This is a genomic window from Clostridia bacterium (genome assembly GCA_017394805.1).
Taxonomy (GTDB): domain Bacteria; phylum Bacillota; class Clostridia; order Christensenellales; family CAG-1252; genus RUG14300.
Genome location: JAFPXC010000028.1, coordinates 1 through 57,671, shown reverse-complemented (window position 1 = coordinate 57,671; position 57,671 = coordinate 1). Strand labels below are relative to the sequence as shown.

The 57,671-nt window shown below is 59.6% G+C and carries 28 protein-coding genes and 1 other RNA gene (1 of these 29 running past the window's edge); 24 read left to right on the top strand and 5 right to left on the bottom strand.

The window, feature by feature from the left end; translation table 11 throughout:
- The 4 genes from II896_07265 to II896_07250 all read left to right on the top strand — a co-directional run.
- Positions 1-5,701 carry the 3' portion of a hypothetical protein gene (locus II896_07265; protein MBQ4444435.1) on the top strand. It extends 25,895 nt beyond the left edge of the window, so the window shows 5,701 of its 31,596 coding nt (coding positions 25,896-31,596); its start codon lies off the left edge, out of view; the stop codon is at positions 5,699-5,701.
- Positions 5,702-5,806: 105 nt separating this feature from the next.
- Entirely contained in the window at positions 5,807-24,928 is a 19,122-nt protein-coding gene (locus tag II896_07260; protein MBQ4444434.1) for a hypothetical protein, read from the top strand.
- Positions 24,929-25,016: 88 nt separating this feature from the next.
- Complete coding sequence (locus II896_07255) at positions 25,017-26,045, top strand: hypothetical protein (GenBank protein ID MBQ4444433.1); 1,029 nt, start codon at positions 25,017-25,019, stop codon at positions 26,043-26,045.
- 253 nt (positions 26,046-26,298) lie between these two features.
- On the top strand, positions 26,299-27,105 hold the full coding sequence (locus II896_07250; GenBank protein ID MBQ4444432.1) for a hypothetical protein: 807 nt from the start codon (positions 26,299-26,301) through the stop codon (positions 27,103-27,105).
- A gap of 126 nt (positions 27,106-27,231) precedes the next feature.
- Here the strand turns inward: II896_07250 and ssrA are convergent.
- Positions 27,232-27,578: a transfer-messenger RNA gene (ssrA, locus tag II896_07245) on the bottom strand.
- A 164-nt stretch (positions 27,579-27,742) separates the two neighbouring features.
- On the opposite strand from ssrA, the gene II896_07240 reads away from it, so the two are divergent.
- On the top strand, positions 27,743-28,309 hold the full coding sequence (locus II896_07240) for a bifunctional (p)ppGpp synthetase/guanosine-3',5'-bis(diphosphate) 3'-pyrophosphohydrolase (GenBank protein MBQ4444431.1): 567 nt from the start codon (positions 27,743-27,745) through the stop codon (positions 28,307-28,309).
- Between the two features lie 30 nt (positions 28,310-28,339).
- Complete coding sequence (locus II896_07235) at positions 28,340-29,509, top strand: anti-sigma factor antagonist (GenBank protein ID MBQ4444430.1); 1,170 nt, start codon at positions 28,340-28,342, stop codon at positions 29,507-29,509.
- A 328-nt stretch (positions 29,510-29,837) separates the two neighbouring features.
- On the opposite strand, the gene II896_07230 is transcribed toward II896_07235, so the two are convergent.
- Positions 29,838-30,071, bottom strand: coding sequence for a hypothetical protein (locus II896_07230; GenBank protein MBQ4444429.1), 234 nt, complete (start codon positions 30,069-30,071; stop codon positions 29,838-29,840).
- 400 nt (positions 30,072-30,471) lie between these two features.
- On the opposite strand from II896_07230, the gene II896_07225 reads away from it, so the two are divergent.
- On the top strand, positions 30,472-31,230 hold the full coding sequence (locus II896_07225; GenBank protein MBQ4444428.1) for a hypothetical protein: 759 nt from the start codon (positions 30,472-30,474) through the stop codon (positions 31,228-31,230).
- Between the two features lie 203 nt (positions 31,231-31,433).
- Here II896_07225 and II896_07220 read toward each other — a convergent pair whose 3' ends face one another.
- The gene (locus II896_07220) at positions 31,434-32,687 is read right to left on the bottom strand and encodes a hypothetical protein (protein ID MBQ4444427.1); all 1,254 of its coding nucleotides are present in this window, start codon (positions 32,685-32,687) and stop codon (positions 31,434-31,436) included.
- Between the two features lie 105 nt (positions 32,688-32,792).
- On the opposite strand from II896_07220, the gene II896_07215 reads away from it, so the two are divergent.
- On the top strand, positions 32,793-33,497 hold the full coding sequence (locus II896_07215; protein MBQ4444426.1) for a Type 1 glutamine amidotransferase-like domain-containing protein: 705 nt from the start codon (positions 32,793-32,795) through the stop codon (positions 33,495-33,497).
- A gap of 318 nt (positions 33,498-33,815) precedes the next feature.
- Here the strand turns inward: II896_07215 and II896_07210 are convergent, their stop codons facing one another.
- Positions 33,816-36,080: a SpoIIE family protein phosphatase gene (locus tag II896_07210; GenBank protein ID MBQ4444425.1), complete on the bottom strand. Its 2,265-nt coding sequence runs from the start codon at positions 36,078-36,080 to the stop codon at positions 33,816-33,818.
- A 160-nt stretch (positions 36,081-36,240) separates the two neighbouring features.
- Positions 36,241-37,788: an Ig-like domain-containing protein gene (locus tag II896_07205; GenBank protein MBQ4444424.1), complete on the bottom strand. Its 1,548-nt coding sequence runs from the start codon at positions 37,786-37,788 to the stop codon at positions 36,241-36,243.
- 181 nt (positions 37,789-37,969) lie between these two features.
- Here II896_07205 and II896_07200 point away from each other — a divergent pair, with 181 nt between their 5' ends.
- The 16 genes from II896_07200 to II896_07125 all read left to right on the top strand — a co-directional run bounded on the left by II896_07200 (position 37,970) and on the right by II896_07125 (position 57,146).
- Positions 37,970-39,841 (top strand): hypothetical protein, encoded by a 1,872-nt coding sequence (locus tag II896_07200; GenBank protein ID MBQ4444423.1) that lies wholly within the window; start codon positions 37,970-37,972, stop codon positions 39,839-39,841.
- A gap of 31 nt (positions 39,842-39,872) precedes the next feature.
- Positions 39,873-41,678 carry a glycoside hydrolase family 2 gene (locus tag II896_07195; GenBank protein MBQ4444422.1) on the top strand — a complete coding sequence of 602 codons (1,806 nt, stop codon included), beginning with the start codon at positions 39,873-39,875 and terminating at the stop codon, positions 41,676-41,678.
- A gap of 10 nt (positions 41,679-41,688) precedes the next feature.
- On the top strand, positions 41,689-43,128 hold the full coding sequence (locus II896_07190; protein MBQ4444421.1) for a hypothetical protein: 1,440 nt from the start codon (positions 41,689-41,691) through the stop codon (positions 43,126-43,128).
- Positions 43,121-44,296 (top strand): aminoacetone oxidase family FAD-binding enzyme, encoded by a 1,176-nt coding sequence (locus II896_07185; GenBank protein MBQ4444420.1) that lies wholly within the window; start codon positions 43,121-43,123, stop codon positions 44,294-44,296. Before II896_07190 ends, II896_07185 begins: the two co-directional genes overlap by 8 nt.
- A 219-nt stretch (positions 44,297-44,515) precedes the next feature.
- Positions 44,516-45,862, top strand: a complete 1,347-nt coding sequence (locus tag II896_07180) for a H(+)-transporting ATPase (protein MBQ4444419.1) — start codon at positions 44,516-44,518, stop codon at positions 45,860-45,862.
- Between the two features lie 9 nt (positions 45,863-45,871).
- Positions 45,872-46,552 carry a TrkA family potassium uptake protein gene (locus tag II896_07175; protein MBQ4444418.1) on the top strand — a complete coding sequence of 227 codons (681 nt, stop codon included), beginning with the start codon at positions 45,872-45,874 and terminating at the stop codon, positions 46,550-46,552.
- 201 nt (positions 46,553-46,753) lie between these two features.
- Complete coding sequence (locus II896_07170; GenBank protein ID MBQ4444417.1) at positions 46,754-47,074, top strand: hypothetical protein; 321 nt, start codon at positions 46,754-46,756, stop codon at positions 47,072-47,074.
- Positions 47,061-49,091, top strand: a complete 2,031-nt coding sequence (locus II896_07165) for a hypothetical protein (protein ID MBQ4444416.1) — start codon at positions 47,061-47,063, stop codon at positions 49,089-49,091. Before II896_07170 ends, II896_07165 begins: the two co-directional genes overlap by 14 nt.
- Positions 49,092-49,184: 93 nt before the next feature.
- A complete protein-coding gene (locus II896_07160; GenBank protein MBQ4444415.1) occupies positions 49,185-49,634 on the top strand; it encodes a permease in 450 nt (149 codons plus the stop codon).
- Complete coding sequence (locus tag II896_07155) at positions 49,634-50,212, top strand: hypothetical protein (GenBank protein MBQ4444414.1); 579 nt, start codon at positions 49,634-49,636, stop codon at positions 50,210-50,212. Before II896_07160 ends, II896_07155 begins: the two co-directional genes overlap by 1 nt.
- 7 nt (positions 50,213-50,219) lie before the next feature.
- Positions 50,220-51,179, top strand: a complete 960-nt coding sequence (locus II896_07150) for a V-type ATPase subunit (protein ID MBQ4444413.1) — start codon at positions 50,220-50,222, stop codon at positions 51,177-51,179.
- Positions 51,169-51,495 (top strand): hypothetical protein, encoded by a 327-nt coding sequence (locus II896_07145; protein MBQ4444412.1) that lies wholly within the window; start codon positions 51,169-51,171, stop codon positions 51,493-51,495. The genes II896_07150 and II896_07145 overlap by 11 nt, the downstream gene beginning before the upstream one ends.
- Entirely contained in the window at positions 51,496-53,265 is a 1,770-nt protein-coding gene (locus tag II896_07140; protein MBQ4444411.1) for a V-type ATP synthase subunit A, read from the top strand. It abuts the gene before it with no gap.
- A complete protein-coding gene (locus II896_07135) occupies positions 53,258-54,637 on the top strand; it encodes a V-type ATP synthase subunit B (protein MBQ4444410.1) in 1,380 nt (459 codons plus the stop codon). Before II896_07140 ends, II896_07135 begins: the two co-directional genes overlap by 8 nt.
- A 3-nt stretch (positions 54,638-54,640) precedes the next feature.
- Positions 54,641-55,276, top strand: coding sequence for a V-type ATP synthase subunit D (locus II896_07130; protein MBQ4444409.1), 636 nt, complete (start codon positions 54,641-54,643; stop codon positions 55,274-55,276).
- A gap of 325 nt (positions 55,277-55,601) precedes the next feature.
- Complete coding sequence (locus II896_07125; protein ID MBQ4444408.1) at positions 55,602-57,146, top strand: InlB B-repeat-containing protein; 1,545 nt, start codon at positions 55,602-55,604, stop codon at positions 57,144-57,146.
- The last annotated feature ends 525 nt before the right edge of the window (positions 57,147-57,671 follow it).

Genomic DNA, 57,671 nt, shown 5'->3' with positions numbered 1-57,671 from the left:
TCAAGAGTACCCCGTAGGCGTTCGCGTGTTGAACCGCGAGGTCGATAGTCTCGATCCTTCGTCGGTCACCATCGATCCCTACAGCGCCACCAACCTCACGGCCACCGTCAAGGTCAAGTTCAAGGACGGCACCACGGGCGTTATGAGCGTAGAGTGGACCAACAAGCAATACGACCTCTACGTCTTGGGACGTCAGGTCGACAATTCGGGCGCTTCCATCGACGCCCGCATCGGCAACGCCTTGGGTGGCTACCAGATCTACAACGTTTCGGTCAACGTCCTCGAGAAGACCATCGACCGCGTCTTCATCGGCAACGACGTCATCGCCGTTTTGGAGGGCGGACAGATGAAAGTCCGCGACTTCACCTACACCGACGATACGGGCGACGTCTTCTTCCGCGAGGATTGCTACTACGAAATCAATCCTCTCGACCGCTCGGCGCAGCTCGTCTGCGTGTCCTCCAGGACGGTTTCGGGCGTCAAAGAGACCAAGTACGTCCGCTACGACCTGCCCAAGGTCGTCGTGGCGCACTTCGCCGAGGACGACACCACCCGCAACCTCACCGTTTCGTGGGATCTCAGCGCCATCACGGGTGCCGACTACCACGGCAAGACCTTCTATTCCGAGGAAGGTGACGGCACCACCACGGGCGCCATTATGTCTATGGGTACCGCTCGCGTGGGCTACGTGGATATGGAGTTCAAGGTCATCGTCTTGGATCGCACCGTGGCCAAGGACGGCGCCGACCGTCCCGTCATCTACAAGTCCTACGAGGACGAGACGCACAACGAGCGCCTCTACTACATCGTGGACGACGACTTCGACGCCACCAGCTATCCCAACGTCCTCTACTTCTACTTCGGCAACAACGTCAACGGCGCCGATAGCGTCGTGTCGCAGGTCGTTTCGTGGGAGAAGGGCGAAGATAAGGCTTGGGTTTCCATCGGCAACGCCGAGTACGGCGTGCAGACCTTCGAGGTGCAGGTGTACGATATTTCCCGCGAGGTCAGTTACGATTCGCGCAAGAGTGCCGAGACCGAGCGTCTCACCGCTTTGCGCGACAGTCTCACGTCGCTTGCCTTGACGCCCGCGTCCGAGTCCTTGCGCGAGGACGCCGTTTCCTACCTCAACGCGCTCATCGACGGCTTCGGTGCGCTCAACACCTATCTCGAAGTCGTGGAGTACGGCAAGCGTATGGTCGCGGCCGAGGGTGCGGAGACGGCTTTGGCCGATTGGAACGTCCGCGCTTCCGACCTCAAATACGACCTCATCGACATCATCACGGTCGATCCCTACAGCATCGTCTTGCCCGAGAAACTCACCGTTACCATCGGCAGAGCCAAGGATAAGGACGGCTTCTACATCACTTCCGACGTGTGCGGCTGCGACAATCCCGCTTGCCGGGCCGAAGGTATGTGCACGGGCGAGGGCGGTTGTACCTGTTGGTGCAACGCACGCCAGTACGTGATGAGCGTCGACTGGACCAAGGCGCAGATCAACTACAACTACGATACGGCGGGCGTCACTCAATACATCACGGACGTCTACGTGGGCGACGAAGTCATCGGCTTCTACTACGTCAGCGTGTTCGTCGAGATGGAGGAGCGCAAGATCAAGGCCGTCGAGAAGGACGAGTTCGAGGTCGATCCCTACGTGGATTCTCCCTTGCCCACCACCATCAACGTCTTGTTCGAGAACTATTCGGGCGAATTGTCCGTGGTCAGCAATATCAACAACGCCGTCAAGGTGACCCAAGAGATGATCGACGATCCCACGTCCATCGTGTACGGACGGCAGGAGTGCCTCAACACCAACGCCTTCTTCTATCAGGGCGGCTACTACGTCCTCACCGTCAAGGTGGGCAACCGTATAGGCGGCTACCAAGACGTGGATATGCTCCTCCACGTGGCGGATCGCACCATCGTCAACGTCACCGAGACCTACCGCGTGGACGGTCAGTTCACCCAGACCATCACGCCCTACAGCGGTGAGAACGGCGCCACGCCGCAACCCGCGGGCACGGTGGGCGTAGAGTACCGCGACGGCACCACGGGCACGTTGTCCGTTTTGTGGACGTACGCCAATATCAACTACCACTACACGGGTTCCGCCGCCAAGGCCAGCGTCCTCGTCGGCAACGCGCAGGGCGGCTACCAGACCATGACCGTCAACGTCATCGTCAAGCGCATGGTCGCCGAAGAGACGGGACACGTGGCTATGAGCAAGCCCGACGTCGAGTTCAAGTACAATCCCTACGTGGACAGCGGTCTCATGCCCGCCTACGTCAACGTGGACTTCGGCGGCAACAACGTGCTGTTCCCCGTGGACGCGTCCAACTTCCGCGTCAAGACGCAGAACGTCAGCTACGCCACCGAGTATATCGAGGCGACCGTCCGCGTGGGCAACGTCCGCAGCGGCTATCAATGGGTTGACGTCATGATGCCGGTGGACGACGCCGCCGTCACCGCCATCGGTGACAAGACGGTCACGGTGTACCCCTACACGTCGCCTTTGACCGTGGTCAACGAGGACGGCGAGCGCGTCTTGCGATTCGCGGGCGAGTATCTCACATTGGACGCCTTCTTGGGGGACAGCCGCGTTTCCTCCAAGCTCAAAGTGGCCTTGTACGACGACTTTGCCTACGACTATCGCGGCACGGACGGCATCGTTCGCGTGCGCGTCAAGGTCGGCAACGCGTTGGGCGGCTATCAAGCCGTGGATCGCGAGGGCAATCCTCTCTATATCAACGTGCGCGTCATGGAGGAGATCTTCTCCGACGTAGACGTCAAGTCACTCTTCACCGCCAAGGTCAACGCGGGCTTTATCAGTCCCTACGACGTGCCCGAGATGGTCGGCAGTACGGTGGACGCCCGCTTGGGCGACGCCACCACCTCCGTCACCGTCAAGGCCATCGCCTTCGAGGATGCACTCGGCGCCAAGGGCGACCTTGCCGTCATCGGCTACAACGAGCGCAATGTCTGCTACGTCAAGTTGCAGGTCGGCACCGAGTGGGGCGGCTATCAATGGGTGTACGTCATGGACGGCGAGTCCCGCTTGGTACTCAACTTCGCCGACGTCACCGTGGATATGACGGACGCCGCCTTCCGCGCGCAGTTCGCCACCCGCGTCGATCCCTATACCTATCGCTTGCCCACCACCGTCACGGTTGACGGTGTGGACTATCGCGTCACCTTCGTCGACGCCGTCACGGGCGCGGCGGTCACCGATGCCGACATCACCTATTCGGGCGGCGACTTCGCCATGCTCGCGCGCATCGGCACGGCCTTGGGCGGCTATCAGGACTACTACTACACCATGCGCGTCTATCAAAAGGTCATCGTGTCCGCCGACCTCGGCACCATTGCGGTCAATCAATTCAACCGCACGTTCACCTTGCCTTCGGGCAGCGTGACCGTCAACTTCATGGACGGCACCACGGCCTCCTTCGACGTCGCGCCTTACGTTGCCACCATCTTGGCCGAGGGCAATACCTACGCCTTCGCCGAGACCGCGCTGGGTTCGGCCGTCACGGGCGGTTGGGATCTCTCCAACGTAGACTTGGCCCTTACGGGCGGCACCTACTACGGCGTCCTCTACGTGGGCAACGCGTTGGGCGGCTATCAGGCGGTCAGCGTGCGCTTCAAGGTCGCCACCAAGGTACTTGACGCCACCGCACCCGTCCGCTACGTGGTATCCGAGGACGCTTCGGGCGTCACCTTGGCCACCTTGCACGACGTCACCGCGGGCGTAGGCGAGTACTTCACCTTGCCCACCGACTTGTGGCTCACCATGCAGGACGGCACCACCTTGCGCGTCAACGCGACGTGGCACAAGATGAGTTACGTCGCTTCGGGCGAGACGGTCACCGTCGAGGGCTGGACGCCCGACGACGTGTACGCCGCCTACAAGCGTGGCGTCACCGACTTCCGTCTCTATTGCGGCGTGTACGGTCAAGAGTTGTCCATTCGTCTCACCTTGTCCGCCCTCCGCGTCGTCAAGGGTGACGACTTCGCCGCCTACTACAGCGTGCGCAGAGGTTCCGCCGTGGGCTTGCCCACCACCATCACCCAGTCCGTCTACGTTCTCACCGAGGACGGTACGCAATCGGTCGTCAGCACCACCTTCGACATCGTGTGGAACGTGTTGCCGCGGCTCAATATCACGGATAAGTACGTCCTGTCCGCTTCGGTGGACGGCGACGGCGTCAAGTGGACGCGCACCATTCCCGTGTACGTGTACAACAGCTACGTCTACACCTTCGAGAACTTTGTGGACGAGGACGGCAACGCGACGGACGGCACGGTCAGCGTCAAGGTCGGCGACGACGTAGTCGCGGACATTCTGCCCGCCGTCAAAGTGAGCGTCCTCTACGGCACCATGACCTACGACGAGATCATCAATCCTTCGTGGGTGCTGGTCCGCAGCGTCAGCTCGAACGGCGTGGTCACCGAGTACGACCAGAACGTCGCCTACAACAACTTCAACATTCGCGCCTTGGAGAAAGACGCTCGCTACGTCTTCCGTGCGCTCACCATCGACAAGAACGGCGACTTGCTGGTCTACCGCGACACGCAGGCCGACCTCTTGGTCACGGTCGTCGTCACCGACAAGACCGACTTGTCCGAGAAGATCGACTTCGTGGGCGTCAAGACGCTCACCTTGCTGGACGGCACCGAGGCCGAATGCGCCACGGGTGTGTACGGCTCCACCAAGGGCTACGTGCCTTACGTGCTGGTGGATTCGGACGTCGAGGTCTATCGCGTCACCTACCTCAACAAGGCGACGGGCAAGCGCTACGTCAAGACGTTGGACGGCGGCGTGATGATCGGTGACGCCGAGCCTTCCGAGGCGGGCGAGTACACGCTCACCGTCAGCCTGCGCTACGTGGGCGCGGTCGAAGGTGCGGACGTGTCCATCGACTACGTCATCGAGAAGAAGGACATTCGCGACCTCATCCTCATTTCGCGCACCAACCGCATCTATCGTGAGGAGGGCGGTATCGCCCAACCCGCGGCCGTCGAGGCCGCCGTCAGCGGTCACTTGGCCGACGTCCGCATCGAGTACAAACCCGTGGGCGCCGACGACGCCGCTTACACCACCGACGCGCCCTCCGCCGTCGGCAAGTACACCGTCCGCGTCACCGTAGTTTCCGCCAACTACACGGGCGTCAAGATGGATACGCTCACCATCGCCAAGGCCGTCAACCTGGTCTTTCATCCCGTAGGCGGCGCCGCCGTCTCGACCTCCGTCGGTCAAGACAGCTACGTCACCGACAGCACCATCACGGGCTACCCGATGATTACCGAGGACCGCATTTCCGTCTGGTACTACGTGGACGGCGAGGGTGTCACGCGCGTCTTCTCGGTCTACGAGCGCGTAAGTGCCTCCCTCATCGAGGGCAACAGCCGCGTGGATATCTACGAGGCTCGCGCCGCCATCGCGGTCGACGCTACGACGGGCATCGCTTCGGTGACCTTCGTCTACGCGGGCGAGGAAGTGGATTTGTTCGATTCCTACGAGATCGACTACCTCGTGGGCACCACGTCCTACGCCGTGTACCGCAACGGCTCCTACATCACCCAACCCGCGGGATTCGACGTCAACGATCCCGCCCTCAAGCCGGGCACCTACACCATCAAGGTCACGGTGTTCTCGGTCAACGCTTCCGCCTCTTGCGAACGGCAAGTGGTGGTCGCATAGGACTTCATTCCCCGCCCGTTTTCGGGCGGGCGGGGATGATTACTTCGAATATAACCGCCTTCGGGCGTGATATAGACTTGATTGCGATAATCTAAGGAGAAGATTATGAACAAGAAGACGTTACTCACCATTATCACCATCGTTATGCTGGCCGTAGCCGTGCTGTTCGTGGGTTGCACCCGCGTTGCGGCCAAGTCTACGCAGCAATTCGCCACGGCGTCGTCCACCGCACGTGCGCCCGTCTATTTTATAGACGCAGGCGACGCGGTCGTGGTCACCTTCGACCATTTCCGCGCGGGCGGCACCCAGCCTTCGGGCGGCGTAGTCCGCACGGCCGCCGAGTTCGTGTACATGATGCGCGACACGGGTTCCACCACCTACACCTTGGCCAACGATTTTTACGTCACGGCGCTTATGTGGGAGGCCTTGTCCGACTACACGACGCAGCGTAGCATCACCATCAAGGGCGGCTACACCGAGACGCAGACGGTCGCGGGCGAAGAGGTTACGGTTGCCAAGCGCCACCGCATCACCTACGCGCCCAACCTCGAGGCCGCGTCCGCCGTGTACAGCACCGCGCAGTACGGCGGCTTCTTCGCGCAGTTCAATGGCAAGTTGGAGTCCCTCGAGTACCTCTTCCGCGGCAAGTTGGAGGTGGATATGTACAAGATCGGCCCGTCCGTCGTCTACTACGGCGGTTTCGCGGGCAAGTTGACCGACGCCTATATCACCGATTGCGAGTTGACAGACGGCGGTTCCATTCTTTGCTACGCCAACAAGTCGGGTTGCACCATCTACGCGGGCGGCATCGCGGGCTATATGGACGGTACCATTATCTCCGATAGTACCGTCACCGTAGGCGGCGACGTCAGCGTCAAGAGTTTCGAGCAGGACGACGACGAGAGCGTTCCCAATCATTCGGACGACGTAGGTTCCACCCGCAACAACAAGTTGTACGCGGGCGGCGTCGCCGCGGTTTGCCTCAACAACACCACCATCTCCGACAGCGTTGTTTCGGCTCGCGGCGCCATCACCACCTACGACAGTTGCAAAGACGAAGAGGATTCCTACAACGACGACGCCTACGTCGCTTCGGCGGGCGGCCTATTCTCCTTGGGCGGCCAACTCACCCTCACGGGGTGCGAAGTGACCTTGGGCGGCAGAGTCAATGCGAGCGGTTTCAAATATTCCGCCATCAACGGCATCGTAGCGGGCGGTATGTTCGGCCTTGCCGGTTCCTATTCCAACGCGGGCGTCTCGGCCGAGAGCCTCGTTTTGGTCAACAACAATATCATTCACCTTTCGGCCACCATCGCCGCCGTCACCAGCCGTGAGAATCACAAAGAGGGCGGTTTCATCGGCATCGGCGCCACCGAGATAAAGGGCGGCAGCGTCTACCACGGCGGCATCGTGGGCAAGTTCAACGGCGCCCTCAATCACAACAGCAAATTCGGCAACAACGCCATTCTCTACACCGCCACCATCGTGGAGTCCGCCAAGTACTGCAACACGGACGGCAAGAGTTATTACGGCTATCTTTCGGGCAACCACGCCGACTACTTCAATTCTTGGAACAAGGGCAACGTATGGACGGTGCTCGAAGGCGACGAAGAGACCACCACCATCAACGTGCGTCAATCCACCAACGACGCGGGCGGCGCGGACAATACGTGCGGCGACGTGGGCGTCTTGATGGTATTCGGCGGCGGCCGCATCAAGGCCGAGATCGACGGCGGCAAGTTGCAATTCTCCGCCGAGCAGGTCTATTCGCCGTTCGACAAGTGGTACGCCAACCTCACCGAGCCCAAGGATTACACCAAATCGGCGGGCTATCACAGCGGCGAAGTCTTCACCGAGCCCAAAGAGGATATCAACGGCAACCCCTACACCAAATACGTCTTCCGTCCGCAGGGCGGCAACAAGACGGTCTACGCCGTCTTCCTCACCAAAGAGATCAAATCGGCGGGCACCTTCGTCCAATGGACCGAGGAGATGAACAAAGGTCTCAACAAGCCTTGGATCGTGGTCAACGTCACCGAGGACGTGGTCGTCACCAAGGGCGTCAACGTCGTCAACGACTTCAAAGGCAAGTTCTACGGCAACAACCACACCATCACCTTCCAGAACGGCGTGCAGATGATAGGCGCCGCCAACTTCGAAGCGGACGAGGTCGCCACCTACTTCACGGGCGCGGCCGAGGGTGACACGGCGGCGGGCGCGGGCATCTTCCGCGTCATAGCCGCGGGTGCCGTCGTCAGGGACTTCGACTTGGTCTTCGCCGGCAAAATGTACGGCGGCACCAACGGCGGCGAGACGCTCGACACCTACGTGGCGGCGGGCTTCCTTGCCGGCGTCAATATGGGCACCATCACCAACGTCAATCTCACCGTACCGCAGGCGGGCAACCTCATCGTGGTTTCGTCGGCTGTCGCCTACGGCGGCGGTTTGGTCGGCATTGACAACGGCACCATCACCAACGTCAACGCCTCCATTCAAGGCAACTACACCGTGCAGTCCGAGAAGCCCATTTTGGGCGGCGTCATCGGCCAATGCAACACCACGGGCACCATGACCTACTCCAACTTCAACGTGGACGTCAAAGGTCAGTTGGAGAGTTACGGCAACAATCCCGCCAAGTCGTCCTACACCTATGTGGGCGGTCTGGTCGGCATTTGCAAAGGCAAACTCGCCTTAGATCACGTCATCGTCAACGTGCACGACAAGAGCAATATGGGTGGCGACGTCTTGGTCAACACGTGCGCCAACAACATTCGCACCTATGCCGAACTCATCGAGGGCATCGAGAGCTTCAAGGTCGCCACGGGCACCACCGCCTTGGTGGACGACCTCATCTCGGATGCCGACGACGTGGGCGTGGGTTCTTCGAGCGCCGCGGATTTCGCCGTGCTCAAATCCAATCTTTCCTTCGTGCGCGGCCGTATCGCGGCCTCCGATAAGGGTAATTGGCCCGATATGAACGCCGATTCGATGCCTGCCGATTGGGCGACCAACACGCAGGTCAAGAAGATTCCCGCGCAGGCTTGGTTCGAGCGCTACGTCAAAGTCATCGCCAAAGGGTTGGATTGCAACGCGCCTTGCGCCTCGTGTCAGGATAAGGCCAAACGCGCCTACTTCGCCGCCGAGATCGAAAACGGCTTCGGTCTTACGCAGGTATGGGCCATCGGCAGTTACGGTCAGTACGCGGGCGACGACACCTACGGCAAGGGCGTCAACTATATCTCGCACTTCGGCTCTCAGCAGTCGGTGTCCGAACTCAACGACTTGCACCTCAACCTCATCTACGTCCGCGCAGGCACGGCCGAGGGCAGTTTCGAGGGCGGCTTGCACTTCACCGTTCCCGTGGAAGACAGCGCCCACGTGTTCACGGGCTGGTACGTGGACTACAATCACACCGTGATGGTCGCCGACAACCTCTTGTCGGGCAACGCGTTCAAGCCGGGCGACCAAGCGGGCGGCGTATGGTATAGCCGCGTCGTCAACAGCATGATCACCGAGGCGGACGAGTTGGACGTCTTGGCCACCACCACCAACGCGGGCCAACGCTATGCGGGCGTCACGTTCACGTTGGGTTGCGACGTGGAGGCCTCTCCCAACTTCACGCCCATCGGCACCGAGACCAATCCCTTCAACGGCACCTTCGACGGCAAGGGCTACAGCGTCACCTTCAACGGGTTCAAGGTCACCGAGGCCGCCATCGGCTTCTTCGGTGCTTTGGGCACTTCGGGCAACGTCAAGCAGGTCGTCGTTCGCGTCAATAGCATCGGCAACCTCAACGGCAAAGTCTTCGGCGCCGTCGTAGGCGTCAATCGCGGCACGGTCGGGCAGAATTCGCAGAACGAGCGCGTCAAGGCCGAGATCTATTGCAACGTCACGGGCGCGTCCGTCGCGGGCGGCGTCGTGGGGCGCAACCTCACGGGCGGCTTGGTCTACAACACCGAGACCGTCATCGTCGGCGACGAGGCTTCGGACGTGCAGGGCAAGTTGACGGCGGACAACGCGGGTAGTTACGGCTACACCGTTTCGGCGGGTGCCGTCGGCGTCAACGAGGGCGCCGTGCGCAACGTCAAAGTCACTTGCGAAGTGGGCGACGAGGGTGCGTACGAAAACGCCGTTTCTTCCAAAAACACCGCAGGCCGCGCCTATGCGGGCGGCTTGGTCGGCTACAATATGGGAGAGTTGTATTCGGGCGTCGTCGAAGTATTCGTGGACGACGAGGGCGAGTATATCGCCTTTGCCCGCGGCAACAACGCGTCCAACAGTTTCAGCGCCATTTTGGTCGGCTACAATTCCTCTTCGGACATAGACGCGCTGTGGGCGGTCTATCAGTTGGCCGTCGAGGGCTTCGTCACGCCGTACGACAATCCCCTTATCAACGGCGTTTCCGATTCGGTCGGCAATCGCTTGGTACGCTACGGGTACGGCTCGCTGTCTTCCGAGATTTACGCCAACACCGAGCAGCAACCCAAGGGCGGCAACATTTTGTTCGCGGCTTCCTCCGACAAGGACGCCAAAGTTCCCTTCTATTCCTACACGCACTCCTTGGAGCGCGGTGAACCCGTGGTCGAGGCCGCCGGTTCCTACTATTCTCCCGCCATCACCACGTCCACCCAAGAGGGCTTGGGCGGCGTCACCTACTATGCGGTATTCGCGGATGCCGAGATCAACACCGACGTGGAGTATTACAAGTTCGTCGAGATGGTCAACAAGGGCTTCAAAGCCTACGTCGGCTACATCGTGCGGCTCAATTCGGGCACGGCGCTCACCTTGCAGGCCACGGATGCCCGTTACACCTCGGTCGGACAGGGCGACAACGTCTTCGTCGGCAGTTTCGACGGTAGCGGCGTCACGGTGGAGATCAAGAGCCTCGAGACGGGCAGGGAGACCGTGCCTATGTTCGGCACCATCGGCGCCACCAGCGAGGTCTGCAACTTCAATATGTCGGTAGAGCCCACCGTTCGCTTCCGTCTCCGCTACGACTACGAGGGCGAGTCGGTCGTGGGCGGCTTGGCCTACGTCAACTTGGGCGTCATTCGCAACGTGGTCTTCAAGTTCCAGTCGGGCGTCTACGGCGACGCCTACAGGGACGGTGATTCGGTCGCCTACGGCGGCTACGCCACCTATGCGGGCGGCTTGGTCGGCTACAACGCGGGCCGCATCGCCAACACCAGCGTTTCCCTCAACACGGGCAACGTCAGCGGTACCAATATGGCCGCGCGTATGTACGGCTTGTACGCGGGCGGCTTGGTCGGCTACAACGCCCCCGGCGGTTGGATAGGCTCGGACGCCATTTCCAGCGTCGTGCTGGTTCTCAATACCGACACCTTACCCGCGGCGGCCATCGGCGCCTACGCGGCGGGCGGCTTGGTCGGCCTCAACGAAGGCACTGTCGCCAACGCCACCGTCACCGTCAAGGGCGTGGTCGGCGCGCCCAAACCCGTCGAGGACAAATTCGATATGGGCGTTACGTCCACCGAATGCAAGGTGGGCGCGATCGCGGGTCTTTCCAAGGGCACCGTGTACGGTACCCGCGTCACCGTCGCTTCTTCGGCCGTGCTGCGTGCCGCAGGCGGCTATCTGGGCGGTGTCGTCGGCTATCTGGACGGCGGCGTCGTGGGCGAAGTGGATTCCGACGATTCGGTCACCGTCTACTGGCAACGCGCGCTTTCCACGGACGCGCCCGCCTACTTCGGCGGCGTCGCGGGCTACAGCACGGGCGACGTGCGCGGCGCTTCGGTCAATTTCGAGGCTTCGGTCACGGGCGCTACCTACGTGGGCGGCGTCGTGGGCTACCACGCGGGTTACGTGTCCGCCGCCACCGTCAAAGTCAACAAGAACGTCGCGCTGTCCTCGTCCGCTTCGGACGGCTACGTGGGCGGCTTGTTCGGCTACAACAAGGGCAGGGCGGATGCCTGCCGCTTGACCGTCAACGGCGTCTTGGGCAGCGCTTCTTCCCATACGGTGGGCGGTTTCGCCGGCTACACCGAGGGCGTCGTCTCCAATAGTTACGTCGTTCTGTACAACACCGTCTTGTCTTCGTCGCGCCAAGGCTTGGCCGTCGGTCTCACCAAAGAGGAATTGGTCGAGGGCGAGCCCAAGGACTACGGCGTCAACGCTTGGGCGGTGGCGTTCAATAGCGATCGCACCTTGGCTTCCACGTCCGAGGACAGCGGCTTCAACGTCCTCAAGATCGTAGGTACCGAGATGGTCGCGCCCTCGCTCGTCAAGTATTCCACGCGCACGGCCGTTCGCTTCTCTTCCAACATTACGTCGGGGCTCGTGTGGTACACCGACATTTCCAAGTTGGAGAAGGATTCCAACAGCAACACCGTGTTCACCGCGGACGTCGGCTTGCGCAACTGTCTCTATCACTTGTGCGCCTACGATTTGGAGATCGACAACGTCGCCGACCTTTCCAACCTCTATACGTTCGTCAACTCCGCCGACTTATTCAGCGGCGTTATGTTCAAACTCATCAACGACATCGTCGTACCCTACGCCTCCAACGTCCAACCCATCGGCAGTCTTGCCTATCCCTTCACGGGCATCTTCGAGGGCGACGGTCACACCATCACCTTCCAATCGGGTTCCATCGTCGTGGGCAGTCAGGTTAGCGGCTTGTTCGGTTGCATCGCCGAGGAGGCCGTCGTGCGCAACTTCGTGTTGCAGGTAGACGAGGGCGTGCTCATCGGCTCCACTACCGACTACGTAGGCTCGTTGGCCGGCTATATCTACGGTAGCGTTTCGGATGTCGCCGTCAACTTGGTTTCCGCGCCTCGTTCCAGCAAAGAGGGCGCCGTCGTGGGCGCTTTGGCGGGCTACGTGGGCGCTTCGGCCACCTTCCGCAACGTCTGGGTCGTCAACTACAACCTCGCCGTGGCCAACCCCGTGGGCGAGGATCTCAGCGCGGGCGACTACAACGTCATCGACGTGTACGGCCGCGGTGTCATGCGCGTCGTCCGTCGTGACGCCGATTGGCAGAACGAGGGCGTCATGCAGTTCGACGTTTCGGCTATCGAGGGCGTGGACTATTTCGACAATTGGTATTCGGATTTCCACACGTCCACCGTGTTCACTTCGGGGCTCGGTGATTTCCGCACCTCTTCGGACGGCGGCGTCATCGTGTCCACCTTCTACCGTCCCTTGCGCACGCTTACCGCACGTCGCTTCACGGCCTCTTTCATCAAGATGGTCATCACGTCCGAGCAGGACTTCTACAACTTCGCCAGCAATATCAACACCTACGGCGTCAAGGACGGTCAGTTCCGCTTCGACTTGGGGCGCAACGTCACTTCTCTCACCATCGACCTGTCCAAGATGCAGCCCATCGGCACGGCGGCGCACCCCTTCCAAGCCACTTTGGACGGCTCGGTCACTTCCTTCGCCAATCCCGACTCCTACGCCTATACGCTGGTGCTCAAAGGCACCGTGCAAAACGCGGATTACAGCGGCTTGTTCGGCTACGTAGGCGAGGGTGCCGCCATTCGCAACTTGGTCGTTCGCGCCGACAATGTGGAGGCGCAGTCCATCGGCTATCGCGAGAGCATCTACACGGGCTTCTTCGCGGCCTATATTCAAGGTAGCGCCGCCCATCCCGTCACCCTCGAGAGCGTGGTCGTGGGCGTCAATCGCAACACCACGTTGGTCAACAGCCACGCGGACGCCATCGGCGGCGTCGCGGGCTTGTGGGGCAACTACGTCAACGTGTCCAATACGTGGGTGGTCCTGCCCGAAAACGGCGCCTACCAGGCGTTGGGCAGTTGCCGCACGCCTTCGGGCATCCAAGAATATGTCGAGACCTTCGCGGATACGTACGCCATCGACCTTCCCAACACGATGTACCTCTGCGGCGACGGCCTCATCAACTACACGCATCGCCTCAACGAGAGCACGGGCAAGGCCGAGATCACCTTCGACCTTACGAGCGGCGAGCAATATCCCTTCGGCTTTATCGAGAAACTCAAGGATTTGGATTTGGATCAAGCCAACCTGCCCCATTCCATGACGGCCACCGTCGAGGACGGCAGAGTAGGCAAGGTCTACTTGGCTTTGTACATCAAGACCACGGTGGATTCCGAAGCGGATCTCCAATACATAGCCGACCTCGTCAACGTGCAGAACCGCAGTTATTTGGGCGTCACCTTCACGCTTACTCGGGACATCACCTTGTCTTCGGGCGAGTGGACGCCTATCGGCGGCGCGGTGGAGACCTACGTCGGATCGGGTGAGTACAAGCAGGTCGCCTTCATCGGCGCCTTCGACGGCAACGGTTACACCATCACCATGCCCCAAGGCCTCACCTGCCGTCAGCAGTACGCGGGCCTCTTCGGCATATTGTCCTCGTCCGCGCGTATCCGCAACTTGCGCGTCGTCTGCAACGCCGCCATTGGCGGCGCCGCCACCCAATACGCGGGCGTTTTGGCGGGCGTCGACCAAGGCGCCGGGTTGCGCAATATCATCGTGGACTTGGGCGGCACGGCCTCCGTCACCGCCAATATGAGCACGGCCCGCGTAGCGGTCAACCGCGCGTTGACCTACGACGTCAACGGCAAGGTCACCAACTACGCCTCGGTCAACAAGGCCGACAACGTGTGGGTGCTCAATCGCAACAGCCGCTTCGCCGTGGAGCACAACTTAGAGGAGCAGGCCTTCTTCGACGACTTGGCCAAAGCGCTTGCCCTCGATCCCGACCTCAGCGCGCCTTTCGCGGCTTCGGGCGTCTTCAACGGCGGCGTCAACGTGGTCACGGTCATTGCCAACGGCACGGTTGACGTCAGCTTCAACGTCAAGGCGGGCGCCATCGTCGGCGTAGTCTTGCGCAACGCGGCCGCCACCGTCAAACCCATCAGAATGTGGTACACCGCGCCCGAGGGCGTGGTCACGCCTTACGCGCCCCTGTACGATGCGGGCGAGTACGCCAACGAGTACATTACGGATGCCGACTCTGCGGTTTCGGGGCTCGTTCTCTACGCCTCGTTCCTCAACGAGTTCATCTCCACCGCCAAGGATCTGGTGGAGTTGTCCGTGGACGTGGGCGAAGGGTGTGACCTCTACGGTCTCACCTTCTACTTGGAGTCCGACGTCGTCATAGACCAAGCGGCGGTGGAGCAGGGCTTTATCGCCATCGGCACCGAGACCACGCCTTTCTCGGCCACCTTCAACGGCAAAGGCCACACCGTCACGCTTGCCGAGGGCACGCTTATCGAGGGTAAAACCGCCGGTATCTTCGGCGTCTTGGGTGCGGACGGCACCATCGCCAACGTCAAGTTCGATTTGCAGGGCACGCTGGGGCGCGCCGACTACACCGCCACCGAGGTAGAGGCGGGCAAGGTCAACACCTTGTACGCCGGTGCCATTGCCGTCAGTTACGGCCGCTTGGATTCGGTCATCATCGATGCCACCGCGCTCAAAGCACGCGCGTTGCAATACGGATACGCGGTCGCTTCGGTCGCCTACGACTACGGCAACGACTACACCAACACGTGGCTCATCGTCTCCGCCAACAACACCGTGCCCTATTTCGGTTGGGTCGCGTCCGCTAACGACAGCACCATCAACGTCATGCGCGTCATCGGCATGGGACGCTTGGCGGCGACCTTCCGCAAGGAAGAAAACGTCTACTACGTGCAGTTCGCCAACGACCGCACCTACACCCAAACCGTGGACGGCGTGGTCTATTCCTACACCATTCGCGGTTGGTACAGCGATTTCTCGGGTGACAACCAGTTGTCGCAGGCCCTCAACGTCACGGCGTTGAATACGGGCATCACCGCGGGTGACGACGGTGCCTATCTCGCCGCCGCCGACATCTTCAACAGCCGCTTCGAGGTGGCTATCATGTCGCGTATCATCGTCAGCGAGGACGACCTCATCGCCATCGCCGAGGACGTCAACGAGGGCGGCTACACCTTCGAGAACACCACCTTCACCTTAGGCCACGACGTGGTCGTCTCTTCGGTGGCGTTCCAACCCATCGGCACGGCCGCCACGCCCTTTATGGGCACCTTCCAGGGCGCCTACAACGGCAACTTCTACAAGATAGTCATGGCGCGTCAATCCATCGCGGCCAACGGTCAACCCACCGACGCGGGCGTCGCCTTGTTCGGCGAGATGCGCGGCGTGGTGGAGAATCTCATCGTTGAGCTTACGGTAGACGTGCCCACCTACAACTCGGTCACGGGCGTCATCGCGCAGTACAACTACGGCGTGGTGCGCAACGCCTTGGTGCGTATGTACCGCTTCGCCGCGGGCTATGCCCAACCCGTCACGGTGTACGGCACCACGGTAGGCGGCGTCGTAGGCGCCAACTACGGCACGGTCGGCAACTGTATCGTCTATATAAGCCCCCGCGCCACCCTCAACGCCACCTATTCGGTGGGCGGCCTGGTCGGTCAAAACGAGGGTATGGTCATGGGCAGCACTTCCGACCAATTCGACGATTGGCGCCGCAATCCCGTTGCCTACGCCACCTTGTCGCCTTGGTACGAGGGGTACGAGAGTGTCACGCGCTCCACGTTGACCTTGTCGTCCGTCTTGCTGGACGGCTCCGTCAAGGTGGTCAATTCCCTTTCATCCGAGACCTTGTTCGCGGGCGGCGCCGTGGGTGAATCGCGCAATCGCGCCACCATCAACCGCGTCACCGTGCGCGTCTCTTCTACGGGCAGCGTCACCGCTTCGGGCGGTAGCGTCGAGGTAGGCGGTCTAGCCGGTCGTTCCTTGGCCACTTTGGCCAACAGCGTCCTCTTGTCCGAGGGCACCGTCGGCTATACGGGCACGCCCAACAGGGCCTACAGCGGCCACTTTATCGGCAATCTCCAAGGTTCCGCGCCCAACTGCTGGTTGGTCGTTCCCGTCCCGCCCACCGTCACCGCCATCGGCAACGGCTCGTCGGTCAACGTGCTCCAGATCAACGGCAGCGGTTTCATCGACGCCTATCTGGACGGCTCGGACAACATCATCTTCCGTGACCTCACGCCTCTTACGGGCGCGGCGTTGGACGGCTGGTACGTCAGCACGGGTATTCAGGTGCCCGACGACGTAGGCGGCGTGGACGACGTCAGTTTCCGTCCCAACCGCAACATCACGGGTTATACGGTCAACGTCATCTTCATCAACACCCAGATCAACACGGTAGAGGACTTGGTCGCCATGGCCACCACGGTCAACGCGGGCTTGTTCTCCACGGGCTTGACCTTCACCCTCAACGACGACCTCACCATCGACGTGGCCTCTTCTCCCTTGTTCAGGGAGTTGACCATCGGCACCGCCTTGGGCGAGTCGGTCAACGCGTTCAAGCACGTCTTCGAGGGCAACGGCTACACCATCACCGTCGTCAACGGCGACAACAACGTCTACGGCGGCGCGTACGTCGGTCTGTTCGGCTACACCGGTCAGGACGCGGTCATTCGCAACCTCACCTTGGTGGTGGAGAGCGGCACCTACGGCGTGGCGGGCACCACGCAGGTTTTGGGCGCGTTGGTGTGCCACAACAACGGCACGGTGGAGAATTGCCACGTCTACTTGGGCTGTGCGCCCACCGCCACGGGGCTCACGGTTATGGACGTTCCCACCCGTCTTATCGCGGCCAAGGTCGGCGGTGTCGCGGGTGAGAACTTCGGCACCATCACCTCCGTCACGGTCACGTCCTACGCGGCTTTGCAGGCCGAGACCACTTCGGCCAACGCCACCTCCAACGAGTACGTGGGCGGCGTAGTCGGCAACAACCGCGGCACGGTTTCGTCCATCGACGCGTATATCTATCAACCCGCAGGCGGCTTCCGCGCCATGTACGCGGCGTCCAACGCGGGCACTTCGGGCACTTCCTACGTAGGCGGCGTGGCGGGCAACAACGCCATCGAGATTAGCAACGTCTACGTCAGCATCGATTCCGCCTTTATCGAGTCCCGCTCGGCGGTGCAAGCCTATGCGGGCGGCGTCGCGGGCAGCAACACGGGCTTTATCAAGAACGGTTACGTCGCTTGGAACAAGGTCAGCATGGTCTCCGACAACGCCGCGGGCGGTGTCGTGGGCACCAACAACAACAACCTCGCGGCCATTCTCATCGACTTCGCGGTGGGTAGCGTCCTTACCGCCAACGCCGACAGCGCGGTTGCCAATACCGGCAACTACGGCACGGCGGCCAACGTGTGGGTATTCAACCGCAACGATGCGCTCGATTCCCGTTCTCCCGCCGTCAACAATATGACGGTCGGCACGGCGGCATTGATCCACAACGATCCCGCCGAGGTTCGTCGGGACGGTCGCATCTACTTCGAGGCCGCCATCGACGCCAACGCGGGCCTTACCGTCTACGCCGATGCGGATACCGCGTACAAGACCGTCCGTTTGGACGACTTCATCGCCTACAACGGCGGGCGCTTGCGCCTCACGTCCCACGCCTCTATGACGGGCGTGCACGTCCGTAGCGAGATTCGCAACACCGTCGGCGACCAGACCGAACTCAAAGCCATCGCCCGCGCCCTTCGCGAGAACGGGCAGGATATCAGAGGTACCTACACCATGACGGACGACGTCACGGTGGACGGCGACTACTATGCGATTGGCGCCTCTTCGGGCGCGGCGTTCTCCGCCGTCTTCCAGGGCGATATGCACCGCATCACGTTCACCGAGGCCGTCACGTTCAAGGCCGAGCGTTCCCTCTTCGGCGTCATGTCGGGCACGGTCAACGGCGTGGTCGTGGAGTATTTCGCGGATATGAGCGCCGACCGGGCGGCGGGCATTGCGCACACCAACAACGGCGCGTTGCGCGACGTCGTGGTCTACACCGCGGACGGCGTCACCCTCAGCCATCCCACCTACGTGGGCGGCACGCCTTTGCAGGCCAACGGTGAGATATGGATCGTCTCGCGCGAGCGTATGTCCGCTTCTTCCGTCAATTCCACCAACCGCTACGGCGTCATCGTCGTCAACGGCAACGGCACTTTGGACGTAGAGCGTGAGAACGGCGCTTTGTACTTCACGGCGCGTTCCTTGGGCGCGGCCACCACGTTCGCGGGCTACAGCGACTTCCACAAGATGCTCAAGAACGTAGACGGGGAGTCCAATCGGCTGCGTTTCAACGTCATCACGGCCGTCAACAACAACAATACGATGTCCTTCACGGCGGAGTTCCTTTCCACCGATATCGCCACCGGTTCCGACTTCGAGGATCTGTTGGGGCTTCTCAACATGGCCTACGCCGTCGATAGCGACACCACCTTCACCTTGGTTGCGGACATCTCCGTCGAGGCCGAAGGTCTTGCCCGCTTCGCTTCCTTCACGGGCGTACTTGACGGCGCGTTCCACACCCTCACGGTAGTGGGCGACGTCGATCAGGCGTTCGGTGCGTTGGGTGCTTCGCTTATCCAAAATATCGTCATCGACGCCACCGATCTCACGGGCGACAAATATCTGTTCGCCGCCGGCGCGTCCGCGCGCCTCACGCGCGTGGTCGTCAGACGGCAGGGTGCTTACGGCAACTTGCAGGCCACGTCCAACCTCACCTATCAATACGTCTACGTCGTATCTCCCGATCCCGCTTGTCACAAGGCGGACAGAGTAGGGCTCATTGTCGAGACCGACGTGCCCACCACCTTCCGCATGGGCGACCGCTTCATGCAGGCCGTCGCGGGCAATTCGGACGACTTGTATTTCGTCGGTTGGTACACGTTGGACGGTGCCACGCACTTCAAGACCGAGGCTTTGGATCTTTCGGGCACGTCTTCCTACGTCTCCCGCTATCTCTCCAAGACCATTCGCACGTCTACCGACGTCGCGGGTTTGGCCGAGGCCGTCAATAAGGGGTACGACTTCGCGGGGCTTTCCTTCACCGTGGAGTCCGACGTCGCCTACACGGGCGCGTCCATCGGCTCCGCCACGGTCGGCGCGGACGATCCCACCTATTTCGCGGGCGTCATCGAGGGCAATGGTCACGTGCTCACGCTCACCGCGCCCTTGTTCACCGTCTTCAACGGCACGTTGAAGAATGCCAAGGTCGCCACGTCCTCCCAAGAGGGCTTGGCCACGCTTGCTTCGGGCGAGTTCCGCAACGTGGTTGTCGTCTCTTCGGCGGCTTCGGCGCGCTTCGCCTCTTCCGTGTCCGCGCGTCTTACCAACTGCTGGTTGGTCGCTTCCTCGGGCACGCCCGAAGCGACGGCCGGCGTCAAGACCGTGCGCCTCGGTCCCAACGTCACGTTGTCGGTGGACGTCACCGACGTTTCCTTCACCGCTTCGCCCACTTCTTCCGAGTACTTCCTCCTGTGGCGCGACAAGGCGGGTAAGGTGCTCTTCAACGAGGCCTACGACACGTTGGTTTCCTCCGTCGCCACCGCCGACTACTATTCGGTCGAGGGCACTTCCGAGGTCGCCACGGACGACGAGTACGCCTACTTCGCCATGGCCACCGCGCACGGATATACCAGCGAGGTCACTTTGTCCGCGGATATCCACGTCTACGCGTCCACGCCCGTTATGACCGACGCCTTCAAGTTGGACGGCAACGGGCACACCGTGTTCGTCAACGCCCCCGTGGCGTTGTCCGTACTCACCGCGCGTAGCGGCGAAAACAGCCATATCTACAACGTCGTGTTCGTCGTGGCCGATTCGGTCACCGACTTCGTGCTCACCCGCATTCCCGCAGGGCTTACCAACCGCCCCGAGTACATCAACGTAGCGGTCAAGGCTTCCGAGGACGCCCGCTTGGACGTCACGGGCGTTTACGACAACGTCTGGCTGCTCGTCGAGGGCGATATGCGTGCGCCCGCCGACCTCACGGCGGACTACGCGGCGCTTCCCGCGGGGCTCAACGTCATGCTCTACGACAAGGGCGACCTCACCGTCTCCTTCAGCCGCACGGGTTCGGACGTCACGGGTATGTCCGTCACGGCCGACGACCGCGAGGGACGCTTGCACTTCCTCGGCTATTACGATACCGCCAATCACACGGACGCCGCCTTCGCATTGACGGGCACGTCCGCTCGTGTCGAGGCCTTCTTCGCCGACAAGGTGCTCTCGTCTTCCGCCGAGTGGTCGCACGCCGCTTTGGCTATGCGCCTCACCGGCAACGTCACGCCTTCCTTCACGTTGGCCGCCGACGTAGTGGCGGACGCCTCGTTCGTGCCCTTCACCGACTACGCGGGCACGTTGGACGGCGCCTTCTTCTCGGTGGTCGTCAAGGAGAATGCCAACCTCTTCTCGGATGGCGTTTCCACGGGCGTGGTCGAGCTTGCTTCGGGCGGCTCGGTCCGTCACTTGGCCGTTGAGGTGGAGCGCGGCTATCTTGCCGATCCCGCTCTCACTTGGTTTGCTTCTCCCGCGGGCGCTACGGTAGAGGAGTGCGTTTTGGTCAACTACACCGACAAGGTGCTCTTGCATCCCGACGGCACCGTGCGTATGCTCACCGTCGTCGATCAGGGCGAGGGTGCGGGCTACGTCCGCGTAGACAAGCGCACGGTCGGGGGCACGGAGCATTTCGCCTTCGTCGCGCGCAATACCGCCGAGTACAGTTTGCGCTACTACGAGATGGGCGGCACGGACTACGACGTGGACGATGCCAACAGTATGAACGACGTGGTCTTCGCCGTAGGCGAAACCGCCGACGTCAAGGCCAAGTTCTTCTATTGCTACACCGTGTACGTCGACGTTGACGGCGCTCCCGCCGAGTTGGTCACGGACGCCCACGTCACGCCCGGCACGCCCTATTGGTTGGGCTTTGCCTACACAGAGCCCACGGTCGAGTTCAAGAAGGTCGTGCAGGGCTACCTCTTCGCGGGCTTCTCCTACGCCGACGAGGCTTTGCCCGCCATCGACCTTGCCCACAGCACCTACACCAAGTTGGCCATCAACGTGGATCGCCTCATCGACACGGGCAGCATCACCATCACGGCCCGCTTCATTCTCATCGAGTCCGAGTGGAGCGAGGTCACCTATGGTGACAAGACGCTCGCCGAGATCGACGACTATCTCAAGCCGTCTTCGGCCGTCATGGACGTCATCCGGTCGGACGCCGACTTTACCTACAATCGTCAGGACACTCCCGACAGCAACGTTATGTCCGACTTCGACACGCCCTACCACGCGGGCGGCTACGTCATTCGCTTCAACGTCTACCACGACGGCACCTTGGTCGGTCGTTCGGACGGCCTGTCCTTCCAGATCACGCCGCGCCCCTTGTATTTCGAGAATTTGCGCGTGAGCGTCAAGAAGTACGACGGCAACGCCAACGCCCGCATCGAGTTCGCCGAGTTGGGCGGTTTCTCCGCCGACGACGTCGCCAAGGGCTGCCGCAGGCAGTATTCCATCAAAAATAGCGTCACGCTGGAGTATTTCGACCTTGCCACGGGCGAAGCCATGTCTAACGCGGGCACTTGGTATCTCCGCGTCAAGGAAGGCAGTTACGTGGATTCCAACGTACTCAACGGCACCGTCTTGTTCAACGACGACTACGTCTTGCCCGAGGGCGCCTTGTATATGTACGCCGAGACGGCCACGGGCTACGTCCGCACGGACAACTTGTACGTCGGCATTATCAGCAAGCAGGATCTCGAGCTGGTCGTTTCGGACGTCAGCGTCTTCTATCTCGACCAGTTCGGCACGCGCACCGATTCGGGTGACTTCGTGCCCTTCGACATCTACGAGTACCTTAGCTTCGAGTGGAGTGGCACCATTTATGGTGCCGACAGCGAACTTCTCGGCAGCAATACCAAGTTGTTGCGCGTGGTCGGCGACCGCACCACGGTCACCGATTCGGGCGACGTCAAGTACAGCTACACCATTCGTTCGGTCGGCTCCTATTCCATCGAGGTCATCAAGGACGTCTTGGTCAACTACGAGCCCAAGATCAGCGAGAACAAGGCCACCTTCACGGTCAAGCCTTCTCCCGCCACGGTAGTCCTCAACGATATGGATCTGCAGTACGGCGATACCCTCACCGCGCTCAACTACACCGTTCGTGCGGCGGGTGCCGTCACCTACTTCACCGAGGAAGAGCGCGCGGCGCTCGCGGCGGCCAAGGTGTACACCAATCTGGACGCGGCCGATTGGTTCGCCATGACCTTAGTACCCGAGTACGCCGTCGTGGGCGGTGCCAATATGTCCTTCGCCACCGCACCCATCAAGGTAGATGCCGACGGTCACGCGGTCAAGGCGGGCGTGCAGTACCGCTTCACGGCCGACAACCGCAACTTCATCCTCGCCGACGCTTCGGCCACCATGGTCATCAACGGCAACAATCAAAAGGAATACGTGCTCACTGCGGACGGTGTGCTCACCATCACGGCGCGCCATATCGTCTACAACGTCACTTCGGACGTTTCCAAACCCTTCGGGTCGGAAGATACGGTCATCAGCGGCCGCTCGGTCGGCAAGGCTCTGATGAACGGCGACAAACTGCGCTTCACGCGTGAGAAGGGCGAGGCCGTGGGCACCTACGCCATCACGGCTTCCGTCGTGGACAAGGACGGCAAGGACGTCACGTCCAACTACGTGTTGGAGGCCTACAACGGCGCCGACTTCCGCTACGCCATCACCCGCCGCACGGTCGTCGTGCAGCGCACGGGCAACGGCGTGTTCAACTACGGCAGCGACGCTTTGCAGGAGATGCCTTTCTCCACCAACCTCAGCGATTCGGTCAAGGCGCGCATCATGAGTGCTTTCGACGTGTCCAAGAAATTCGACGCGTCCATTCTCATCACGGTCGGCTACTTCGGCTCCGACGCTTTGCCCGTAGGCCGCTACGACAACGCCACTCTTTCCGTGCAGTTCAAGAACGTGTCCGCTGCGCTCGTCAATCAGTCTTTGGACTTCGTGTTGGAAGAGAAGAGCAGGTCCTACGAGATCATTCGCGCCTCTCTTACGGTTTCCGCCGTCGACGTCAATCGCGTCTACGACATGACCGACAATCTCACGGGCGCGTCCATCGAGGTCACGGGTTGGGCCAACGGTGACGGCAAACGTCTGGCCGTTCGCGTAGGTCGTTACGTGTGCGACGGGCTCACCGCCGCCGCCGGCACCTACTTCTACGAGCCGGCCGACCTCACCCTCTACGACGTCAAGGGCGACGCGGGCTTGCTGGACAACTACGTCATCGGCACGGTCGTCGGCGCCAAGTACGTCATTTCCCGCGTCGCGGTCGCCATGACCGTTTCGGCGGGCACCTACGACGAGGAGGGCGCCTTCACCGCGGACGACGACGGCTTCATTTCCTTCGGTGACAACACGATGCGTTGGAACTTCGCGCTTGTCGGCGGCGATTTGCCCGAATATATGGCCGCCGCTTACGAAGAGGCCGACCTCACCACCGACTTAGAGCGTTCCGAGTGGTTGCGTCAGCATTTCGCCATCGTCGCGCGTAGCATCGCCTCTTTGCCCGCCGGCACCATTATGGCTTCGGGTTCGGGCGCCAACTACTATATGCCCTATTCGGCGGACAGCAACGTCACCATCACGCTCACCGCCGATTCCTACTTCCGCATCGACGAGATAGCCATCGTCATCACCGACGTGCGCTTCGCTTCGGATTCGGCCAAGACCGAGCCTACGATGTCCTTCACGGTCGCCGCCTATTCGCACTTCGTGCGCAATGAGGACGGCACCGTCGAGGTGTCGGGCGAGCCCATCGAGGGCTACTTCTCCGAGACTTCGGTGTCGGGCGTGCGCTCGGGACAGCGCGTCACCCTCAACGACAACTACGCCGTTAGTTTCAGCTTCACGGCCTACGACGCCGCGAACGCCACCTACAACCTCAGCTCCTACGTCAACGACGGCGCCGCGTGGGTCACCTACCGCGAGACCTCGGCCGATCCCATTCTCTTCGTCCAGCAGACGGACGAGGATGGCGAGAAGGTACTGGTGTCCTACAACCGCGCTTTGACGGACGAAGTCAACGTGCGCGAGGGCTTCTGGAGCGTGTTGGGGCAGGCCTTAGCCGACAATCCCGTACCTTTGGCCATCGCCATCGTGGGCTTCCTTGCATTGGTCGCCGCGGGCGTCGTGGGCACGCTTCTCTACAAGCGCCGTCGTCTCTTCGCCCGTGCGCAGCGTGATATGCACTACGAGGACGTGTTCGCCACCACGTCGCCGTCCGCAGAAGGCTCTGCCGAGGACGTGTTCGCCGAGGACGCCGCACCCGCCGAGGACGCACCCGCCGAGGATGCTCCCGCCGACGGTGCCGACGGCACTCCCGACGATACGGACGACGGTGATTTGACATAATCGTCGGCATATAGTATACTATGGGTGTACGCAACGAAATCAATCGCTCGGCGGCGGGTATGACCGCCTCCGAGCGGAGGTGAAACGAATGAAAAAGAAATTGTTTATATCGCTATTGATAGTCAGCCTACTGTGCGTTTTCGTCGGTTGCAAATCTGAGCAGGCGCTCTCCACGCAGGAAGTGGCGGCCGAGAAGGATGCGGATTTCCAAGCGGCCGAGGCTTCCGAGTCTTACGTCGTCATCAACGAGGAGACGTATGCCGAGAAGGTGGACGTCACTTTGCCCGCTCGCTCGGCTTACGACAGCGACGACGCTTATGCGGAGGCCGTCAAGGCCGAGGCGTTGGAGTTGTTCAAGATCGCCAACGCCAACGACCAAAATTGCCTCATGCGTTTGGCCCTCACGCAGAACCTCGTTTCCACGGTGGGCGTTGACGCCAAGAATTTGGTCGTAGACCTCAAGAACGGGGAGGAGTATCTCAAATACGACTTCCAGCCCGACGTTAAGAAGTTCGGCATCACGGTGGACGGCCACGCCAAGGCCACCTACGCGCGTTTGGGGCTTGCCAAGGCCTACTACGTGGAGATCGGCGACAGCAAAATCGACGCGGATTGGAACGGCACCGCCTCTTTCGGCGATACCGAGGGTGAACTCACGGTAGACACCGCGCGTCTTTGCTTCCACGCTTCGCAGAAGCAGGCCTATTGCGTCACCGAGGCCGTCGTCAACCTCAAGACTATCCGATGCGCCACGCTTACCCACAACGACGAGGAAGGTTACTACACCATCGTCTTCGACCTCGATCCCACGTCTACGGGTGCCGCGCGCTACTTGTTGCCCAGTCTTCGCAAGAATTCGGGTATGAACAACGCCAAATATACGTCCATTACCGAGACCATCGAGATTTGGGACAACGGCTTCTTCAAGCGCTTCCTCAGCGTGGATAAGTGGAGCAGCAGCGTTATCACCAGCACCATCAACTTCGATACGGCCTACTACTACGACGCCGACTCTTGCGATATGACCAAGTACAACGCCAATTACTACGCCACCATCAAGGTCAAGGCCGCGACCGCCAACGCCGAGGCCGCCCAAGAGGCCACTCCCGCCGAATAGCCAATCGTTCGGCTGCCATCGGCGACCGTTTCGCACCGCGTGGCGGTACGTCGTTGCGCTTGCGTCCATATCCCGACGACTAGGTCCTTCGACTTCGTCGTTTAACGACTACGCTCAGGATGGCGCGTTGCGCCGATTTCACCCGTGCGAATGCGCGGATTTCTCCCAAGGCTACGCCTTGGATTTCACCCTCTCCCCGTAAGGGGAATGTCACTTCGCTGATAGGCGAAACTTCACGCGAAAGGAGTTTCTCATGGATCCCACCGCCATTCTTCAACCCCAACAACAAATCGAGGAATCCTTCGTCTATGCCGGACAATGCCCCCAAACCGTCGCCTCTCCCGAGGCGGAGGCCGCTATGGGCGCCACCCCCGACGAGCGCGGTTACTATCGTAGCCGTTTCGACGGCAAATTGTACGCCAAGGTCTACGTTCGCGGCACGGGCATGTTCTCGGACGGCACGCCCATGACTTTGGGCGAGAAACGCTATTTTCAGGTACAGCCCATCGCGTGGTACCCCTATTTCTTGTCCGAGGACAAGGGCATTCTCGTCAGCCGCCACGTGCTGTTCACTTGCCCCTTCGACGACAGTTCCAACGAGTGGGGCACGTCCTACGTTCGCAAGGAGTTGCAGAACTTCGCTTTGGCTTGTCTTGACGCCCGCACCAAGGCGCGCATCACCGATTTGGTGTTAGACAACGACAGTTTGGGGCAAGAGACCGTTCTGGACGGTCGCTCCGTCGTCCTTTCCGCCGACAACGCCCCGTGGTGCGTCCAACCCCTCACGTGGGACGGTGTGTTTCTCTTTTCCCGCCCCGAGATAGAGGGTATGCAGTCCCCCTCCCGTCCGTTTTCTCCCACCGATTACGCCCGCGCGATGGGCGCCGTCGCCACCCCCGACGGCCTCGGCACCGGTTGGCTTCGCACGGCCGACGCCACCGCCACCCGCGCCGCCACCTTCGGCTTCGACCAAATCGCCTCCCTCGTTCTACCCGACACCGGCCGCGAGGTCACCGACGAACTCGGCGTCCTTCCCGTCCTCAGCGTCACCATGCCCTGACAAATTGCGCGCATAGCGCTATAACTCGTCGCAAGCCGAATATAACTGTGCAAAGCCCAAAGACAATGGGGGCGAAAGGCAACCTTCACTTCCACCAAAAAAGGCAACCTCTGTGGTTGCCTTTTTTGGTGGAAGTGAAGGGAGTTGAACCCTTGTCCGCGCAGGACGTCACAACGCTTTCTACATACTTAGTCTTGTGATTTGATGTCGGAGGCGGTCGCCCGCAGACAGGCTACCTATCCCAAGCCGCTGAATTCCGTTACGCGCCACGCGGCAGGACGCGCCTCGGTTCCCTACACCTTATGATGCCACAGCCGCCCCAGTAGGCTTGACGGTGTGACAGTTCGCATTAAGCAGCGAACGCCAAAGATTGTTTGTTGTCGTTTCTTTGAAAACGCTTCCGTTTTTACGAAGACGAGCCTTCGGTATGCTTACGATGCCCCATCGAACGTGTCGAATACCAGAACACTCCCACGTGTTTCGATCGTTGCACTATATAGTATAATGCAATTCTCCCGTTTTGACAACCCTTTTTTGATTTTTATTCGCTCGCCCGCATATCGTTGACATTGAGCCGCTTCGTTTGGTATAGTAATAATGACGCATTTGCGGTCAAATCTTCTATTTGGAGAGAATTATGGACAAACTCAACCAAGCCATCAAGTACGCCGTAGACTGCCACAGCGCCCAACTGCGCAAAGGCGCGGCGTTACCCTACATTTTGCATCCGATGGAGGTTGCCGTCATCGCTTCCACCGTCACCGAGGACGAGGATACGTTGGTCGCGGCCGTTTTGCACGACGTCGTGGAGGATACCGCCGCCACCGAGGCCGATATCGAGGCGCGTTTCGGCGCCCGCGTGGCCTACTTGGTCGAGCACGACAGCGAGAATAAATATCGCGACTTACCCGCCTCGGCGACGTGGCAGCGGCGCAAAGAGGAGTCCATCGCGCGGCTCAAATCCACCGACGACTACGCTGTCAGGGTGATTTGGCTTTCCGACAAGCTTTCCAACGTGCGCTCCCTTATGCGCCTTCACGCGCTCAAAGGCGACGCGATGTGGGACGTGTTCAACCAAAAGGATCCCGCCAAGGTTGCCTGGTACTATCGTTCGGTCGTGGACGTTTTGCGCCCCACGTTCGAGGGCACGGAGGCGTTTATGGAGTTGTCGTGGGACGTAGACCACCTGTTCGCCGAAGTGTAGTCGGCAGGTAGAAGCACAAAGGAGATACTTATGGAATATACGCTCAAAGACAACGTCCTTACCGTTTATTTAGTGGGGCGGATCGACTCCCAAAATGCCGCCGAGTCCGAGGCGCAGGCGTTCGCCGTATGCCGTGCCAATCCCGCCGAAAAGGTGGTGTTGGACTGCGCCCGTTTGGACTACGTGTCGTCCGCAGGTCTTCGCGTCGTACTCAAATTGCGCAAAGCGTATCCCACGCTTCGCCTTGTCGACGTTCAACCCGACGTGTACGATATCTTCGAAATGACGGGCTTCACCGAGATGATGCCCATCGAAAAGGCTTTCCGCACGCTGTCCGTCGAGGGGTGCGCCGTCATCGGCGAGGGCGCCAACGGCAAGGTCTACCGCACCGCCGCCGACACCATCGTCAAGGTCTACCGCTGGCCCGACTGCCTGGACGACATTCGCCGCGAGCGCGAGTTGGCCAAGCGCGCCTTCATTTTGGGCATTCCCACCGCCATTTCCTACGAGGTCGTCAAGGTGGGCGACAATTACGGTTCGGTGTTCGAGTTGTTGGACGCCAAGTCCATCGCCGAGATTTTGGCCGCCGAGCCCACGCGCATGGACGAAATGGTGAATTTATACGTGGACTTGCTCAAAAAGATTCACGCCACCACGGGCGACCGAGCGATCATGAACGATATGAAGCGCACGGCAGAGGAGTGGGCCATCTTCGACAAAGATTATCTTTCTCCCGAGGCGGGAGACAAATTGCTCTCTTTGGTGCGCGAGATCCCCTTTTCGGACAAGATGATGCACGGCGACTACCACGTCAAGAACGTGATGATCCAGTCGGGCGAGGCCATTCTCATCGACATGGACACCGTCTGCGTCGGTCACCCCATTTTCGAGTTGGGCTCTATGTTCAACGCCTACAACGGCTTTGCCGCCATCGATCCCGCCAAATCCGTCGCATTCCTCGGCATCGAGCGCGACGTGGCCGAGGCCGTGTGGCGCAGGTCCCTTTCTCTCTACCTCGGCACCGACAACGACGCGGTCATTCGTTCGGTCGAGCGCAAAGCGGCCGTCGTCGGCATCATGCGCCTTTTGCGCCGCGCCGCCCGCCGTTCGGATTCTCCCGATTCCGCCGACGCCGTCGCCTTCTACCGCCGCTGGCTGGAGGAGCTTCTCCCCACCGTCGACACGTTGGTCTTAGAGTAACCGCCGCCCATCGTCGGTCGATCACGTCATCCTGTACCCTTGCGCAAGGCGCGTTCTCCACGTTCGTCATCCCGAGCCGCGTCGAGGGATCCCCTAAGTGACGGACAAGCCGTCATCCTGAGCCGCGCATCCTATGCGCGCGTCGAAGGATCCCATAAGTAGAGGCACTATCTCTCCGTCTGTCGCGATTGCCATACCCGATTGTTATCAAAAAGCCACCCAACGTGGGTGGCTTTTTATGCCATAATGCTATTTCGGTCGATTTTCCATTTCGATTTCGGCACTTTGGTTTCAAGATAAGATGCCTTTGTCGAGGCGTGTTCAAAGACTACGGTTTCTTCACTTCTTTTATCTCTACGTACGCCGTGTCCGGATTATCCTCGATAAACCTATTCGTCACTTCCACCTGATATTCCGTATCGTACGTTTCGGGGTGCGCGGCTTTGTATGCGGCAATAGCCTGCATTTCTTCTTCTACCTCTTCATTGATGCGTTGGTATTTGTCAAAGAAGTCTTTGTTTTGCGCAATAAATTTTTCCAATTCGTTCGGTTCGTTGCTCATACGCGCCTCCATCTATTATGATAGCGCGTTTCTTTCCGAAAATCAACCTACCCGCGCATAATAATCTTCTTTATTCCCCCACTTATGGCTCTTTGCTATGCGGCGGTCGTTTGGAGCGTGTTGCTTTCCCGCCTTTTCGCTTATTTGTCTATTGTTGTCTATTGACAATCACTTTTTCCATTGTATAATAGAAGCAAGCGTGCAAGCACGAGCGAAGCGAAGTATTTGCATAACGCTTGCGCCGCATTGCAACCGAACGCAGGGAGCGCAGCGACCAATCTATACGCAGTATAGATACCATTCGTAAGAATGGGCGTTCGTATGGTTGTATAATGTAAGTAGACTATCGTTTCCGCCGTTTTTCCTCGTATAGGGTAGGGCGGTCAAAGGAGTAATATTTATGATGCCCTACGTGTTTTTAGCCCTCGGCACCGCATTTTTAGCCCTCTTCTGCGTCGTGCGCGACCGCCGTTCGTCCGCCACGGCCATCGCCTTCAAGACGGTCACGTCTATGATGTTCATCGCCGTTGCCGTCGCGGCCATTCTTTCGCGTCCCGCCTGGTCCGTGCCCCTCGTACCCGCTCTTTTGCTCATAGGCGGCTTGGTCTGCGGTTTGGTCGGCGATATCACCTTGGACTTCAAGATCTTCCTCAAAGGCCTTTCCTACGACCGTGCCGAGCGCGACGCGGACATCATGACCTATTTGGGCATGGCGGCTTTCGGCGTCGGCCACGTCCTGTACATCACCGCGGGCGCGTTGCGCTTAGGGGGTGGACGTATGTGCCTTTTATGGTCCGCGCTCATTGCCGTAGGCTTGGTCGCCGCCATCTTCGCTCTTAGCGTCGGCGTGATGAAAATGCGTTTCGGCAAGTTCCTCATTCCGAGCGTTTGCTACGCCTTACTCCTGTCCTGGTTCGTCGTCTTTTCCATTTGGACGCTGGCCACCGTGGGGGCTACCACGGCCAATATTCTCATGCTGTTGGGCGCGATCTTCTTCATTGTTTCCGACCTCATTCTCTCGATGACCTACTTCTCCAAGCCCGAGGATTATCAAAAGACGGGCATGTTGCACCCCGAGAGCAAGCTGATGATCGTCTCCAACCACGTCACCTACTACGTTGCCCAATTCCTCATCGCCTTGTCCCTTTTGTTCATCTGACCAACCGCAGCGCAACGTAGTTGCCATTCACGGTATCCGAAAGGGTATCAATTCACGCTTAAACCACATCCGGACGGACGTCGGATTTCACCCGCTCGCGGTTCGAGCGGATTTCTCCCGCGTGACAACGCGGATTTCTCCCGAGGCTGTGTCTCGGATTTCACTTCGCCTTTAGGCGAAACTTCACTATGCCTATATGCGCCTCACGCGCATATAGGCACTTTCCTTTCTCTCCACGCCTCGAAGTAATACCCGTAGTCTTTTCCCGTTATCTCTCGCACGATATCCACAGCGACTTCTTCCGTCACCTCGCCACGTTTGCGTATCGTTTGCACGGATTCCCCTATACCGTCACCCCCTATTTCGCGCAAATTTACCCAAAACAATAGTCCTTCGTCCGCGAGTATATGCGCGTATGCCTTGCGTTTTTCGCCCGTATTTACCTCGTCTTCCTTTCCTTTATGCAGTACGCCGTACTCGTGTACGCGTTCCTTCGCCTCTTTCAGCAGGCGGTTTGCCTCGTCTTCGTCGTATGCGCGGTAGTATTCCCACAGCGTATATTTCGCCAACCCGCCGGCCAATCGCTCGTCGCCCGTCACCTTCCCCCATTGTCCCACGACTTTTTCGGTAATGTCGCGCAGATTCGCGTTTATCCCCGTCAGCCCTTTCACGTCCTCTTCGAGGTCTGCCATCACGGCCACCCGTTCTTCGCCGCAGTCCCCCCACAATTCGCGGGCCTTCTCGGCCACCGCGCAGATGGTTTGGTAGGTTAGGGCGTCCACGGTTTCGGCGTAGTATTCCCACGTCGTATCGCCCACGGTCGCGGTCTTTCGCACGAGATAGGGGCTTGCCAAAAGGACGAAGCCGTCTTTTGCGTTCACCATCACCCCGACCGTCTGCGCGTTTTCCCCGTATTCTCTCGTCAGGTCGCGCCCGTTCATCACCAATACTTGCGACTTGGGTGCCTCTATCCGTAGTCTAATGCTCCCGTTCGTCACTTCCCATCGTTCGCCGGCCTCGTCCACGGCTTGGCACACTACGGGCAGTCCTTTCACCATGCGCCTGTCGCCTTTTTGCGCGCACGGCATTTCGAAGTCCACTTCCACTTCTATGGTTTCCCCTTTGCGCATTTCCGTCGGTAGCGCCAAAAGGGTATATACGTCCATGGGGTTTACGCGCACGTCTTCGCCGTTTGCCCTTGCTTTCGTCACCGCCGCTTCCGACCGTAGCCGCACGACATCCACGCCGTCCGCCGTCGCCTCGTAGACGAATCGCGCCGTGCCCGTCGTCTTGTCCTCGGTCGGGACGAGGCGCATTTCCACGTCGTATTCAATCGCACGGGTGTCTTTCGGCTCCTCGTATGCTATCCTTTGCGGCTTTATGCACGCCGCCAAGCCTATCGCCGTCATCAGACAGCACGTTGCTATCGCCAATAGTCCCATTATCACGCGTTTCATACCCTATCTTATGAGGTTTCTTCTTGCGATATGTTGACTATGCGCGGCGAAAAGGGTATCATAATAATAGCCGCGTATCGAGGTCGCGGTAGGGGAGAGTACGCTATGGAAAAGACGCTTATTTGTATCGGCGGCGGCGAGTTGCGCACCAAGATGACGTTGGGCATAGACGCTTATTGCGCCACTTTGGCTTACCGCCACGCCGCGGGCAATCGCCCCAACGCCTTGTTCATTCCCACGGCCAGCCACGACAGCAAACCCTATTTCAACACCTTCCGCAAGACCTACACGTCCGTATTCGACGTCAAGGCCGACCTCATCCTCACCGTGCGCGGTGGGGAGATGAACGAGGCGGATATGGACGCCAAGTTCCAAGCGGCCGACCTCATCTATGTTGGCGGGGGTGACACTTGGTATATGCTGCAGGAGTGGCGTCGCACGGGCGTCGGTCGCCGCATCGTTTCCGCCTATCGTCGCGGGGTCCCCGTCGTCGGTCTTTCCGCCGGCGCCATTTGTTGGTTCGATCGTATGTACACGGACAGCCAAATCGTCGAGGGCTTGGGCGACGGCTTTTGCCTGATGGACGGTTGGGGGCTTTTGTACGGTATGATGACGCCCCACTACAATCAACGCCCCGAGTTCGACTCCGTCGTGTTGCGGGAGCGCGCCGCGGCCTACGCCATCGAGGACAACTGCGCTTTGCACTTTGCCGACGGTGTCATTCGTCGCACCGTCACCACGGGCGGCAAGGCCTATTATCTGGACGCCACGTCGGGCGAACTCGTCAAAACCGAAATAAATGTGCAATAAATTGCAAAACAATTGTAAAACGTATTGACATTGCGCGCATTATGTAGTAAAATACCTGTGAACTTGGCAAGAGATTGCCCCCGATACAGAATTATAATTTCCCCCTTATCATATAATTAGTGAAAAGGCTTGTGTCGATTTCTCCACAAGCCTTTTTGCTACCCATACGCGTTTCTTTGGAGTAGGGCACCACCCCTTCGTCACTCGTTTCGCCGCCCCCTTTTCGATTGCATTCTCGGTGGCTCTATCGCTCACTCACTCCGACGCTTTCTTTTCGTCGCCTTTTCCCATACACTGTTCTTTTGTATTCGATACCCCCTATACGTTGTCGAAAATTCGCGCACACAGCACGGTTTTGTCGTCGCTTTCGTTCACGAAAAGGGCGTCTTCCACGACGAGCCGCGCCATCGTGTTGGGATTGACGGTGGGGTTTTGCTCGATCATCCGCACCACGCCTTCCACACCGATACTTTCGGTGATGCCGTCCGAGCACATCACGATCATATCCCCCTCGGTTATTTTCACCCTGCTTATCTTGGGCGTCACGTTCTCCAATATGCCGATGGGCAACGCGCCCCCTTCCACGGTCTCAATGCGATCGGCTCGTCGTATCACGCTTTCGGGCGCGCCCAATTTGATAAAATCGGCCTGCTTGCGCCGCAGGTCCACCACGCAAATATCCAATGCTTGGAAGCTGTCTTCGTTGCGCACCACCAGCAATTTGTTGATGAGCGATAGCACGGCTTCGTCGTCTATGCCCGCCGTGTAGAAGCTTTCCACCAAGGACATCGCCGCGTTCGCGCCGCCCGACGCCTCTTCGCCGCTCCCCATTCCGTCGCACACCGCCAATAGGGTTTTGTCCGTCCCGAGGGGCAGCACCGAAAATGTGTCCCCCGACCGTTCGCTTCCCTTTTTCGTCGCCGTAGACGTTCCCGTGGCCACGCCCAAAGGCGGTGCGGTCACGTATCGCTTGCTCACCCAGCCCGACGAGTGATTGGACACGCTTTTCACCACCATTTTACCCAAATGCTTCTCCAATATCGCGTCCAACGCGGGCTTGTCCTGGTCGCCCGCCCGCACCACGAGGATGGCCGTCGCCAGCCCCTTGTCGCGGTAAATAATGCACTCCTTCGCGATGATATTGCCGTTCGACAGGTCCTCCAACAGCCGCTTTTCCTTCGTCGTGTCAAAGCTCACCACTTGTTTCACCTCGGCGGCGAGGTCGTTCATCATTCCCGACAGGCCGGACAGTTGCTCGCACATCACGCGCTTATTGTCGTCCACTCGGTCGGCCACCTGCTTTTTTCGGATATAGCCGTCCAAGAGGTCGCCGCAGGTCTCCACCACGCGTTTTTGGTAGGGGCAGTTTTCTCCAAAGAAAGAGGGCGTTTCCAATATTGACAGCCGTCCCGTATCCAGCGCCCGCGCGATAAGGTCGTACATGGCCACCGCCGTCGAAGAAGAGAGGGCGCGTTCGCATTTCGGACGGTACGCGCATCCCGCACAGCACGCCTTCGCCAATTCTTTTGCGAGTTGATTCTTGCTTTGTTCTATGGGCGCGAGGTTGCAGATGCCCCCCTCCAGCACGAGGCGCATATCCGTCAACACTCCCGCCACGCCCACCAGTTTTCCGTACAGATCCAGCCGATTTCGGTTGACGAGATAGCGCACGCCGATATCGTTTTCCGATTGCAAAAATCCCTCCCATCGGTTGCGTATTTTGTTGGGAATACAGGCGAGTATGCCCCCGCCCAAGGCAAACAAAATCGTATTTACAAAGTAGTAATCCGCGTACAGTTTCAGCAAAAAACCGCACGCGAAATCGGTCGCCGTCAGCACCGCCAAAGCAAAGACGGGGTGCTGATTGCGCAGTACGTACGCCCCCAATCCCATCACGGCCGCCACGGCTATATGCGCGGCGTCGCCCGTGGCCGCCCAAGCGCCCAGCCCCATCGCCATCACGGCGAACACGCCTTTTTCTCGTAGAACGCGCGGTGCCAAAAGGTACGCGAATCCCATCACCACCATACCCACCACGACGCCGTAGAGGCTTATGCGCACCATACCCATCGTCAGTACGGCGGCCAAAAATCCCATGCACAGTTCCTCTTTCGCGGTCATCTTATAGCGTACGCCTTTGACGAACGCGCAATGCGCCAGCACGGTACAGCAGTACGCGAACGCCGTGGACAGCACCAGGCTCAGCGCGCCCAACAGCAAGCGTTCTTCGTTTATTCCGTACACCAATAGCACGGGCGTTTGGCTCACGAACGCGTAGACAATGAGTTGCCAGGCCTTCATTCGTTTTTTGAACAGATAGTGCAGATAATAGGCCGCCGTCACCACGATTACGGCCGTCGCCGCAAGCAGTATAGATTGCCACCCGAATTCCCCGATAAGCGCCGCGGCCAACAGCATTGGCGCCAACAGCCACACGTTTTTCTTGCAGTACGCCAACCCCACGAAGACGCCGATTGCGAAGGGACGTACCCCCCTATTCGATGCCATCGAGGTCAAAATCATCAATAGAAAAAAGACTATGTATTGCAATATATCCGTCTTGTTTACTTTCCCTTGTTTCATTCCTTTGTCTTACCTTTTTCGTTTCATTCTTACAGTTTAACCCTACGTTTCCGCGCTTTTTCCGCGACCTTTGCCGAAACCCCGCTTTCTATGTCAAATCGCCGTGCCGTCGTCTTCCCAAAAGGGGCGCCCCTTTTCGGCGCCCCCCGTTTCTCTATTGCTATTCCATCAATCCGCCGCCCCCCGTGTTCGAGTTGCCTTGGGATGCGTTTTCTTCCTCGTTGTCGCCGAAGTCGAAGTCGCCCTCGTAGTTCTCGCCGTAGTGCAAGAATTGCGTGTGCTTGGTCACTTCGTTGTATTCGTTATCCGCGATCTTACCCAGGGTAGGGTAGTTGGTCTCCGCGTTTTCCTGTCGCACGTCCAAGCCGATACCCACCGCCATATTCGACAAGCGGTTATCCGTAATGGTGACCGACTGATCGGTGGGACACACGTACACGCCGTAGCGGAAGTTCCCGATGCTGTTCCCCACCATCGTCACGCCTCGCGCCTGTTTTTCCACCAGCACGCCGTAGCCGCCTTCCAATTCGCCCGTCGCTTTGGACGTTATCACGCAGTTTCGTATCTCCACGCCCGCCGACGTCTTCACGAGCACCGCCGCTTCGCCCGCCGAGGGGTATTCGTCCGTTACGACGCTTATATTCTGCAGTTTCACGAGGTTGCCCGTTTCCACGGTCACTTTTTGCACTTTGGGATTGCCCACGCCCATGACGGTCAGACTTTTTCCGATGGTCACCGCTTCTTTATAGTCGCCTTTATCCACCACGACCACGTCGTTCGCCTTGGCCTTACCCACGGCCGCTTGCACGCTTTCGAATAGGGTTTCGCCCTTTACGCCGCCCGACACGGTGCGCCTTACGGGCATACTTTCGGTCTCGCCGTTCGACTCCGTTCCATTGCTTCCCGCGCTCGTTCCCGATTGACCGTTCGTCGAGGTTTGGTCGCCGTTACCCTCGGACGTACCCCCGTTTTGCGTGCCGTTCTCGGTTGTTTGACCATCGGTTTCCCCGCCGTTCGTGGGGTTCGTTGCACCGTCTTGGGACGTCGTATCTCCGCCTGTGCCTTGCCCATCGCCCGTATCCGTGCCGTCCGCCTCTCCGCTATTGCTGCCGCCGTCGCCCGTGTCCGTGCCGGTTTCACCTCCGCCGAGCGGGTTATCGCTTCCGCCCGTGTCCGTGCCGGTTTCACCGCCCGTATTCGTGCCGCCGGTTTCGCTGTTTGTTTCGCCGTTTTGCGTGCCTTCACTCGATTGCGCGTTGCCGTTCTCGGCGTTTTGCCCGCCCTCGGCACCCGTTTCGCCTTGTTCGCTCGGGGTTTGCGCTTCGCTCGCTTTCACGATGACGTCGCCCACTATCACCCTGCATTCCGCATAGTGGCTATCGTCTATCTTGGCGGTCACGGTCGTCACGCCCGCCTTCAACCCCGACACCACGCCTTGTGCGCTCACGGTCGCCACCGCCGTATCCGAGCTGGTGTACGTCGCCGTACCCGTCGCCCCCTCGGGGCTTACCGTATGCGCCAAGGTCACGGACGTGCCCTTCACCAACAGCACTTCCTGCCAATTCAATTCGATTCCTTCTGCTTTCACGGGTTGGTCGATCACGTCTTCTTTTTTCTGTTCTTCCTCTTTCTTTTTGCACGCGCCGAGCCCGCACACCAAAACGCCGATCAACGCCGCCGCCACCAAAGCGTACCAAAATTTTCTCATTCTCATCCTCCTTTTTCCCTTGGAGTATGGTCGTTTCCCTTCGTCTTCATACCCTCGCCCGCCCCTTGCATGGGAAATTTTTTATTAAAAAGGCGACAAAAACGCGCAAAACCTTTCGTTTCCCCTCTATACAAAGCAAAAAAAGTATGGTATACTATTAAAAAGCGGCATCAGGAGCAGTATGGCACGTAACACCCTTCGCAATCGAATACCCCGCGCCGAGCGAGCGCCGCATAGGGCGGTTTGCCCGCGTTCTTCGGACGAAATCAATCGGTTTCTCATGCCCGACGGCGCCGTGCGTCTTATGCCCGAGGGCACGTCGTTGCCCTTTTCGCAGCGTTTTTGGGTATGCGGCCGCCGCTCGCGCTTTCGTTTGTCCTATCGCCTATCCGAGGATGGCGGGTTCCAATGTTTCAAACATGGATGCTTCCCCTTCCTCACGTCCACGGGTTTCACGTTCGACTACGACCTATCCCCCTCGCTTTTGGCGGACGAGTCGCCCCTTACCGAACGCCTTTCCTTCGTGGAGACGTTGGGCGCACTTCGCGTCGTTACCGAAGCCGCAGGCTTCCGCATAGAGCGCACCTTCTATCCCGCCGTACTGTCGACGGGGCTCGTCGAGCGCGTCGCCGTCCTCAACTTGGGCGTCAATCCGCGCCGCGTGCGCCTGACTCTCCCGCATCTTTCGGTCGTCACGCGCAAAGGGCACGATTTTCCCGTGGTCAGCGGCGTCACCTTGGCGGACGAGATGGGGCGTATGCTCACCGACCTTATCGAGGAGGATACCCGCCTCGTTCCCGTAGACGGCGAGGTCGTGTTTCACGTCGTCTATTGGTCCAAGCCACGCGCCGAGGATCTTATGGTGGATTGCCGCTTGGAGTGGAAGAAGCGGATGGAGTCGGTCGCCGAGTGTTTTTCTTCGGGGCTCGTGCTGTCCACGCCCGAGCCACTTCTCAACCGCGCTTTTTCGCACGCCTTGCTGTGTGCCGCCGAGCGCCTTGCCGACGCGCCTTCGGGCGTGCTTCCCTACGACTTCGGCTGCTGGACGGACCGAGGCTCGTTCGCGTTGCCTCTTATGGCGCTATGCGGCTTGCACCGCGCGTCTTTGGCGGCGAAGGATTTTTTGTCCGCCGCCTGCGAGCGGTTGGAGACGGACGGCGTTCTTCCCGTTCGGTTGGACGTTTCTTCTTCGGAGAGGGCGGACGGTCTTACCTGCGCCTCGTTTGCCTTGGCCGTGGCGCGCTATTCCCTTTTGACGGGTTCTTCGGTTGCGGCGGCGCACTTCGGCTTCGTCGAGCGCTTCGTCGAGCGGTTCCTTCGCACCGCCAAGGGCGGGCTATATACCCTCGGCGGGCGGGCGGATCTTGGGTGCGAATGCGTGTTTTACGCGTTGCTCACCGAGGCTTCGCGTTTGGCTTTCGCGTTGGGCGTGTCCCATCGTGCCGCCGCTTGGCAGGAGGCCGCTTCGGCGTTGTCCCGTCGCATAGACGAGGCGTACTTATCCTCGCCCAAGGCGCTTTTCAAGCGTGCGTCCCTTCTTTGGATGCCCTTGGCCTGCGGCGTAGACGGACGGGCAGAGGAGATCGGTCGCGCCCTCATCGTCAGTTGGCTTCACGAGGCGGACGCGCCCCGCAAGCAGTCGCGTCCCCTTTCGGATTGGTTCGACGTCGCGCTCGCGCTTGCGCGGGTAGGCTACGCGGACGCGGCGCACGAGATGCTGCGGCAGCTTTCGTCCGACGTCGCGTTGGGCGCTTTCTCGCCCTATCCCGCCGAGTGCGGCTATTCGGCCGCCTCCTTGTCGTGGCGCTACGTGGGCGCGTGCGTCTACGGGCTTTTGGGACTGGAGATCTTGTCTTTCGAGCGCATAGCCGTTTGTCTTCATTTGCCGGGGACGTGGGATAGGTTTTCCGTCCGCGGCGTTCATATCGGCGCGTCCGTTCTTCGATTCGATTGGGAGCGGGGGCACCTTCGCATACAAGACATTTTCGGTCGGATCTACTACGACGATTCGGCCTTGTGCGGTCAGCACGTAGAGGTGGCGCTATCCCTCTAAATAATAGCGCGAAACGAATAAGGAGAGCATTATGAAACCCGACAACAAACTTTACACCCCTTGGGGGCAGACACTTGACAAAACCAACGTCCTTCCCGAGTACCCTCGTCCGCAGATGGTACGCGAGTCCTATCTCAACCTCAACGGTCAATGGGACTACGCCATCTTGCCCACGCAGCAGCCGTTCACAGGCTATCAGGGCAGCATTCTCGTGCCCTTCTCGCCCGAGTGCTTGCTGTCCGGCGTCGAAAAGACGGTCGGCCCTGCGGACACTTTGTATTATCGTCGGTCCTTCCGCCTTCCCGAGGGTTTCAACGTAGGGCGCGTATTGCTGCACTTCGGCGCGGTGGACTACGCGTGCACGGTCGCGGTCAACGGGCTGGAGGTCGGGTGCCACCGAGGCGGCTACCTGCCCTTTGCTTTCGACGTTACCAAGTGCTTGGTCGAGGGTGACAACGAGCTTACCTTGTCCGTCACCGACCCTTCCGAAAAAGGGCATCAAGCGCGCGGCAAGCAACTCACGGGCGGCTCGGGTATATGGTATTTGCCCACGTCGGGCATTTGGCAGACCGTATGGTTGGAGAGCGTGCCCGCTTCCTACGTCCGTTCCGTGCGCCTCACTCCCGACATCGACCGCAACGCGTTGCGGGTAGTCGTTGCCCCTGCGGGCGACGGTGTTGACGCGCCCTCCGTCGAGTGGCGGGTGCAAGATGGCGACAAAGTGCTCGCTTCGGGGCGGGGCGGTCTTTCCTTCACCGTGGAGTTGGATGCCTACGAGTTGTGGACGCCTGAGAATCCCAAGTTGTACGATCTCTATCTCACCATGGGCGCGGATACGGTTAAGTGCTACTTCGGTATGCGCAAGTTCTCCGTCGGCAAGGATTCGATGGGCGTCTCCCGCATGATGCTCAACAACAAACCCTATTTCCAGAACGGCTTGCTCGACCAAGGCTATTGGTCGGACGGTATGTACACGGCGCCTTCGGACGAAGCGCTCGTCTATGACATTCAAACGATGAAAGATATGGGCTTCAATATGCTCCGCAAGCACATCAAGGTGGAGCCTTTGCGCTGGTACTACCATTGCGACAGGCTGGGTATGCTCGTATGGCAGGACGCCGTTTCGGGCGGCGCGGGCGTGTACAACGGCTACACCATCGGCTTCGGACCCTTCCTCGGTCTTTTGTTCAACAACAAGAAGATAGGCCACATGGACGACGGCGAGAAGAACTACCGCCGTTTCGACCGCCACGACGCGGACGGGCGCGACGAGTTCTACCGCGACTTAGAGGATATGATTTCTCTTCTCTACAATTCGGTGTCCATTTGCCTTTGGGTTCCCTACAACGAGGGCTGGGGGCAGTTCGACGCCAAGAAAGCGGTGGATATGATTCGCGGGTGGGACGACACCCGTCTCATCGACCACGCCAGCGGCTGGCACGACCAGGGCGGCGGTGACGTCAACAGTTTCCACATCTATTTCACCCCCATTCGCTTCGTCAAGTACGACAAGCAGGACGACCGCGTGGTGGCGCTCACCGAGTTCGGCGGCCTCATCTATCAAGAGCCCGGCCACATTCACAACGAGTCCACGGTGTTCGGCGTCAATATGCCCGGCTACCGCGCTTTCCGCAAAAAGGACAAATTGCTTGCCGCCATCAAAAAACTGTATCTCCGGACGCTCAAACCCCAAATCGCCACGGGCTTGTCCGCGTTGGTCTATACGCAGGTCTCGGACGTGCAGGACGAGGTCAACGGTATGCTCACCTACGATCGTCAAGTCGTCAAGATCCCCGTGGACTTCATGCGGGAGATAAACGACCAAATCAAACTTTGATCCAACTTTGATGAAACGTATCTTCGTCCTTTCCCTCGTGCTCGTTTTGGTGCTCACGGCGTTTTCGCCGTGCGCACTCTTTTCGTCCGCCGAGGTCGATCCCGCGCGGCTTGGTGAGATCCTCACGGCCCTATCCGAGTACGACAATTTCGCGTCGGGGCAGGTGCTCACCTTGCTCGAGGAGGCCGAGTCCTTGCTCGACTATCCCGAGGTGGTCGCCGCGTATTCGCAAGAGGATCTGGACAAGGTACCCCTCTATCGCCGCTACTACCACCGCGATTGCACTTTGGCCGAGATCAAGAGCCGTCTCAGTCATACCAACCGCACGATTTCCTTTTCTTCCACGGACGTTCGCCGCTACGCCGAGCGGGAGTGGTCGGCCGTTTTGGACGCCTATTCCGAGGCCAAGGCCGACGTGGAGCTTGCCGCCACGTTGGACGATATGACGGGCATACGTACCCACTTTTTCGATACCATTCGCACGTTTCCCGTGTACGACGAAGTGTACGATGCGTGGACTTTGCGGGTAGAGGAGACCGTCAATCAAAAGATAGCCTTCGTCGTCGCCAAGGTCAACGCCTACCGAGCGGGGGAGAATATGCCCGCCCTTGCCGCGCCCGTGTTTTCCGCCAATCGGGTGTCCGACGGCGCGGACGATTTCCAAGCCTTCACCTCGACGCATCTATCCGACGCCACCGCCGTCAACGCGGCGTTTTCTTCGTGTTTGTCGGCCACTTTGTCGTTGGGATTGTACGCGGCTTCTTCGGATATGGAAGCCTGTTGGGCGGATTACGACGCGGCCGCTTCGTCGGTCGCGCCCGTCGTGCCCGCCGCCGAGCGAACGCTCACCGAGGCCAAGCGCCGCGCCGTCGAGACCTTGCGCGCCGCCATCGAGGGTAGCGCCTACGTGCAAAGTCTTACGGGCACCGACTACGCCTTGTATCTATCCTTCCCCGACCTTCTCGAGCACGATTTAGCCGAGGCGGAGTCAGTGGAAGAGGTGCAGGCGGCTTTGGACGGCTACCTCTCCCTTCTCGAGCCGGAGACTATCGAGAAGCCCAAAGCGAAAAAGAGCGTTTTTACCATTCTCATCATCGTATTCGCGTGCATTTCGGGCGCGTTGTTTATCGCCTATTTCGTCCTGCGCTTTGCGCGCGGCACGGGCGGGCGCGATGCGGGCGGCGCCGACAAGATGCTCGCCGAGTTGGAGCGCTTGTCTTCGGCCTCTTCGCCCGATTCTCCCGACGCCGCTTTGCCGTCTGCGGACGAGGGTTCGCCCCCTGCCGATACGTCGATGGCAGAAGATGCCGCGCCCGCAGGCGAGGACGGCGAGTGTTCTACGGACGCTTCTCTTCCCGCCGAATCTTCTACGGCGGATGACGACGGACATACGGACGATACGGACGATGTGGGCGATACGACGACAGACGGAGGACGGGACGATGACTAAACGGGTAGTGATATTAGGCGGCGGCGCGTCGGGTTACACGGCGGCCGTGGCGGCAGGCTCTGCGGGGGCCGAGGTCATTCTCATAGAGCGAGGCGGCAAGCCTTTGCGCAAGGTTCTCGCCAGCGGCAACGGACGTTGCAATTTGTCCAATCGAGTCGTGGACGTTTCTTGCTATTGCACCAAAAACCCCGATACGTTGGCGGGTTTTCTCAGCCAAAGCGCCCTCGTTACCGAGTTTTGGCAAGATTTGGGCGTGCTCACCCGCGCCGACGAGGCGGGGCGGCTCTACCCGTGGAGCAACCAAGCCCGATCGGTGGCCGACAGCCTCGTTTTGCGGGCGGCTTCGCTCGGCGTTCGCACGGTTTCGGCCGAGGTCGTTTCCCTTTCCCGCGGTGATTCGTGGCGTGTTCATACGTCCGTCGGCGACTATTTCGGCGACGCCGTCGTGGTCGCGCTCGGCAGTTCGGCTTCGCCTTCGTTGGGCGCTACCGACGCGGGGCTTCGTTTGGCGGCCGCTCTCGACGTGCCTTTCGCGCCGTTCGTACCTTCGTTGGTGTCCTTGCGCACACGGCCCCGCTACGCTTCTCTCAAAGGGTGTCGGCAGTTCTGCCGTCTTACCTTGCGGGACAGAGTAGAGGACGGCGAGGTGCTGTTCACCGACTACGGTCTCAGCGGCGTTGCCGTCATGCAGTTGTCCGCGTTCGCCTCTGCGGGCGCCGAGGTTTCCATCGACCTATTGCCCCGCCTTTCCCTTTCCGAGGTTCGCTCTCTTTTGTTTGCCCGTCTTCGCTCGGGCGTCTATCCCACCGCCGAGACCTTCCTCGTCGGTTTGTTCGACAAGCCGCTCTCGTACGCCCTTCTCAAAGAGGCGGGCCTCTCTCCCTTGGATTTGCCCGTTTCGTCCGTCACGCGCGCTATGGTCGAGCGACTTTCTTCAGTGCTCAAAGGCTGGCGCTTCACGGTCGTCGAGTCTACGGGGTTCGACAACGCGCAGGTCGCCCGTGGCGGCGTGTTGCTTTCTGCGCTGGACGAGTCCTTGCAGTCGATTTCCCATCGCGGGTTGTACTTTACGGGCGAGGTCGTGGACGTCACGGGGCTTTGCGGGGGCTACAATCTCCATTGGGCGTGGCTTTCGGGGCTTATCGCGGGCTGTCACGCGGCGCGTTGACTGCCGTCTTGCCTTTCTCTCGTTTTTTCTCGGTTTCTCCTCGGCGCGTTTCGCGCCGTTTTTCTTTCACACGCGCACGCATATACCGCGCACCTCGAGGAGATACAACTGTGACTATTTGACAAGTTTTTCTTTCACGCGCGCACGCAGATACCGCGCATATACATAGTTAAGAATACTTGACAGTCGCTCGTTTTTGTGTCATAATAAGTAGGTTTTATGAAGAAAGAGCACCAGCGTATCCATCGCAGATTCATCAACGTTATTGCCGCTTTCGTTCGCAAGCAACCCCCTCAGCGGTTGGTTGCGATCAGTTTTATTTTGCTCATTTTCTTCGGTGCGGCCATGCTTTGTTTACCCTCTGCCACCTACGACGGCGTCAATATCACCTATATGGACGCTCTCTACATGGCCACCAGCGCTTCCACCACCACGGGTTTGGGCGTCGTCAATCCCATGCGCACGTTCTCTCCGTTCGGCCGCACGGTGTTGGCCATTCTCATGGAGATAGGCGGATTGGGCGTCACGGCCTGGGGCGCCGGCTTGGTGCTTATGATGCGCCGCCGCATCAACCTCAAGGAGCGACTTCTGCTCGCCGAGAGCATGAACCTCAATTCGGGGCGTTCCATCGCCCGCTTCGTGGTCAGCGTACTTACCGCCACGTTGGTTTTCGAGACGGTTGGTACGCTTTTATCTTTCCTCATTCTCATGCAGTACTATCCCGCTCTTCGCGCCATCGAGCTCAGCGTGTTCCACACCATCGCCGCGTTCAACAACGCGGGCATGGATATCTTCGGCGGGCAGAGCATTTTCGAGTTTAGGCACAACGTATGGTTCAATTTGGTCACGGTCGGCATTATGATGAGCGGCGGCTTGGGCTTCTTGGTCGTCCGCGACCTCATCGACAACCGCTTCCGCTGGCGCCGCCTCACCTTGCACACCAAGGTCGTTCTTTTGATGGGCTTTTCCTTGGCCGTCATCGGCACCTTGCTCGTCAAACTCACGCAGTACGACCGCATCACCTGGCTCGGTGCCTTCTTCCAGGCCGAGGCCGCGCGTATGGCTGGCTTCACCACCTACGACCTTTCGCAGTTCTCCAACGGCGCGCTCATCGTCATCGGCGTATGGATGTTCATCGGTTGCGCCCCCGGCAGTACCACGGGCGGCATTCGCACCACCACCTTGTTCGTCTTGCTGCAAGAGCTCAAGACGGTCGCCATCAACCGCGAGGGGCACGCCTTCCACTACACCATTCCGCGCGAGGCCTATCACAAGGCCAACGTGGTCACCACGCTTTCCCTTGCCTTGTGTTTGTTCGGCGTCTTTTTGGTGTCTTGGTTGGAGCCGCAACTCTCCATTCGCGACGTCATTTTCGAGAATATCAGTGCTTTTAGCACTGCGGGCATGAGCACGGGCATCACCACCCAGTACGGCACGGCCACGAGATTGTGGTTCTGTTTGCTTATGTACATAGGCCGTGTCAGCCCCTTGACAGTACTCACCATGTGGTATCATTCTGCGGGCAAACGCACGCATTATCCCGACGGCAATATCACCATCGGGTAGGAGGCAACTATGTTTAAGAAGAGAAGAGGCCGATTCGCCTACGGCGTCATAGGACTTGAGCGTTTCGGGTTGGAATTAGCCGCCGAGCTTTCCAAGACGGGTGCGGATCTGCTGTTGTTGGACACCGACGCCGACGCGGTCACCGAAGCGCGCGATCTTACGCCCGACGCCCTTATTTTGGACAATATCGACGAACGCAGTCTCCTCGAGACGGGCATTCAAAATTGCGACGTCGTGGTCGTCACCCTCACCGAGCACGTGGACAGTTCCATTTTGGCCACGCTGCTCCTCATCAATATGGGCGTGCCCAAGGTCGTCAGCAAGGCGGCCAACGTGATGCACGGCAAGATTTTGCAGAAGTTGGGTGCCGAGGTCGTTTTCCCCGAGCACGATATGGCGGTGCGTTTGGCCACCAAACTCGGCAACTCTCACTTGATGGACGTGGTCTCCTTGTCCGAGCAAATCAACATGAGCAAGCTCAAAGTGCCCGCGGGGCTCGTGGGCAAGTCGGTCAAAGAGGTGGATTTACGCAACACCTTCCACCTCAACATCATCGCCATCGAGACGCAGGCGGGCGTTTTGGACAACGTTGAGCCGACCTACTGTTTCGCCGAGGGCGACATTCTGTATCTCGTCGGCAAGTTGGACAATTTGGAGTTATTGGACAAGTTCGACAGCGACGACAAGTAACCGTCATTCCGAGTTTATCGAGGAATCCCCTAAGTAGAGTAGGCTGATACGTCATTCCGAGTTTATCGAGGAATCCCCTAAGTAGAGGCCCAACGTCACTTCCTTTCGCCGCGGCGAAAACTCGCTATTGACAAGCGCAGTCAACGTATCGTATAATGATATAAAACTCTGTATGCCCGCGCATACGTAGAGGAGAGAAATATGCTGGATGATATTTTAGAGAGCGTACGACAGGCCGAAGGGCAGGCGGAAGCGTCCGTCGCCCGCGCCGAGGAAGCGGCCGCACAGGCCTTACGCGACAACCAACGCCAAATCGAAGCCATGTGGGCGGACGGCAAAGAGCGCGCCCGTTCCCGCAGAGCCTACGCCTTGTCCGAGGCCGAGGTGCACGCCACCCGTCAGGCCGAGCATATCGCCGCGGAGTACGCCGCGGAGTGCGAGCGCATTCGCACGGAAGGCATGGCCAAGGTCGACGGATTGGTCGATTATCTTACGGAGATAGTGTTCGATGGCGGTTGCTGAGATGTCCCACGTGACCTTCTTAGGTCTCACAGCCGAGCGGGATCGCTTGCTCAACGCCCTACAGCGCACGGGTGCGGCGCAGGTCTTTGCGTGCGCCGAGCGCGAGGACGTTCCTTTCCTTTCCCTTCCCGCTACGGACACGGCGCGCACGGCCGACCGCGTTTCGCGCGACCTCGATTTTCTCTTGTCCCTCATCTACGAGGCGCCCAAGGAGATGCGCGCGGGGCTTCCCAAGGACGGCTTCGGCGTCACCTTGGACGAGTTTTACGCGGTAGCCGACCGCAAGGAAGAGATAGATTGTGCGCTTGCCCGCGCCGAGTCGCTTGCCGAGCGGCAGACCTCTCTCCGCGCGGATATTTCCCGCATTCAGCAGGAGCGCAAGAATTACGAGCCGTACCTCTCGGTCGGCAGTCCCTTTTCCGCCTTCGTCGACACGGCCAAGACCTGCGTCTATTTAGGCCTTCTTCCCTCGGACAAAGTCGCCGCCGCTTTGGCGGATTTGTCCGCAATTCCCACCCTCGTTACCCACCAATTCGGTTCGGCGTCCACGGGCGTCGTCGTCGGGTTGGTCTTTTTCCATACCTACAGAGCAGAGGTTGACGCGCTTCTTTCCGCCGTCGGTTTCGTGCGCGCCCCCTATCGGGACGAGTGCACCGCCGAGGCCAAAGTTGCCTCTCTCGACGAGGCCGCCGACGAGGCGCAACGCGCGCTTTCCGCCTTGGCGGAAGAGGCCTGTTCCTATATGGACGACGTGCGCCTTCTCAGGCTGTACGCGGACTATCTCACCTTCGTTTCCGAGAAGGAGACGGCCAGCGAGGGTATGCTCGCCACCACGTCCACCTTCGTCATGGAGGCCTACGTCCCCACCGAGGCCGTAGAGCGCGTGGCCGAGGCCGCCCAGGCCGCCACGTCCGCCGTTTTCGTGGAGGCTTCGCCCATTCCGCGCAACGAGTACGCCCCCACTTTGATGAAAAACAACAAGGTGGTCTCCAACTTCGAGGCCGTCACCAATATGTATTCCGCGCCCGCCTACGGCGCGTTGGATCCCAATCCCGTCATGAGTTTCTTCTTCTCCCTTTTTATGGGCGTCATCATGGCGGACGCCGTCTACGGCTTGTTAATGCTTATAGGCGGTTTGGTTGTCGCGTCCAAGCGTCGCCCCGGCACGGGCTTGTATCGCATGGCCAAGGTGTTTGCCTTGGGCGGCATTTTCGCCATTTGTTTCGGCGTACTCTTCGACAGTTGGTTCGGTTTCGACCTTCTGCGCACGGTCGCGGGCGCCAAACCGTTCCATATCGGCGCGTTCGACGGCACCTACGCCGAGTTTTACGCCAAATATCTGGACGCCATCGGTGCGCCCACCACCATTATGGGCATTTCTGTGCCCTCCATTTTGCTGTGGTGTTTGGGCTTGGGCGTGGTGCAGATTGCGGCGGGCTTGTTTCTCAAAGCGGTACAGCACTTCCGTCGTCACGAGATATTGGACGGCCTCTTCGGCGGCGTCGTATGGGGGCTGGGTATGCTGTCCTTCGTCGTGTGGGTGTTCGCTATGGCTTCCGAGCGCGTCACCTTCGACAATATCGCTATGTACGTCACGCTGGGCTTCATCGGCGTAGGCGTTCTCACTTCGGGCATTACGGCCAAAGGTTTCGGCAAGATCACCAAGATAGGTGGCGCCGCCTACGGCCTCATCAACTATATGTCCGACATTCTCTCGTATGCGCGTTTGTACGGTCTTATGTTGTCGGGCGCGCAAATTGCCGCCATCTTCACCAAGACGTTGGCCATAGAGACCTTGTTCTCCAAGGGTCCCGTGGGCGTCATCTTCGGCGTTCTCATCATTGTGGTCGGCAACTTGTTCAACATTGCCATGAGCCTCTTGGGCGCCTACATTCACGACTCCAGACTTCAATACGTGGAGTTCTTCGGGCGTTTCTTCGAGGGGGAGGGCGAGTTGTTCACCCCCATCGGCAGTACGCACGAGCACGTCTACTTTGCCGGCGGCAAGGAGCAATAATTCGGTGCGGCCTCGCCGCCCGCAAACAATTTCCCTTGTGGAAATCGTCAAGTAAAATACCGCTTCGGCGGATAAATATCGGAGGAAAACAATATGGAAGGAAAAGCGATTGGTGCAATCGGTATCGCGCTGTGTATGATTTTGTGCGGCGTTGGTAGTGCGTTCGGCTTGTACAAGACGGGCGCCGCTTCGGCGGGCGTGTTGGCGGAGGACGGCAAGAAGTTCTCCAAAATCATTCTTTTGTCCCTGTTGCCTGCTACGCAAGGTATCTACGGCTTCGTCTTGGCGGTTATGAAGATTTCCGCTCTCAACGCGCTTGCCCCGGGCGCCGAAGGCGTCACGGGCGGTTGGGCGTTGTTCGGCGCCACCGTGGCCATGGGCTTCAGCGGTTTGGCTTCGGGCGCTTTGCAGGGCAAAGCGGCCGGTGCGTGTATCGCCGCCGTGGGCAAAAACAGCGCGGGCAGCGGCAAATACGTCCTGTTCCCCGCCATGATCGAGTTCTACGCGATTTTGGCCTTGGTCTTGGGCATTATGTTGAAGTAATGGAATCGGGCAAACAGCAATTATTAGACGCCATCGAGGCGGAGGCCGCCCAAAAGGTCGCCGAGATACGGTCGGGCGCGGAGTCCGCGGTCAAAGAAAACACCGCGCGTGCCGAGCGCGAGTTGCAGGCCTATCTGGACGACTGCGCTTCTCGCGACGCCGCCGACGCCGCCGATTTCATCGCTCGGCGCAAGGTTGCCGCGGGCATGGATGGCAAAAAGGCGGTTTTGGCCGCCAAACGCGCCTTGCTCGACGCGGTCAAAGCCCGTTTCGTCGAGCGGCTGTACGGTCTCGCCAAAGAGGACTACCTGCGGCTCATCACCCTGATGTTGGAGCAGTACGCCGCCGAGGGCGACAAGGTTTTCATCGCCCGCGACTGCGCGGTCACCTTCGGTGACGTGCAGGCGTTGGACGTTTGCCGCAAAAAGGCGCTCAAGGTGGACTACGATCCCGCGGTTCGCAGCGGTCTCATGCTCAGCGGTCAAAAGGTAGACAAAGATCTCAGTTTCGAGGCGTTGGCGGACGGCGTGTTTGCCGACCACGAGATGGAGTTGGCCGTGCGGCTATTCGGTAAATGATATGAGTGTGGACAAGACCTTCGTCAACGCAATGTGCATATCCCGCCAAAAGTACCTGTTGGGCAAAGAGAAGATCAACAGGCTTTTGGACGCCGCCTCGTTCGAGGAGGCTTTTCGTATGCTCTGCGAGTTCGGTTTCGGCGAGAGCGACGTCGCCCCTTTGGACTACGAGCGCTTGCTCTTTTCCGAGACGGTCGCGTTGTCCTCGTTCGTCGCCACCTACGCGCCCACCGATGAGGTCAAGGCCTTTTGCTTGGCGCCCCGAGACTATCTCAACGCCGAGTATCTCCTGCGCCGTCAGCGCGTCGGTTTGCCCGACGTGCAACTTGCTCATGGGCTTATCCCCCTCGATCGGTTGCAAAAAGGCATAGACGGTGCCTACAATTTGTTGCCGTCTTCCTTGGCGGCCGCCGTCAAAGAGGCTTCGGCCCTCTTCGATAGAGGCGCGGCCACGGGCGTCGCGGTCAGCACCTTGTTCACGCGCGCTATGTACGCGTACCTATTGACTACGTGCCGTTCGCGCCGCGTCAAGGGCTACGTCCAATGGCAGATAGACGCCAAGAATATTTCCATCGCCTTGCGTAGCGCAACTAGGCAGGAGTTGGAGTCCATGTGGATAGAGGGCGGCAAGGTGTCGTTCGACAGTTTGCTTCTCTTGCAAAAGGGCGACCGTTCGGCTTTGGATCGCCGTTTCTACGGCACCGACTATTCCGAGGTCGTGCGGCTTGCCTTGGACGCTCGTCAGAGCGGCCGTCCCTTGGTCGCCTACGAGAACGCGGTGGACAGCGCCTTCCTGCGTTCCCTTCTTCCCGAGCGGTACAGCGTCGAGGGGTTAGCGCCCTTCCTGCTGTATTTCGGCTACAAGACCAACGACGTCTTCAACGTGCGCGTCGTCTTGGCGGGCAAGTTGGCGGGCGCCGACAAAGATACCATCAAAGCGAGGTTAAGAGTAAGTTATGGCGAGTGATATTGCGATCATCGGTATGGGCACGGGCGTTTTGGCGTTCAAAGCGGCCGGCGTGGACGCCTACACGGTCACGGACAGCGCCGCTGCCCGCGAGACGTTGCGTCGCGTTGCCCGCGACCACAAGGTCATCTTCCTTACGGACGTGTTCGCCAAGGACTTGGACGACCTTCTCAAGCGTATGTTGCAGGACGCCTATCCCGTCGTCGTTCCCATTCCGGGCGACGCGGGCAGCAATGGCTATGCCGTAGAGAAAATGAAAGAGCAAATGGAGCGCGCCCTCGGGGTAGACGTTCTATTCAACAGAGAGGATAAATAAATGCAAGGAAAAATCATCAAAGTATCCGGTCCGCTTATCGTGGCGGAGAACATGACCGACGCCAAGATGTACGACGTCGTCAAAGTCGGCGAGTTGGGGCTCATCGGCGAGATTATCGAGTTGCGCGGCGACCGCGCCTCCATTCAGGTTTACGAGGAGACGTCGGGTTTGGGCGTAGGCGACAAGGTGGTTTCCACCGGTATGCCTTTGTCCGTGGAGTTGGCGCCCGGTCTTATCGAGAGCATCTTCGACGGCATTCAGCGTCCCTTGGACGTCATCGCTGCCAAATACGGCGACCGCATCACCCGCGGCATGGACGTCAAAAATCTCGACCACGGCAAGGTGTGGCACTTCGTACCCACCGTGCAGGTAGGCGCCCCCGTCGAGGCGGGCGACGTCATCGGCGTGGTGCAGGAGACGCCCATTGTCGTGCACAAGATCATGGTGCCGTTCGGCGTATCGGGCAAGGTCAACGCCATCGAGGAGGGCGACTTCACCATCGACCAAAAGGTGGCTGTCATCGTGGACGACAAGGGCAAATCCCACGAGATTTGCATGCTCCAACGCTGGCCCGTGCGTAAGGCCCGCCCCTACAAGGAGAAAATGACGCCCGCCATGCCCATGGTCACCGGCCAACGCGTCATCGACACGCTGTTCCCCATCGCCAAAGGCGGCGTTGCGGCCGTGCCCGGCCCCTTTGGCAGCGGCAAGACGGTCGTCCAGCACCAGTTGGCCAAGTGGTCGGACGCGCAGATCATCGTCTACGTGGGTTGCGGCGAACGCGGCAACGAGATGACGGACGTTCTCAACGAGTTCCCCCAACTCAAGGACCCCAAGACGGGCAAGCCTTTGATGCAGCGCACGGTGCTCATCGCCAACACGTCGGATATGCCCGTTGCGGCGCGCGAAGCGTCCATCTACACGGGCATCACCATCGCCGAGTATTTCCGCGATATGGGTTACAGCGTTGCCATTATGGCCGACTCTACCTCGCGTTGGGCCGAGGCCTTGCGTGAGATGAGCGGTCGTCTGGAAGAGATGCCCGGCGACGAGGGCTATCCCGCCTACCTTGCTTCGCGTTTGGCTGAGTTCTACGAGCGCGCGGGCATCGTCAAGGTGCTGAGCAGTGCGGACGCCGTCGGCAGCGTCACGGCCATCGGCGCGGTTTCCCCTCCGGGCGGCGACTTGTCCGAGCCGGTTTCGCAGGCCACGTTGCGCATCGTCAAGGTATTTTGGGGCCTCAGCGCCCAGCTTGCCTATCGCCGTCACTTCCCCGCCATCGATTGGCTTATCAGCTACAGCTTGTACGCCGACCGTATGCAGGAGTGGTACGCCAAAGAGGTCGCCGAGGACTTTATGAGTCTCCGCGCCTTCATCATGAACGTCTTGCAAGAGGAAGCCAACTTGGACGAGATCGTGCGCTTGGTCGGTATGGACGCGTTGAGTTACCGCGACCGTATGACCATGGAGACGGCTAAGATGGTGCGCGAGGACTACCTGCACCAGATCGCCTTCGACGAGGTGGACACCTTCACCTCTATGACCAAGCAATACCGTATGCTGCGCCTCATTCGCCTCTTCTACGACTTAGGCAACGAGGCCGTCGCCGCCTATGCGGATCTGGACGACATTCTCAACTGTCCCGCCAAGGCCCGTATCGGCCGCGCCAAATATATCGTCGAGGACGAATTGGCCAAGTTCGACGACATAGAGGCCGAGCTCAAACAGCAACTCAAAGCCCTTACGGAAGGAGGAGAGGTCAATGTATAAAGAGTATAAAACCATCAAAGAAGTCGTCGGCCCTCTGATGCTCGTCGAGGGTGTGGACGGCGTCAAATACGACGAATTGGTCGAGATTTTGCAAGAGGACGGCTCCGTTCGCCGCGGCAAAGTGCTCGAGGTACACGGAGACAAAGCCGTCGTGCAGTTGTTCGAGAATACGCAGGGACTCAAAATATCCACTTCGCGCGCTCGCTTCTTGGGGCACAGCCAAACCTTGGACGTTTCCGAGGATATGCTCGGCCGTGTCTTCGACGGCATGGGCAATCCCCGCGACGGCGGCGCCGCCATCATTCCCGAGATGCGCCTTTCGGTCAACGGCTCGCCCATCAACCCCGCCAGCCGCGACTATCCCAACGAGTTCATTCAAACGGGCGTCTCGGCCATCGACGGGTTGAATACCTTGGTCCGTGGGCAGAAGTTGCCCGTGTTCTCCATGAGCGGTTTGCCGCACGCCGAGTTGGCGGCGCAGATCGCCCGTCAGGCCAAGGTGCTCAATTCGGACAGCAAATTCGCCGTCGTCTTTGCCGCCATCGGCATCACCTACGAAGAGGCCGACTATTTCATTTCGGATTTCCGCAAGACGGGCGCCATCGAGCGCACCGTGTTGTTCACCAACCTCGCCAACGATCCCGCCATCGAGCGTATCGCCACCCCCAAGGTGGCGCTTACCTGCGCCGAATACTTGGCGTTCGAGAAGGGTATGCACGTGTTGGTCATTCTCACCGACATCACCAACTACGCCGAGGCGTTGCGTGAGGTTTCCGCCGCCCGCAAAGAGGTCCCCGGCCGTCGCGGCTACCCCGGCTATCTCTATACCGACCTCGCTTGTATGTACGAGCGCGCGGGGCGCATCAAGGGCAAAGAGGGTTCCATCACCCAGATCCCCATTCTCACCATGCCCGAGGACGACAAGACGCACCCCATTCCCGACTTGACGGGCTACATCACCGAGGGGCAGATCATCTTGTCGCGTGACTTGTACAAAAAGGGCGTCACCCCGCCCATTGACGTGTTGCCTTCCCTCAGCCGTCTCAAAGACAAGGGCATCGGCGCGGGCAAAACCCGCGAGGACCATTCCAACACGATGAACCAGTTGTTCGCCGCCTACGCCAAGGGCAAGGAGTGCAAGGAGTTGTCCGCCATTTTGGGCGACGCCGCGCTTACCGCCACGGACAAGTTGTACGCCAAGTTCGCCGAGGAGTTCGAGCGCCGCTACGTGTCGCAGGGCTTCACCACCAACCGCACCATTCAAGAGACCTTGGATTTGGGTTGGGACTTGTTGCGCATTCTTCCCCGCACCGAGCTCAAACGTATCAAAGAGGAGTTCATCGCCAAGTACATGGACGGCAAAAAGGAGTAACGTATGGCCAGACTCAACGTCAACCCCACTCGTATGGAGTTGAAAAAACTCAAAGCAAGACTTGCCACCGCCGTTCGCGGTCACAAATTGCTCAAAGACAAGTCGGACGAGATGATTCGCCGCTTCTCTTTGCTCATTCGTGAAAACAAGCGCTTGCGCGACGAGTTGGAGAAGGAATTGGCCGATTGCCTCAAAGAGTTTTCGTTGGCCGCGGGGCTTATGCCCCCCGACGTGATGGAGAAGGCCTTTTCCATGCCCACCCAAAGCGTGGAGGCCGAGTACGGCATTCAAAACGTCATGAGCGTAGAGGTCCCCCACATCGAGGTCAAGGAGCAGACGAATAGCGGAGCCTACCCCTATTCCTTCGCCGACGTCACCAGCGAGGCCGACTATTCGGTCAAGCGCATCGCCGAGTTGGTGCGCCGCTTGCTTTTGCTTGCCGAGGTGGAGAAGACCACCGCCATGCTCGCCATCGAGATCGAGCGCAACAAACGCCGCGTCAACGCGTTGGAGTACGTGATGATCCCGCAGATAGAGGAGACCATTCACTATATCAAAGGCAAATTGGACGAGAACGAGCGCGCCGCCATCACGCGCTTGATGAAGGTCAAGTCCATGATCTCCGACCGCAACGACTAAATCGTTCTTCGCCCGAAGTTTTCCCGTCATATTGAGGGGCGCGTCGCGCCGCACTCCCAATATCCCCAAGTAGAGGTACGCCGACAGGCACCTCTTTTTTTTTACTCGCCGCAGGCGAATTTCCGCATCCCGACAAACGTCGGATTTCTCCCGCGTTATAACGCGGATTTCTCCCGAGCGACTGCACGGATTTCTCCCGGGGCTTTGCCTTGGATTTCACCTGCGGCTTTGCTATGCGAAAACTACACTTTCGCACAGCGAAGCAGTTTACATTCCCCCATTTCCCCTCTATATATATGTTGAAATCCAAATAAGGGGGATATTTATGAAAACCAAACGCATTATTTTCGTATTGGCGGTTCTTCTCGTCGCGCTTTGCGCCGTTCTCGCGGGCTGTGGCGAAATCGAAAACGGCAACTATACCATTTCCATCAAGCCCGAGGGCAGCGCGGACAGTTACGACTACGTGGTGTCCGTGGGCGACGCGGGCGGCACGGTCGCGCCCGTACCCACGTCCAACACCACGTACACCGTACTTTTCTCGGCGGAGGGCGGCACGGTGTCCAAGGAGAGTGTGGAGCTTGCGGCGGGCAAGAGCGCTTTGTGCCCCACCGCTTCGCGGGAGGGCTACGTCTTCGACGGTTGGTACGCGTCCCGTTCGGGCGCGGGCGAGCCCTACGTCTACGTCACCGCAGACGAGGCCACCTTCGCCGATTCCGCCGTGCTGGTCTTGTACGCCCGCTATACGCGCGCCCTCAACGTCACCTACGTCTTGGGGGAGGGCGACGTCGTCACGCGCAGCGTTTCCTCGGCTGATGCCTTAGCGCCCGTTTCCCGCGACGGCTACCGCTTCCTCGGTTGGTACCGCGACGCGGCGTTTACCACGCCCGCCCTTACCGTAGAGGCAGACGACGTCCTGTACGCCCGTTACGCGCGGCTCTACCGGTTGACCTACGTCTTAGGCGGCGGCTCCTTTGCCACCCCGCCCGTCGAGACGGGCACTTCCTCGGACGTGATCGAATTGCCCACCCCCGTCAGGCCCCATTTCGAGTTTTTCGGCTGGACGGACGATAGCGGCGCCACCCGTCGCGTACTGGACGGTCTTACGTCCGACCTCGTCTTGTACGCCAACTGGGGCAACGCCTACTACACATTGTCGTGGGATTTCGGCGGGGTAGAGTGCGCCACGGCCGTTCCCACCGCCTACCACGCGGGCGACGCGTTCAGCCTGCCTTCCCCCACCGCTTCGGGCAATATCTTCTGCGGTTGGTACGAGGGCAATCGCTTGGTCGAGGCCATCACGCCGTCCGACATGGGCGACAAAACCTTCACCGCGCGTTGGGCGTCGAGTACGGTCACCGTGCTTGCGGACGCTTGGTCGTATGCGGGCGCGGACGGTGCCACCCGTTCCACCCGTTGGTCTGCCAACGTCAACAAGGATATCGCGGGCACGGCGTTCGCCTGTACCTACGACCACGACGACGCTTTGCGTTCACTTATTGCGGCGGGCAGACTCAAAGCCACGGTGTCCGCCACCTTCGAGGTCTCGGCGCAGACGTCCGGCGACGCCACTTTAATCAATAGCGCCACCTTCTTGGTGGGCGGCTCTTCGGTCGGCACGGTCACGGCCACGGCCAAAGGCGGCGGCTATTCGGGCAGTTACTTTACCGATCCTTTGCGCAATCGGACCTACCAGTTAGGCGGCAAAGTCACCCAATGCCAAACCGTTGCCTACGCGCTTCCCGCCCTCGGCGGCTCCCTCACCTTCGGCTACAACTACCACCTCGAGACGGACAAGGCTAACACCTGCTTCAACTCCGTCTACGCCTACCGCCTCGTGGCCCTCACCATCACCTACAGCCTCGTCTGAACCCAAAGGAAATAACCCAACCCGCTTCTCGATAGAGTAGCCCATTGCACGCGTAAGGTACGTTGTTCCGAAGACAATAGCCCTGCTTGCTTTATAGAGGCACAATCCATATCAAAACAGCGACCGAACTTATTTCGGCCGCTGTTTTCCGCAACGAAGTTGTAATTTTCCTATCTATCTCTACCACAACTCGCCGTAGGCGAACTTCACTCAAGGCTATGCCTTGAAATTCACTGCGAAGCATCCCACTTTCGCGTAGCGAAAACTTCACCGCGCCTTGCGCGCTCGCGCACCTTAGGCGCACTTTACAGCCATTTCCTCAATTCTTGCAGGCTGTCCCCCATAAAGGTCACGAAGTCTTTGACAATATTCATCAAATCCACCGAAACGATGTTGTAATTTTTCTATCTATCTCTACCACAACTCGCCGAAGGCGAACTTCACTCAAGGCTATGCCTTGAACTTCACTGCGAAGCATCCCACTTTCGCGTAGCGAAAACTTCACCGCGCCTTGCGCGCTCGCGC

Bases quoted from the DNA above. Each gene is read 5' to 3' on its own strand.
- II896_07200 (MBQ4444423.1), top strand. From the start codon at position 37,970: ATGGCACGTAACACCCTTCGCAATCGAATACCCCGCGCCGAGCGAGCG.
- II896_07210 (MBQ4444425.1), bottom strand. From the start codon at position 36,080: ATGAAACAAGGGAAAGTAAACAAGACGGATATATTGCAATACATAGTC.
- II896_07170 (MBQ4444417.1), top strand. From the start codon at position 46,754: ATGCTGGATGATATTTTAGAGAGCGTACGACAGGCCGAAGGGCAGGCG.
- II896_07225 (MBQ4444428.1), top strand. From the start codon at position 30,472: ATGATGCCCTACGTGTTTTTAGCCCTCGGCACCGCATTTTTAGCCCTC.
- II896_07220 (MBQ4444427.1), bottom strand. From the start codon at position 32,687: ATGAAACGCGTGATAATGGGACTATTGGCGATAGCAACGTGCTGTCTG.
- II896_07190 (MBQ4444421.1), top strand. From the start codon at position 41,689: ATGAAACGTATCTTCGTCCTTTCCCTCGTGCTCGTTTTGGTGCTCACG.
- II896_07135 (MBQ4444410.1), top strand. From the start codon at position 53,258: ATGTATAAAGAGTATAAAACCATCAAAGAAGTCGTCGGCCCTCTGATG.
- II896_07240 (MBQ4444431.1), top strand. From the start codon at position 27,743: ATGGACAAACTCAACCAAGCCATCAAGTACGCCGTAGACTGCCACAGC.
- II896_07140 (MBQ4444411.1), top strand. From the start codon at position 51,496: ATGCAAGGAAAAATCATCAAAGTATCCGGTCCGCTTATCGTGGCGGAG.
- II896_07235 (MBQ4444430.1), top strand. From the start codon at position 28,340: ATGGAATATACGCTCAAAGACAACGTCCTTACCGTTTATTTAGTGGGG.
- II896_07215 (MBQ4444426.1), top strand. From the start codon at position 32,793: ATGGAAAAGACGCTTATTTGTATCGGCGGCGGCGAGTTGCGCACCAAG.
- II896_07125 (MBQ4444408.1), top strand. From the start codon at position 55,602: ATGAAAACCAAACGCATTATTTTCGTATTGGCGGTTCTTCTCGTCGCG.
- II896_07250 (MBQ4444432.1), top strand. From the start codon at position 26,299: ATGGATCCCACCGCCATTCTTCAACCCCAACAACAAATCGAGGAATCC.
- II896_07230 (MBQ4444429.1), bottom strand. From the start codon at position 30,071: ATGAGCAACGAACCGAACGAATTGGAAAAATTTATTGCGCAAAACAAA.
- II896_07195 (MBQ4444422.1), top strand. From the start codon at position 39,873: ATGAAACCCGACAACAAACTTTACACCCCTTGGGGGCAGACACTTGAC.
- II896_07165 (MBQ4444416.1), top strand. From the start codon at position 47,061: ATGGCGGTTGCTGAGATGTCCCACGTGACCTTCTTAGGTCTCACAGCC.
- II896_07130 (MBQ4444409.1), top strand. From the start codon at position 54,641: ATGGCCAGACTCAACGTCAACCCCACTCGTATGGAGTTGAAAAAACTC.
- II896_07175 (MBQ4444418.1), top strand. From the start codon at position 45,872: ATGTTTAAGAAGAGAAGAGGCCGATTCGCCTACGGCGTCATAGGACTT.
- II896_07180 (MBQ4444419.1), top strand. From the start codon at position 44,516: ATGAAGAAAGAGCACCAGCGTATCCATCGCAGATTCATCAACGTTATT.
- II896_07155 (MBQ4444414.1), top strand. From the start codon at position 49,634: ATGGAATCGGGCAAACAGCAATTATTAGACGCCATCGAGGCGGAGGCC.
- II896_07205 (MBQ4444424.1), bottom strand. From the start codon at position 37,788: ATGAGAAAATTTTGGTACGCTTTGGTGGCGGCGGCGTTGATCGGCGTT.
- II896_07145 (MBQ4444412.1), top strand. From the start codon at position 51,169: ATGGCGAGTGATATTGCGATCATCGGTATGGGCACGGGCGTTTTGGCG.
- II896_07255 (MBQ4444433.1), top strand. From the start codon at position 25,017: ATGAAAAAGAAATTGTTTATATCGCTATTGATAGTCAGCCTACTGTGC.
- II896_07160 (MBQ4444415.1), top strand. From the start codon at position 49,185: ATGGAAGGAAAAGCGATTGGTGCAATCGGTATCGCGCTGTGTATGATT.
- II896_07185 (MBQ4444420.1), top strand. From the start codon at position 43,121: ATGACTAAACGGGTAGTGATATTAGGCGGCGGCGCGTCGGGTTACACG.
- II896_07260 (MBQ4444434.1), top strand. From the start codon at position 5,807: ATGAACAAGAAGACGTTACTCACCATTATCACCATCGTTATGCTGGCC.